Origin of the sequence: Streptomyces sp. CB02009, from assembly GCF_001905825.1 — a bacterium.
In the GTDB taxonomy this organism is placed as follows: Bacteria; Actinomycetota; Actinomycetes; order Streptomycetales; family Streptomycetaceae; genus Streptomyces.
In genome coordinates this window covers 475837-531533 of record NZ_LIVV01000005.1, presented here as the reverse complement: position 1 = coordinate 531533, position 55697 = coordinate 475837, and the positions used below count along the sequence as shown (strand labels likewise).

The 55697-nt window shown below is 71.0% G+C and carries 54 protein-coding genes and 2 tRNA genes (1 of these 56 running past the window's edge); 28 read left to right on the top strand and 28 right to left on the bottom strand.

The features are described 5' to 3' along the window. Window positions 1-583: 583 nt before the first annotated feature. The 3 genes from AMK27_RS22025 to AMK27_RS22015 all read left to right on the top strand — a co-directional run bounded on the left by AMK27_RS22025 (window position 584) and on the right by AMK27_RS22015 (window position 3834). Entirely contained in the window at window positions 584-2305 is a 1722-nt protein-coding gene (locus tag AMK27_RS22025) for an FG-GAP repeat domain-containing protein (RefSeq protein WP_073910975.1), read from the top strand. A 135-nt stretch (window positions 2306-2440) separates the two neighbouring features. Continuing rightward, window positions 2441-3058 carry a GNAT family N-acetyltransferase gene (locus AMK27_RS22020; protein ID WP_073910972.1) on the top strand — a complete coding sequence of 206 codons (618 nt, stop codon included), beginning with the start codon at window positions 2441-2443 and terminating at the stop codon, window positions 3056-3058. A gap of 92 nt (window positions 3059-3150) precedes the next feature. Continuing rightward, the gene (locus AMK27_RS22015) at window positions 3151-3834 is read left to right on the top strand and encodes an NADPH-dependent F420 reductase (protein WP_073910969.1); all 684 of its coding nucleotides are present in this window, start codon (window positions 3151-3153) and stop codon (window positions 3832-3834) included. Here AMK27_RS22015 and AMK27_RS22010 read toward each other — a convergent pair. Together AMK27_RS22010 and AMK27_RS22005 are read right to left on the bottom strand one after the other, a co-directional pair. Next, complete coding sequence (locus AMK27_RS22010) at window positions 3797-4462, bottom strand: DUF4291 domain-containing protein (protein ID WP_073911890.1); 666 nt, start codon at window positions 4460-4462, stop codon at window positions 3797-3799. The genes AMK27_RS22015 and AMK27_RS22010 overlap by 38 nt on opposite strands. Window positions 4463-4574: 112 nt before the next feature. Further along, the gene (locus AMK27_RS22005) at window positions 4575-5012 is read right to left on the bottom strand and encodes a winged helix-turn-helix transcriptional regulator (protein WP_073910966.1); all 438 of its coding nucleotides are present in this window, start codon (window positions 5010-5012) and stop codon (window positions 4575-4577) included. Window positions 5013-5158: 146 nt separating this feature from the next. On the opposite strand from AMK27_RS22005, the gene AMK27_RS22000 reads away from it, so the two are divergent. Further along, entirely contained in the window at window positions 5159-5476 is a 318-nt protein-coding gene (locus AMK27_RS22000; protein ID WP_073910963.1) for a DUF6401 family natural product biosynthesis protein, read from the top strand. A 2-nt stretch (window positions 5477-5478) separates the two neighbouring features. Here AMK27_RS22000 and rarD read toward each other — a convergent pair whose 3' ends face one another. Both rarD and AMK27_RS21990 read right to left on the bottom strand, forming a co-directional pair. Continuing rightward, window positions 5479-6507: an EamA family transporter RarD gene (gene rarD / locus AMK27_RS21995; protein ID WP_073910959.1), complete on the bottom strand. Its 1029-nt coding sequence runs from the start codon at window positions 6505-6507 to the stop codon at window positions 5479-5481. Between the two features lie 103 nt (window positions 6508-6610). Further along, window positions 6611-7483, bottom strand: a complete 873-nt coding sequence (locus AMK27_RS21990) for an NAD(P)H-binding protein (protein WP_073910955.1) — start codon at window positions 7481-7483, stop codon at window positions 6611-6613. A 109-nt stretch (window positions 7484-7592) separates the two neighbouring features. Here AMK27_RS21990 and AMK27_RS21985 point away from each other — a divergent pair, with 109 nt between their 5' ends. The 4 genes from AMK27_RS21985 (at window position 7593) to AMK27_RS21970 (ending at window position 13671) form a co-directional block, all read left to right on the top strand. Beyond that, window positions 7593-7997, top strand: a complete 405-nt coding sequence (locus AMK27_RS21985) for a winged helix-turn-helix transcriptional regulator (RefSeq protein ID WP_073910952.1) — start codon at window positions 7593-7595, stop codon at window positions 7995-7997. An 83-nt stretch (window positions 7998-8080) separates the two neighbouring features. Beyond that, the gene (locus tag AMK27_RS21980; protein ID WP_241847572.1) at window positions 8081-8935 is read left to right on the top strand and encodes a hypothetical protein; all 855 of its coding nucleotides are present in this window, start codon (window positions 8081-8083) and stop codon (window positions 8933-8935) included. Beyond that, window positions 8932-11466: a bifunctional serine/threonine-protein kinase/ABC transporter substrate-binding protein gene (locus tag AMK27_RS21975; protein ID WP_079188546.1), complete on the top strand. Its 2535-nt coding sequence runs from the start codon at window positions 8932-8934 to the stop codon at window positions 11464-11466. The genes AMK27_RS21980 and AMK27_RS21975 overlap by 4 nt, the downstream gene beginning before the upstream one ends. A 3-nt stretch (window positions 11467-11469) precedes the next feature. After that, window positions 11470-13671: a bifunctional serine/threonine-protein kinase/ABC transporter substrate-binding protein gene (locus AMK27_RS21970; RefSeq protein WP_073910948.1), complete on the top strand. Its 2202-nt coding sequence runs from the start codon at window positions 11470-11472 to the stop codon at window positions 13669-13671. 53 nt (window positions 13672-13724) lie between these two features. Here AMK27_RS21970 and AMK27_RS21965 read toward each other — a convergent pair whose 3' ends face one another. The 5 genes from AMK27_RS21965 to AMK27_RS21945 all read right to left on the bottom strand — a co-directional run bounded on the left by AMK27_RS21965 (window position 13725) and on the right by AMK27_RS21945 (window position 20771). Continuing rightward, window positions 13725-14777 carry a 2-oxoacid:ferredoxin oxidoreductase subunit beta gene (locus tag AMK27_RS21965; protein WP_073910945.1) on the bottom strand — a complete coding sequence of 351 codons (1053 nt, stop codon included), beginning with the start codon at window positions 14775-14777 and terminating at the stop codon, window positions 13725-13727. Next, a complete protein-coding gene (locus AMK27_RS21960; protein WP_073910941.1) occupies window positions 14770-16707 on the bottom strand; it encodes a 2-oxoacid:acceptor oxidoreductase subunit alpha in 1938 nt (645 codons plus the stop codon). The genes AMK27_RS21965 and AMK27_RS21960 overlap by 8 nt, the downstream gene beginning before the upstream one ends. A 348-nt stretch (window positions 16708-17055) precedes the next feature. Further along, complete coding sequence (locus tag AMK27_RS21955) at window positions 17056-17715, bottom strand: response regulator transcription factor (RefSeq protein WP_073910937.1); 660 nt, start codon at window positions 17713-17715, stop codon at window positions 17056-17058. A gap of 296 nt (window positions 17716-18011) precedes the next feature. After that, on the bottom strand, window positions 18012-19295 hold the full coding sequence (locus tag AMK27_RS21950) for a sensor histidine kinase (RefSeq protein ID WP_073910934.1): 1284 nt from the start codon (window positions 19293-19295) through the stop codon (window positions 18012-18014). A 282-nt stretch (window positions 19296-19577) separates the two neighbouring features. Beyond that, complete coding sequence (locus tag AMK27_RS21945; RefSeq protein ID WP_073910930.1) at window positions 19578-20771, bottom strand: sensor histidine kinase; 1194 nt, start codon at window positions 20769-20771, stop codon at window positions 19578-19580. Window positions 20772-21060: 289 nt separating this feature from the next. Here AMK27_RS21945 and AMK27_RS21940 point away from each other — a divergent pair, with 289 nt between their 5' ends. From AMK27_RS21940 to AMK27_RS21875, 14 genes are all read left to right on the top strand, one after another. After that, window positions 21061-21471, top strand: a complete 411-nt coding sequence (locus AMK27_RS21940) for an NADH-quinone oxidoreductase subunit A (RefSeq protein WP_073910927.1) — start codon at window positions 21061-21063, stop codon at window positions 21469-21471. Then, window positions 21462-22043, top strand: a complete 582-nt coding sequence (locus AMK27_RS21935; RefSeq protein ID WP_073910923.1) for an NADH-quinone oxidoreductase subunit B — start codon at window positions 21462-21464, stop codon at window positions 22041-22043. Before AMK27_RS21940 ends, AMK27_RS21935 begins: the two co-directional genes overlap by 10 nt. Continuing rightward, entirely contained in the window at window positions 22040-23695 is a 1656-nt protein-coding gene (locus AMK27_RS21930; protein ID WP_073910919.1) for an NADH-quinone oxidoreductase subunit C, read from the top strand. Before AMK27_RS21935 ends, AMK27_RS21930 begins: the two co-directional genes overlap by 4 nt. Continuing rightward, the gene (locus AMK27_RS21925; protein ID WP_073910915.1) at window positions 23692-24660 is read left to right on the top strand and encodes a complex I subunit 1/NuoH family protein; all 969 of its coding nucleotides are present in this window, start codon (window positions 23692-23694) and stop codon (window positions 24658-24660) included. Before AMK27_RS21930 ends, AMK27_RS21925 begins: the two co-directional genes overlap by 4 nt. Next, the gene (locus AMK27_RS21920; RefSeq protein WP_073910911.1) at window positions 24660-25325 is read left to right on the top strand and encodes a NuoI/complex I 23 kDa subunit family protein; all 666 of its coding nucleotides are present in this window, start codon (window positions 24660-24662) and stop codon (window positions 25323-25325) included. The genes AMK27_RS21925 and AMK27_RS21920 overlap by 1 nt, the downstream gene beginning before the upstream one ends. Next, window positions 25322-25933, top strand: a complete 612-nt coding sequence (locus AMK27_RS21915) for an NADH-quinone oxidoreductase subunit J family protein (RefSeq protein ID WP_445194865.1) — start codon at window positions 25322-25324, stop codon at window positions 25931-25933. The genes AMK27_RS21920 and AMK27_RS21915 overlap by 4 nt, the downstream gene beginning before the upstream one ends. Then, the gene (gene nuoK / locus AMK27_RS21910) at window positions 25933-26337 is read left to right on the top strand and encodes an NADH-quinone oxidoreductase subunit NuoK (protein WP_073910907.1); all 405 of its coding nucleotides are present in this window, start codon (window positions 25933-25935) and stop codon (window positions 26335-26337) included. Before AMK27_RS21915 ends, nuoK begins: the two co-directional genes overlap by 1 nt. Beyond that, window positions 26334-28328 (top strand): NADH-quinone oxidoreductase subunit 5 family protein, encoded by a 1995-nt coding sequence (locus AMK27_RS21905; RefSeq protein WP_073910903.1) that lies wholly within the window; start codon window positions 26334-26336, stop codon window positions 28326-28328. The genes nuoK and AMK27_RS21905 overlap by 4 nt, the downstream gene beginning before the upstream one ends. Window positions 28329-28355: 27 nt before the next feature. Beyond that, window positions 28356-29909: a complex I subunit 4 family protein gene (locus AMK27_RS21900; RefSeq protein ID WP_073911880.1), complete on the top strand. Its 1554-nt coding sequence runs from the start codon at window positions 28356-28358 to the stop codon at window positions 29907-29909. Next, window positions 29906-31444 carry an NADH-quinone oxidoreductase subunit N gene (locus AMK27_RS21895; RefSeq protein ID WP_073910899.1) on the top strand — a complete coding sequence of 513 codons (1539 nt, stop codon included), beginning with the start codon at window positions 29906-29908 and terminating at the stop codon, window positions 31442-31444. The genes AMK27_RS21900 and AMK27_RS21895 overlap by 4 nt, the downstream gene beginning before the upstream one ends. A 37-nt stretch (window positions 31445-31481) precedes the next feature. After that, window positions 31482-31931 (top strand): large conductance mechanosensitive channel protein MscL, encoded by a 450-nt coding sequence (gene mscL / locus AMK27_RS21890; RefSeq protein ID WP_073910895.1) that lies wholly within the window; start codon window positions 31482-31484, stop codon window positions 31929-31931. Window positions 31932-32090: 159 nt separating this feature from the next. After that, window positions 32091-32954, top strand: coding sequence for a zinc metalloprotease HtpX (htpX, locus tag AMK27_RS21885; protein ID WP_073910891.1), 864 nt, complete (start codon window positions 32091-32093; stop codon window positions 32952-32954). Further along, a complete protein-coding gene (locus tag AMK27_RS21880; RefSeq protein WP_073910887.1) occupies window positions 32951-33349 on the top strand; it encodes a YccF domain-containing protein in 399 nt (132 codons plus the stop codon). The genes htpX and AMK27_RS21880 overlap by 4 nt, the downstream gene beginning before the upstream one ends. Further along, on the top strand, window positions 33350-34363 hold the full coding sequence (locus AMK27_RS21875; protein ID WP_073910882.1) for a hypothetical protein: 1014 nt from the start codon (window positions 33350-33352) through the stop codon (window positions 34361-34363). On the opposite strand, the gene AMK27_RS21870 is transcribed toward AMK27_RS21875, so the two are convergent. The 4 genes from AMK27_RS21870 to AMK27_RS21855 form a co-directional block, all read right to left on the bottom strand. After that, window positions 34329-35567: an APC family permease gene (locus tag AMK27_RS21870; protein ID WP_073910878.1), complete on the bottom strand. Its 1239-nt coding sequence runs from the start codon at window positions 35565-35567 to the stop codon at window positions 34329-34331. The two genes, AMK27_RS21875 and AMK27_RS21870, sit on opposite strands and share 35 nt — an antisense overlap. A 10-nt stretch (window positions 35568-35577) precedes the next feature. Beyond that, the gene (locus tag AMK27_RS21865; protein WP_073910874.1) at window positions 35578-36201 is read right to left on the bottom strand and encodes an alpha-ketoglutarate-dependent dioxygenase AlkB family protein; all 624 of its coding nucleotides are present in this window, start codon (window positions 36199-36201) and stop codon (window positions 35578-35580) included. Then, the gene (locus AMK27_RS21860; RefSeq protein WP_073910871.1) at window positions 36198-36695 is read right to left on the bottom strand and encodes a methylated-DNA--[protein]-cysteine S-methyltransferase; all 498 of its coding nucleotides are present in this window, start codon (window positions 36693-36695) and stop codon (window positions 36198-36200) included. The genes AMK27_RS21865 and AMK27_RS21860 overlap by 4 nt, the downstream gene beginning before the upstream one ends. 104 nt (window positions 36696-36799) lie before the next feature. After that, window positions 36800-37291: a YajQ family cyclic di-GMP-binding protein gene (locus AMK27_RS21855; RefSeq protein ID WP_015035522.1), complete on the bottom strand. Its 492-nt coding sequence runs from the start codon at window positions 37289-37291 to the stop codon at window positions 36800-36802. Window positions 37292-37460: 169 nt separating this feature from the next. Here AMK27_RS21855 and AMK27_RS21850 point away from each other — a divergent pair. After that, window positions 37461-37542, top strand: a tRNA-Tyr gene (locus tag AMK27_RS21850). A gap of 200 nt (window positions 37543-37742) precedes the next feature. Here AMK27_RS21850 and AMK27_RS21845 read toward each other — a convergent pair. The 12 genes from AMK27_RS21845 to AMK27_RS21785 form a co-directional block, all read right to left on the bottom strand. Then, window positions 37743-39107 (bottom strand): tyrosine-type recombinase/integrase, encoded by a 1365-nt coding sequence (locus tag AMK27_RS21845; RefSeq protein ID WP_073910867.1) that lies wholly within the window; start codon window positions 39105-39107, stop codon window positions 37743-37745. Continuing rightward, on the bottom strand, window positions 39104-39310 hold the full coding sequence (locus AMK27_RS21840) for a helix-turn-helix transcriptional regulator (RefSeq protein ID WP_073910862.1): 207 nt from the start codon (window positions 39308-39310) through the stop codon (window positions 39104-39106). Before AMK27_RS21840 ends, AMK27_RS21845 begins: the two co-directional genes overlap by 4 nt. A gap of 447 nt (window positions 39311-39757) precedes the next feature. Continuing rightward, entirely contained in the window at window positions 39758-41233 is a 1476-nt protein-coding gene (locus AMK27_RS21835) for an ATP-binding protein (RefSeq protein ID WP_073910858.1), read from the bottom strand. 1 nt (window position 41234) lies between these two features. Next, window positions 41235-42110, bottom strand: a complete 876-nt coding sequence (locus tag AMK27_RS21830; RefSeq protein ID WP_073910854.1) for a DNA primase — start codon at window positions 42108-42110, stop codon at window positions 41235-41237. A gap of 89 nt (window positions 42111-42199) precedes the next feature. Continuing rightward, entirely contained in the window at window positions 42200-42388 is a 189-nt protein-coding gene (locus AMK27_RS21825) for a hypothetical protein (protein ID WP_073910851.1), read from the bottom strand. A 161-nt stretch (window positions 42389-42549) separates the two neighbouring features. Continuing rightward, window positions 42550-42795: a hypothetical protein gene (locus AMK27_RS21820; protein WP_073910847.1), complete on the bottom strand. Its 246-nt coding sequence runs from the start codon at window positions 42793-42795 to the stop codon at window positions 42550-42552. 150 nt (window positions 42796-42945) lie between these two features. Continuing rightward, the gene (locus tag AMK27_RS21815; RefSeq protein WP_073910843.1) at window positions 42946-45024 is read right to left on the bottom strand and encodes a cell division protein FtsK; all 2079 of its coding nucleotides are present in this window, start codon (window positions 45022-45024) and stop codon (window positions 42946-42948) included. Window positions 45025-45114: 90 nt separating this feature from the next. Then, a complete protein-coding gene (locus tag AMK27_RS21810; RefSeq protein WP_073910839.1) occupies window positions 45115-45321 on the bottom strand; it encodes a DUF6257 family protein in 207 nt (68 codons plus the stop codon). A gap of 80 nt (window positions 45322-45401) precedes the next feature. After that, window positions 45402-45782 (bottom strand): DUF6251 family protein, encoded by a 381-nt coding sequence (locus AMK27_RS21805; RefSeq protein ID WP_073910835.1) that lies wholly within the window; start codon window positions 45780-45782, stop codon window positions 45402-45404. Between the two features lie 261 nt (window positions 45783-46043). Then, window positions 46044-46913, bottom strand: a complete 870-nt coding sequence (locus AMK27_RS21795; RefSeq protein WP_073910831.1) for a protein spdB — start codon at window positions 46911-46913, stop codon at window positions 46044-46046. A gap of 40 nt (window positions 46914-46953) precedes the next feature. Continuing rightward, window positions 46954-47142 (bottom strand): hypothetical protein, encoded by a 189-nt coding sequence (locus AMK27_RS21790; protein WP_073910828.1) that lies wholly within the window; start codon window positions 47140-47142, stop codon window positions 46954-46956. Next, complete coding sequence (locus AMK27_RS21785; protein WP_073910825.1) at window positions 47139-47405, bottom strand: DUF6284 family protein; 267 nt, start codon at window positions 47403-47405, stop codon at window positions 47139-47141. Before AMK27_RS21785 ends, AMK27_RS21790 begins: the two co-directional genes overlap by 4 nt. Before the next feature lie 626 nt (window positions 47406-48031). On the opposite strand from AMK27_RS21785, the gene AMK27_RS21780 reads away from it, so the two are divergent. The 4 genes from AMK27_RS21780 to AMK27_RS21765 all read left to right on the top strand — a co-directional run bounded on the left by AMK27_RS21780 (window position 48032) and on the right by AMK27_RS21765 (window position 50382). Beyond that, entirely contained in the window at window positions 48032-48820 is a 789-nt protein-coding gene (locus AMK27_RS21780) for a GntR family transcriptional regulator (RefSeq protein WP_073910821.1), read from the top strand. Next, window positions 48817-49467 carry a YdcF family protein gene (locus tag AMK27_RS21775; RefSeq protein WP_073910818.1) on the top strand — a complete coding sequence of 217 codons (651 nt, stop codon included), beginning with the start codon at window positions 48817-48819 and terminating at the stop codon, window positions 49465-49467. Before AMK27_RS21780 ends, AMK27_RS21775 begins: the two co-directional genes overlap by 4 nt. A gap of 130 nt (window positions 49468-49597) precedes the next feature. Next, window positions 49598-49978, top strand: a complete 381-nt coding sequence (locus AMK27_RS21770; protein WP_073910814.1) for a hypothetical protein — start codon at window positions 49598-49600, stop codon at window positions 49976-49978. 14 nt (window positions 49979-49992) lie between these two features. Beyond that, window positions 49993-50382 carry a DUF6233 domain-containing protein gene (locus tag AMK27_RS21765; RefSeq protein ID WP_241847571.1) on the top strand — a complete coding sequence of 130 codons (390 nt, stop codon included), beginning with the start codon at window positions 49993-49995 and terminating at the stop codon, window positions 50380-50382. A 320-nt stretch (window positions 50383-50702) separates the two neighbouring features. On the opposite strand, the gene AMK27_RS21760 is transcribed toward AMK27_RS21765, so the two are convergent. Beyond that, window positions 50703-54314 carry an NB-ARC domain-containing protein gene (locus AMK27_RS21760; protein ID WP_073910811.1) on the bottom strand — a complete coding sequence of 1204 codons (3612 nt, stop codon included), beginning with the start codon at window positions 54312-54314 and terminating at the stop codon, window positions 50703-50705. A 188-nt stretch (window positions 54315-54502) separates the two neighbouring features. On the opposite strand from AMK27_RS21760, the gene AMK27_RS42720 reads away from it, so the two are divergent. Further along, window positions 54503-54579 (top strand) — tRNA-OTHER (locus AMK27_RS42720). Window positions 54580-54647: 68 nt separating this feature from the next. Here the strand turns inward: AMK27_RS42720 and AMK27_RS21755 are convergent. Beyond that, on the bottom strand, window positions 54648-55304 hold the full coding sequence (locus AMK27_RS21755) for an SDR family oxidoreductase (protein WP_073910807.1): 657 nt from the start codon (window positions 55302-55304) through the stop codon (window positions 54648-54650). A 2-nt stretch (window positions 55305-55306) separates the two neighbouring features. After that, window positions 55307-55697, bottom strand: partial view of an amidohydrolase family protein gene (locus tag AMK27_RS21750; protein WP_073910803.1) — the 3' end only. The gene runs 890 nt beyond the window's last position; 391 of the gene's 1281 nt are visible here — the last part of the coding sequence; its start codon lies beyond the right edge, outside the window; the stop codon is at window positions 55307-55309.

Sequence of the window (55697 nt, the reverse complement as noted above, 5' to 3'; positions counted from 1 at the left end):
GACTCAGGCCCCGCTGGTCACTCCCGGTGGGTGGTGAGGAGCGAACGGCGTGAGTTTCTCGCATTTCACCGCCCGATAAGGGCGATTCGCACCCAATGAGGCATCTTTCGGGGTGTGTTACTCGGAGTAGCCCGCAGTTTCCTCCACTCACACCCCACCGGGGGTGACCAGCGGGGCCTGAAGCCCCACCGCGAACGACCTTCCGCCGCTGAGCCGGGCCCGGCTGCCCCATTCAACTGCCGCGCACCCACCCACCGGCCGGCACACGCCCGCCGACGGCGGCCACTGCCCGAGGCCCGGCGTGGACCCGGTCCCCTGGACCGCCCTCCGAGAGTGTTTTCGCTCCTGGAGGTGGTGGGTCAAGGGTGGCCGAAGGCCATCGCGCAGCGACGCGACGAAGGAGCGCCCTTGACGCACCGCCGGAAGGAGCGACTCTCGGAAAGAGGGCGGTCCCACCCGTCACTCACACACCCGGCCCACTCTGAGGACCCCACCCGAGGCACCCGCCGGGCCCCCCACCTGCACCTTCCCCCTCCACCGCGCGTGTTACCGTCCGCCGGTTGATTCATTGCAGGGGGTTATTTTGCGCAAGCTTCTGGGGTCCGGTGTCGCGGCGGTGCTTCTCGCCACCGGCGGCATCATGGGGGCGGGGACGGCCGTCGCGGCCGGGGACCCGACATTCTCGTTCGACGGCGTCGACGACATCGTCCTGATGCCGGGTGAGGGCTGGGGCGAGCTGTCCCCGTCGTCCACCAGCGGACAGGTCGACGGCCGGCCGGACGGCACGTACGTCTACGCACTGAGCAAGAAGCCGCTCACCGACGCCACCTGGTCCGGCGGCGGTCTCCCCGCCGGGCTCCGTGTGGACCGGGCGGACGGCTGCAAGGCCAAGGCCGGGACCGCCGGGGTCTACCTGTGCGACGTGAAGGACTGGAACAACCCGGGGCCCGTGGTCTCCGCCACGAGCACCGCCGCCAACGGCACCAAGGCCTACTACGGGCTCGTCTACGTGCCCCGCGGCTCCAGCCTCGACGCCGGCGTCAAGGAGGCCCAGACCGCGGGCTCCAAGGCCATCGGCACGCGCCGGGCTCACGCGGCGATCGTCGCCAAGACCAAGGCCCAGGTCGCCAAGAACACCATGACGCCGTCCACGCCCGCGCTGCCCGCCGGCGGCACGGTCAAGCACACGGTGAAGCTTCACGCCGCCGACAAGGGCCGGATCGTCATCAGCCTGGGCGCGGCGCCCGGTTTCCGTCACTGGGACGGCGGCGAGCTCAAGGTCAGCGTCGACGGTGTCACCGCGGGCGGTGCCGCCGGCGCCGCGTGCGACCACTCGCTCGGCGAGCTGGGCCACGGCGGCGACGTCCGCTGCGACATCAAGGCCCCTGGCGACTACACCGTCACCTACGGCCTGAAGGCCGGGGCCACCGCGCCCGCCTGGCGGCTGCGGAACACCATGACGTACGAGGTGTACTCCTTCGGCACGGGCAACCCGGAGAAGGTCTCGGACTTCGCGGTCTCCAGCCCGATCCCGGTGACCGAGCGCTACCGGCTCGTGGGCCGTTCCGCGAGCGGTGACCTGTACGACTACCGGGGCACGGGCAAGGCCTCGCGGCCGTTCGGCTCGCCCGAACTCGTCGGCGGCACCCCGACCTGGAACCAGTACTCGGCGCTCACCCGGCTCGGTCCGGTGACCGTCCAGAGCACCGGACCCGGCGCGGTCGCGCGGGACAGGAGCGGCGTGCTGTGGTTCTACCGGATGTCCGGGGACGGCGGCATCTACAAGGACCGGCTGCGCGTCGGTGCCGGCTGGAACTCCTTCACCATCCTGGCCGGTGCCTCGGACCTGACCGGCGACAAGAAGGCGGACCTCCTCGCGCGGGACACCGCGGGCGTCCTGTGGCTGTACCCGGGCACGGGCAGCACCGCGGCGCCGTTCGGTGCGCGCGTGCGGATCGGCGGCGGCTGGGGCGGGTACAACTCGCTCGTCGGCGGCACCGACGTGACCGGTGACGGCAAGGCCGACCTGGTCGCCCGTGACACGGCGGGCCGGCAGTGGCTCTACCAGGGCACGGGCGTGTCGGCCCGTCCGTTCGGCGGGCGGACGCAGATCGGCACCGGCTGGCACGTCTACAACTCCATGGTGGCGCCCGGCGACCTGAACTCCGACGGCAAGGCGGACCTCGTGGCCCGCGACGGCTCGGGTGTCCTCTGGTACTACCAGGGCACGGGCCGGGCGGCGCAGCCGTACGCCACCCGCGCGAGGATCGGCGCCGGCTGGCAGACGTACAACACGCTGTTCTAGACGCCCGTCTGCGCCGCTCCCGGCAGCAGCACGCGAAGCGGTCCCCGTCCCTGTGGCGGGGGCCGCTTCGTGCGTCCGGGGACGTGCGTCCGCGGGCGTACCCCCCTCGGCTTTCAAGATCATCAAGGGTGCAGAATGAGCCGTATGCCTCAGTCGAACACCCCGAAAACGGTAATAATCGACGACGCCCCGATGGTCGGCGGCGTCCTGGCGCGCGCCTTCGGCGACGACCCGATGATGCGCTGGTTCTTCCCCGACGACGCCTCGCGCGAGGCCGGGCTTGAGCGGTACTTCACCACCCTCTTCACGCGGCAGTACGGTCCGCACGGCGTGTGCGAGCGCACCGAATCGGCCGCCGCCTTCTGGGTGGCGCCCGAAGGTCAGGACAAGGCCGTCCCCGACGCCGTCACCGTCCAGGCGCTCCAGGAGATCCTCGGCGACCGCGCCGATGTCTTCCGCCGGGCCGTGGAGGCGGCCGCCGAGCACACGCCCCCCGAGCCCCACTGGTACCTCGCCGTCATCGGCGCCGACCCGGCCGCCCGCGGTCAGGGCCACGGCTCCGCGCTGCTGCGCTCCGGTCTCGCCCAGGCCGACGCCGCCGGCATGCCGGTCTACCTGGAGTCCTCCAAGCCGGACAACCTCCCCGTCTACGAGCACTTCGGCTTCGTCGTCCTCGGCGAGGCCTCCCTGCCCGGCGGCGGCCCCACCCTCTGGGCCATGCGGCGCGCGCCCCGCGACCCGTCCGGCGGCTGACCTCACGGAGTGTGCGGATGGAGCGGCGGACGCGGGGGGTCCGGCGTAGGGTCGGCATCCCGGCCGCCGTCTCCCCCGAAGGAGCGCACCTCATGAAGATCGCCGTACTCGGCACCGGCGAAGTCGGCCGTCGGTTCGCCACCAAGCTCGCCTCCCTCGGGCACGAGGTCGCCATCGGCTCCCGTACCGCCGACAACGCCGAGGCCGTCAAGTGGGCCGAGGAGTACGGCGGCGAGCACGGCGGGCACGGGACCTTCGCGGATGTGGCAGGGCCCGCCGAGCTCGTGGTCAACGCGACCGGCGGTCTCGTCTCCCTCGCCGTGCTGCGGTCCGTGGGCGCGGACGGGCTGCGCGGCAAGGTCCTCCTCGACGTGTCGAACGGGCTCGACTTCTCCGAGGGCTTCCCGCCCAAGGTCGTCACGCCCGACGGCGTCAGCGTCGCCGAGCAGCTCCAGCGGGCCTTCCCTGAGGCCCGGATCGTGAAGTCGCTGAACACCATGACCAACACGGTCATGGTCGAGCCCGGCCGCGTCCCGGGGCACCACAACGTCTTCCTCAGCGGCGACGACGAGGACGCGAAGGCCGTCGTCGCGGGCCTGCTCGGCTCCTTCGGCTGGGCCCCCGACCGGATCCTCGACCTCGGTGACCTGACGAGCGCCCGCGCGACCGAGCAGCTCGTCCAGCTGTGGCTGCGGCTCTACGGGATGCTCGGCACCGGCGACTTCAACTTCTCGGTCGTTACGGGGTCGACGCCGGCGCCGGCGCCTGCCGCCTGAGCACCTGCGGTCCCTGACCGCGCAGGTGGTCGAGGAGCCCCGCGGGCTCCGGGTACGGCTCCTCGCGCGGGAGCAGCGCCCGGGCCGCCTCCAGGTCGCCCGAGCGGACGAGTCCGTGGATCCGGCGCGCGAGCGGGGTCACGTCGCGGACGGAGACCGTCCACTCGTCCGCGTACCGGCGGGAGGCCTCGCCCGAGAGGCCGAGCTGGAGGGAGCGGTACGGGAGTTCCCGGAGCTGCGGATCGCGCTCCGGGTCCCACTGGACGCGCGCGGGAGCCTGCCTCAACTCCCGCTTCCAGGTGGCCTGGTCGGGGTGGAACCCGCGCTTGTAGTGGGAGAGGCAGGCGTTGCGCAGGGCCCACTCGAAGCCCTCGCGGGTGATCTCCACGGCGAGGACGGTCTCCTGGCCCTCCTTCTCGCCCCAGCCCGAGCGGTACATCATCCACAGGAACGACGGCTTGATCCAGGTCATCCGGTCCCGCTTCCAGGCGGCCGGAAACCGTCCTTCGCGGGCGGCGGGCAGGCCGATCCCGGGCCGGTACGCCTGGTAGACGGTGACCGTACGGTCGGTGTGGAGCGCGCGGATGCGGTACTTCGGCTCGTCGCTGGCCGGCTTCTTCTCTTCCATGGCCATGAGGATGGGTGAAGTCGGGGGCGGGGGCCACCGGTTATCCGCGTCGTGTCCGGGCCCAGTCCGCGCCCAGTGCGCGCCCAGTGCGCGTCGTGCGCGGGCGGGCCCGTCAGGCCGCCGTCGTCGCCTCCCGTGCGTCGTACTCCTCGCGGGCCGCCGCGATCTCGTTCTGGTGCTGCTCGGTCCAGGTGACGAGGGAGCGGATCGTGGTGTGCAACGTGCCGCCCAGGGGCGTCAGTTCGTACTCGACGCGGGGCGGGACGACCGGGTGGACCGTGCGCTTCACCAGGCCGTCGCGCTCCAGCTGGCGCAGGGTGACGGTCAGCATGCGCTGGCTGACGCCGTCGATCTCGCGCTTGAGCTCGGTGAAGCGCATCACCCGGCGGTCGAGGAGGGCGATGACGAGGAGCGACCACTTGTCGGCGACCCGGTCGAGGATCTGCCGCACCTCGCAGTCCTCACGGGTGTCCCACTGGAAGGGGTCGGGGTCGCCGTCGTCCCCGTACGTTTCCGTGCAGTGACTCGGCACCTTCGCGGTGAGTTCCATGGCACAGGATGATTCCGCAGGAGAACGCCGGTTACAAGAGGGAACTGCCCCTCTGGCCAGTAACCGACCCTCGCGTCGGTAACCGCCTCCGCTGCTGCGACCAAGGTCACGGCCCCGGCGCCTCGGCGCGCCCCTAATCTGGTGAGATGAACGATTCGCCCGGCTGCCCGCTGATCGGCGTCGCCGCCACGTACATGCCCCGGCTCTCGGAGGCGACCTCCGCGCCGGGGCTCGCGGCGGCCGTCGACCAGCACGCCGCGGCCGTGCGCGACGCCCTGGTCCCGGCCCAGCGGGGGCCGCGGGGCCGGAGCGTCCGGCGGGAGGAGCTCGCCGACTACGTCCTCGGGTTCACCGACTGGCTGACCGGGGCCGACTGGACCGAGCCCGTCGGCCACGACTTCGCGACCCTCCGCCTGACGGCGGTCTGCTGGCTGATCCGGGAGTACGACCTGCTGGACGCCTGAGGTCAGGGCGCCTGCCGGGCGGGGGGTGCCGCCGGCGCCGCTGCCCGGGAAGGCTCCGTGGCCACGACCGCCGCCTCGACGACCGCCGCCCCCTCGGCCACGACCGCCGCCCCGGCCGTCGTCTTCGCCGCCTCCATCGCCGCCCGGCTCCGGCGGGCCGACCGCAGGGCGTCCCAGGTGAGGATCGTCAGGGCGAGCCAGACGAGCGAGAAGCCCGCCCAGCGCTCCGGCGGCATCTCCTCGTGGAAGTAGAGGATGCCGAGCAGGAACTGGAAGGTCGGCGCCAGGTACTGGAGCAGGCCGAGCGTCGACAGCGGTACGCGGATCGCGGCCGCCCCGAAGCAGACGAGCGGCACCGCCGTGACGATGCCGGTGGCGGCGAGCAGGGCCGTGTGGCCGGCGCCGTGGGAGCCGAAGGCGAGGGTGCCCTGGGTCCCGAGCCAGACGAGGTAGGCGAGGGCCGGCAGGAACTGGATGGCGGTCTCGGCGGCGAGCGACTCCAGGCCGCCGATGTTGACCTTCTTCTTCACCAGGCCGTAGACGGCGAAGGAGAAGGCGAGGGTCAGGGAGATCCAGGGCGGCTGCCCGTATCCGATCGCCAGGACGAGGACGGCGGCGAAGCCGATGCCGACCGCGGCCCACTGCGCGGGGCGCAGCCGTTCCTGGAGGACGAGGACGCCGAGGGCGATGGTGACGAGCGGGTTGATGAAGTAGCCGAGGGAGGCCTCGACGACGTGGCCGGTGTTGACGGACCAGATGTAGAGGCCCCAGTTCACCGTGATGACGGCGGCGGCGACGGTGATCAGGCCGAGCTTGCGCGGGCTGCGGACGAGCTCGCGCACCCAGCCCCAGCGGCGCACCGCGAGCAGGGCGACGCCGACGAAGACCAGGGACCACGCCATGCGGTGGGCGAGGATCTCGACCGATCCGGCGGGCTTGAGGAGGGGCCAGAAGAGCGGGACCAGACCCCACATGCCGTAGGCGCCGATCCCGTAGAGCAATCCTGCTCGTTCCTCGTTCTCCGTCTTCACCGGACCTCCTGCCCTGTGCCGCGCTGTCCTGTCGAAGGTAGCGCCGACGGGGCAGGTTGTCATGCCCGTACCGCGATACGGTCATGACCGGTGGAGGCGGCGGTCAGGAGCCGGCGAGGGCTTCCTTGATCGTCACGGCGATCGGGGTGGTCGGGCGGCCGATCAGGCGGGCCAGGTCGCCGGTCTGCCGGGCGAGCGCGCCGTGCTCGACGGCCCGGTCGACGTCGACCAGGATCTCGGCGAAGGGGGCCGGGACGCCGGCGCCGGTGAGGATCGCGAGGTGCGCCTCGGCGGGCACGTTGCTGTACGTGATCTCCCGGCCGGACTGGGCGGCGACCTCGGCCGCGTACTCGGCGAAGGACCAGGCGGTGTCGCCGCTCAGCTCGTACGCCGCGTTCAGGTGCTCCTCGGCGGGGCCGGTCAGGACGGCGGCCGCGGCGGCGGCGTAGTCGGCGCGGGTGGCGGAGGCGACCCGGCCCTCGCCGGCGTTGGCGACGACGGCGCCGTGGGCGAGGACGGGGGCGAGGTTCGCGGTGTAGTTCTCGGTGTACCAGCCGTTGCGGAGGAAGGTGTAGGGCAGCCCGGACGCGAGGATCAGCCGCTCGGTGGCCTTGTGCTCGGCGGCCAGGTCGAAGTCGGCCTCGTCGCCGCCGAGGACGCCGGTGTACGCGAGCTGGGCCACGCCGGCGGCCTTGGCGGCGTCGATCACGGCGGCGTGCTGGGCGACGCGCTGCCCGACCTCGCTGCCCGAGACGAGGAGCACCCGGTCGCCGGCCGCGAAGGCTCCGGCCAGGGTCTCCGGCTTGCTGTAGTCCGCGATCCGCAGCTCGACACCGCGCTCCGCGAGGTCGGCGGCCTTCGCCTTGTCGCGGACGACGGCGACGACGGACGCGGCGGGGACGGTGGGGCTGGAGAGGAGGGAGTCGATGACGAGACGGCCGAGCTGGCCGGTGGCTCCGGTGACGACGATGCTCATGGTGCGTCCTTTTCCCGTGGTGTGCGAGGGGCTGTGCGGTGTGCGATGCACTCACCGTACGTCGGGCGCTAACCATTCGAAAGTACCCACTTTGAAGTAAGGTACTGGCATGGGAGTAAGTGCGCGATCCGAGAAGCCCGACGTGAACCAGTCGATCTGCCCCTCGCGGCTCGTCCTGGAGCACGTCACCAGCCGCTGGGGCGTCCTGGTCCTGGCCGCCCTCCTGGAGCGCCCGTACCGCTTCAGCGAGCTGCGCCGGCACATCGGCGGCGTCAGCGAGAAGATGCTCGCCCAGACCCTCCAGACCCTGGAGCGCGACGGCTTCGTCCACCGGGACGCCAAGCCGGTCATCCCGCCCCGCGTCGACTACAGCCTCACGGAACTGGGCACCGGCGCGGCCCGCCAGGTCTGGGAACTGGCCCGCTGGTCGGAGCGACAGGTCGCCGCGGTGGAGGGGGCGCGCGAGCGGTACGACGACGCTCGTCGCGAGAGCGCTACCGGTTGGTCTCAATGATGTTGTAGCCAGGGCGAGTTGCCCCGCCGGGCCGTACGATCTGCCTCACTTCGGGGATTCTGTGGACATGAGGTGGGGGACTCGTGGCAGACGGACATGTGTACGGAACGACCTACGGAAAGCCGTACGGAAAGTCGTACGGCAGAGCCGGCCGCGCCTGCTGCGCGCTGCTCGCGGGGGGGCTGTTCCTCGCGGGCTGTTCGGGCGGGGGAGGAGACGGCGGCAAACCGGGTGGCGCCAAGACCACGAGCGATGCGAAACCCCCGACCTCTGCCGCGCCCCCGACCCCGACCGGCTTCGCCTTCACGCCCGACCCGGCTAAGGCGCCGGAGACCCGGGCCGATGCCAAACGCCTCGCGCTCGCCATCGTCGCGGGCCCGGACTCCTGGGGCCCGGACTACGTCAAGCGCGAGCCGTACCTGAGCGTCGAGGACTCCTGGCCCGTCCTTCCCGCCGACTGTCGCTGGGAAAGCACGGACCTCCCGCCCACCGTCCTCTACACCGTCACCTCCCACAGCGAGATCCCCGCAGCGGGCGGCAAGGGGCTCGCCCGGGTCACCGCCACCGTCACCGTCCACCGTTCGGCCGACGACGCCGACTGGGAGATGTCCGAGACCCTGGAGGAGGCACTGCGCTGCCCCGACCAGACGCTGAGGCAGGGTGAGCGGATCTCCGGTCTGCTGTCGCTCGGCAACCCCGGCATCGGCTCGAACATCACCGCGCAGGACTCCATCAACGAGCTCGGCAAGTACATCAACGACTCGGTCAAGGGCGAGCACTACTACGGCTGGTCGCAGTCCCGCATCGGCCAGGTGACGGTCGCGGCGTCCGTCAAGGGCGGGCCCGGCCACACCGACAAGGCACTCAACACGTCCATGGCGCAGGCCCTGGTCGCCATGCTCAACCGCGTCCTGGCCGAGTTGGAGGTCCAGTCATGAGCCCTGCCGCCCCCGCGGGAGACCACCCCGAGAACGAGCCCGGGGACGAGGCGAGAGCCCGGGCCGGAGCGCCGGACGGGACTCCGGACGGCACTCCGGTCGAGACTCCGGACGCGGCCTCCGGCGGACCGTCGTCCGGGAGCCCGGCCGGCAGCCCGCCCGACCCGGCCGCCGCCCCCTGGCTCCCGCCGAAGCCGGCCGACGCTCCCCCGCCCCAGCCCCTGCCCCCGTCGGCCGGCGGCGCCGTTCCGCCGCCGTCCCTGCCCCCCGCTGCTCCCGTGTCCCCGCCCCCGCCCGCCGCTGCTCACATACCCCCGCCCGTCGGCCCCCCGGCACCCCCGAGCCCCCCGGCCCCCGCGCCCGGCGCGCTGCAGGCGCTCCTGCCCTCCGACCCCTCCCTGATCGCCGGCTACCGCCTTCTCGGACGGCTCGGCGCGGGCGGCATGGGCGTCGTCTACCTGGGCCGTACCGAGAACGGCGAGCTCGCGGCCGTCAAGGTCACCCACGCCGACCAGGCCGAACAGCCCGACTTCCGGGCCCGGTTCCGCCGGGAGGTCGAGGCCGCCCGCCGGGTCTCCAGTCCCTGGGCCGTGCCCGTCACCGGCGCCGATCCGGACGCCCCCGAACCGTGGATGGCCACCGCCTTCGTCGCCGGACCCTCCCTCGGCGAGGCCGTCACCGCGCACGGGCCGCTGCCCGAGCGGAGCGTCCGCCTCCTCGGCTGGTCCGTCGCCCGCGCCCTGGCCGCCGTGCACGCGGCCGGGCTCGTCCACCGCGACGTCAAGCCCGGCAACATCCTGCTCGCCGTCGACGGCCCGCGCCTCATCGACTTCGGCATCGCCCGTGCCACCGGGGAGACCGCGCTCACCGCCACCGACATGGTCGTCGGCACCCCCGGCTTCCTCGCCCCCGAGCAGGCCGAGGCCCGCGTCGACGCGATCGGCCCGGCCGCCGACGTCTTCGCTCTCGGCTGCCTCCTCGTCTACGCGGCCACCGGCCGCCCGCCGTTCGGCACCGGCGCCGTGGACGCCCTGATGTACCGGACCGTCCACGACGAGCCCGACCTCAACGGTGTACCGGGCGGCCTGCTCGACGTGCTGCGGGCCTGTCTCGCCAAGGACCCGGCCGCCCGGCCCGCCGCTCAACAGGTCGCCGTTGCGCTCGTCGAGGACACCCGGGGCGCAGACGCCGACTGGCTGCCCGCCCCCGTCGTCCGGACCATCGCCGAGCGCTCGGCCCGGATGCTGGCCCTCCCCGACATCGACGCCACCACCGCCGGCACGACGCCGGCCGCCCAGGAGGCACCGAGCAGACGCCGCTTCCTGACGCTCGTCGCCGGCGGCGCCGTGCTCGTCGCGGGCGCGGGCGCGGCCGCGTGGGCGGCGTTCGGCGACGACGGGAAGGCCAAGGCGCTGCCGCCGCCGGAGCCCCGCAAGTGGACCATCGGAGTCCAGGCAGATCTGAGCGGTCCCGCCAAGGACCTCGGCCGCGCCCAGGAGCGGGGCGTCCGGCTCGCCGTCGAGCGGTTCAACGCCCGTAAGGACAAGCCGTTCACGCTCGACGTGAAGGTCTCCGACGACGGCGGGGACCGCACCCGCGCGCTCGCCGCCGCCCGCGCCCTCACCGGAGACCGCGACGTCCTCGGGATCATCGGCCCCACCTCCGACTACACGGGGCTCACGGCGCTGCCCGCCTACGACGAGGCCCGCCTCCCGGTCCTGACCGTCTCCGCGGGACTGAACCTGCTGATCAACCCCGCGACGCCGCAGGGCCTGAGCATCGTGCGGGCCTGCCCCATGCACCCCTTCGGGGCCATGGGCCTCGCCTACTACGTCCAGGCCAAGACCCGGAGCGTCCGGCCCGGCCTCCTCCAGGAGCGCACCGACGACACGTACTCCTGGCAGTACGTCGTCGGGGCCAACTTCGGCTTCAAGCAAGCCGGGATCGTGCCGCGGCCCCGGGTGATCCCGAGCGGCGCCAAGCGCCTGGAGCAGGTCCTCGGTGAGATGGTCGACGCGGGCATGGACGCTTATCTCCACGCCGGGCTCGCCCCGAGTGCGGTCCGGGCCGCGAAGGAACTCGACGCCCTCGGCTTCACGGGCATGCGCATCACCGGCCAGCACGTCTTCGGGCAGGAGTTCCTCGACGGTGCCGGGAAGGCGGCCGAGGGGTGGGTCGTGGGCGCTCCCGTCGTCGACCCCACCACCAGGAAGGAGGCCACCGAGCTCGTGGCGGCCCACCGCAAGGCGTACGGCACGGTCCCCGCCTTCTACACGGGCGAGGCCTACGACGTCACCAACCTGCTCGTCCAGTACGTGGAGAAGGCCGCCAAGGGCGGGAAGCGACCCGACCGCACCGCCCTCGCGCCTCAGCTCCGCAAGGCCAAGTACCAGGGCGCCATGGGTGGTTACTCCTTCGACAAGGACGGCAACCTCAACGGCGTCGGCACCTTCATGTACGTCGTGGAGAACGGCCGGTACAAGCCACTGGAGTTCGCGCCCAGCCTCCCGCGCAAGGCCGGGGGGAACTGACCGGTGCAGCCGCTGCGCAAGGCCGACCCGTCGGCCATCGCCGGATACCGGCTGCTCGGCCGTCTCGGCGCCGGAGGCATGGGCGTGGTCTACCTCGCCCGCTCCGGCGGCGGGGCGCTCGCCGCGCTCAAGCTCATCCGGGCCGAGCACGCCGCCGACCCCGGTTTCCGGGAGCGGTTCCGCCGCGAGGCCGCGGCCGCCGAGCGGATCACCGGGCGCTGGGTCGTACGGGTGCTCGGCGCCGACCCGGAGGCCCGGGAGCCGTGGCTGGCGACCGAGTTCGTGCCGGGCCCCTCGCTGGCCGAGGCCGTCGCCCTGCACGGCGCGCTGCCCGAGCCGACCGTACGGGCCCTGGGCGCCCGGCTGGCGTCCGCGCTCGGCGACATGCACGAGGCGGGGCTCGTGCACCGGGACGTGAAGCCGGGGAACGTCCTCCTCGCCCTCGACGGCCCGCGCCTCATCGACTTCGGCATCGCGAGGTCCGCCGGGGCGACCGCGCTCACGGCCACCGGCGCGATGATCGGCACCCCCGGCTTCCTCGCCCCCGAGCAGGCCAGAGTCGCCGGGGCGGGCGAGGTCGGACCGGCGAGCGACGTCTTCTCGCTCGGCTGCGTCCTCGCGTACGCCTTGACGGGGGAGCGACCCTTCGGCACGGGCGCCGTGGCGGCGGTCGTCTACCGGACGGTCCACGAGGAGCCCGACCTCACCGAGGTGCCGGACACGGTCCTCCCCCTTGTCAGAGCCTGTCTGGCGAAGAACCCGACGGACCGCCCGACGGCGCTCGAGGTGAGGGCCGCGCTGGGGGAGGCGGACGGGCCGGCGGGTGACTGGCTGCCGCCGGGCCTGCCCGCGCTGATCGCCCAGCGCTCCTCGCGGGTCTTGGACCTGCCGGTGCCCGAGCCGACGATGCTGGTCGACGCCCCGCCGCAGAAGGGGCCTTCGCGCCGGCGCGTGCTGATCGGCGGCGCCGCGGCGGCCGTCGTCGGCGCCGGCGGCCTCACCGCCTATCTGGCGAACCGGGGCCCGGCGGCCGGTGGTCCGGGCGGGCCGCCGCGCACCCTCGCCACCCACACGATCGGCGTCCAGACCGATCTGAGCGGCGCCCGGAAGACGGACGGCCGGGGCCAGGAGCGGGGCGTCCGGCTGGCCGTGGAGACCTTCAACGCCCGCGCCGACCGGCCGTTCGACCTGGCCGTGAAGGTCCGCGACGACGGCGGTGACCCGCGTCGGTCGGTGACCGCTGCCGAGGCCTTCGGCAAGGACCGGTCCGTCATCGCCGTCGTCGGGCCGACGAACGAGGAGGTCGTGCTTGCCGCGCTCGGCATCTACCAGCGGAACGAGCTGGTGTTCGCAAGCGTGGCGGCAGGAACGGCCAGCGAGACCGTCAGTGAACTCGGCAGCAATCCGGCCTACTTCGAGATGCGCCCCGTCCGTGACGTCCTGTCGCTCGGTTTCTCGACGGTCTCCATCACCCGGAAGTACCGCCGGGTCGCCGTGATCGAGGACAGGGCGGCCGGCGCCTTTGCCTGGTTCCTCGCCAAGAGCGCCCAGGACGCCATGGGCCAGGCCTCGATCACGCTCAGCCGCCACCAGGTGGCCGCTGACAGCGATGACTTCGGGCCCGCTGTCCGGGCCGCGCTGGCCGCGGGTGCGGAGGGCGTCATGTACGCGGGCACGTCACCGCGCCGGGCCGCCCTGTGCGCGCTGGAGCTGCGGGCGCAGGGATTCAAGGGCTTGTGCGGAAGCGTCGAGTACGTGCTCGAACCGGAGTTCTTCAAGGTCGCGGGCTCCGCTGTCGAGGACTGGCGCATCGGCACCACGTACGTCGACCCGGCCCTGATGCCCGGGGCGAAGGCCTTCACCGCCGCGTACCGCAAGAGGTGGGGCCTGTCCGGTGCGGTGCCCGTCGACCGGTACGCGGTCGAGGCGTACGACGCGGTGCTGTCCGTCGCGGAGGCGATGCGGAGCCTGGCGAAGGACGGGCTGCCGATGGAGCGGAGCGCGCTGACACGGCGGCTGCGGGAGCGCACGTATCAGGGTGTGGTGAAGCAGTACGGCTACGAGACCGCCAAGACCTACCGGTACATGGACCAGGTGTTCATCCACCGGATCCAGCGGGGGGTGCCCCGCTTCCTCGGGGTCTTCGAGAAGGTCGCCGAGGACGACGTCGCCGCCCGGAAGAAGCGTCAGACGCAGGGCACATGACGTGACAGGGGGCACGGCCGTGCGGCCGTGCCCCCGAGGTCGTGGCGTCCGGTCTAGCCCACGACCGTCCACGTGTCGTTGCCCGCCAGCAGCCGGCCCAGGTCGCCCTTGCCGTGCCGCTCCACGGCCGTCTCCAGCTGGTCCGCCATCAGCGTGTCGTACACCGGGCGATCCACCGACCGGAACACCCCGATGGGGGTCTGGTGGAGGGTGTCCGGGTCCGCCAGGCGGGAGAGGGCGAAGGCCGTGGTCGGGGTGGCCGCGTGGGCGTCGTGGATCAGGATCCGCGACTCGTTGTCCGGGGTCACGGTGACGACCTGGAGGTCGCCGGTGGCCGGGTCGCGGACGACGCCCTTCTCGTTCTCGGCGCCGAAGCGGATCGGCTGCCCGTGTTCGAGGCGGATGACCGCTTCCTTGGCCTGGTCCTTGTCCTTGAGGACCTCGAAGGCGCCGTCGTTGAAGATGTTGCAGTTCTGGTAGATCTCGACGAGCGCCGTGCCGTTGTGGTCGGCGGCCTGCCGCAGGACCTCGGTGAGGTGCTTGCGGTCGGAGTCGACCGTGCGGGCCACGAAGGAGGCCTCCGCGCCGAGGGCGAGCGACACCGGGTTGAAGGGCGAGTCCAGGGAGCCCATCGGCGTCGACTTGGTGATCTTGCCGACCTCGGAGGTGGGGCTGTACTGGCCCTTGGTCAGCCCGTAGATCCGGTTGTTGAACAGGAGGATCTTGAGGTTGACGTTGCGCCGGAGGGCGTGGATGAGGTGGTTGCCGCCGATGGACAGCGCGTCGCCGTCGCCCGTGACGACCCAGACCGACAGGTCGCGGCGGGAGGTGGCGAGGCCGGTGGCGATGGCCGGGGCGCGGCCGTGGATCGAGTGCATCCCGTAGGTGTTCATGTAGTACGGGAAGCGGGAGGAGCAGCCGATGCCGGAGACGAAGACGATGTTCTCCTTCGCCAGGCCCAGCTCCGGCATGAAGCCCTGGACGGCGGCCAGGACCGCGTAATCACCGCAGCCGGGGCACCACCGCACCTCCTGGTCGGACTTGAAGTCCTTCATCGTCTGCTGCGCCTCGGCCCGGGGGACCAGGTGGAGGAGGGACTCACTCATCGATGGCCTCCTTGAGAGCCGCGGCGAGCTGCTCGGCCTTGAACGGCATGCCGTTGACCTGGGTGTGGCTGCGGGCGTCGACGAGGTACTTCGCCCGGACGAGGGTGGCGAGCTGGCCGAGGTTCATCTCGGGAACGACGACCTTCTCGTACCGCTTGAGGACCTCGCCGAGGTTCCTCGGGAAGGGGTTGAGGTGCCGCAGGTGGGCCTGGGCGATGTGGCCGTTCTCCCGGCGGATGCGGCGGACGGCCGCCGTGATCGGCCCGTAGGTGGAGCCCCAGCCGAGGACCAGGGTCCGTGCGCCGTCCGGGTCGTCGACCTCGATGTCGGGGACGTCGATGCCGTCGACCTTGGCCTGCCGGGTGCGGACCATGAACTCGTGGTTGGCGGGGTCGTACGAGATGTTCCCGGTGCCGTCCTGCTTCTCGATGCCGCCGATGCGGTGTTCGAGGCCGGGGGTGCCCGGCACGGCCCACGGGCGGGCCAGGGTGTCCGGGTCGCGCTTGTACGGCCAGAAGACCTCGGTGCCGTCGGCCAGCTCCTGGTTCGGGCCGGTGGCGAACTGCGTCCGAAGGTCGGGGAGTTCGTCGACGTCCGGGATGCGCCAGGGCTCGGAGCCGTTGGCGAGGTAGCCGTCGGAGAGCAGGAAGACCGGCGTGCGGTACGTGAGGGCGATCCGGGCCGCCTCGATCGCCGCGTCGAAGCAGTCGGCGGGCGTCTTCGGGGCGACGATCGGGACCGGCGCCTCGCCGTTGCGCCCGTACATCGCCTGGAGCAGGTCGGCCTGCTCGGTCTTGGTGGGGAGGCCGGTGGACGGGCCGCCGCGCTGGATGTCGACGATCAGCAGCGGCAGCTCCAGGGAGACCGCGAGCCCGATCGTCTCCGACTTGAGCGCCACGCCGGGGCCGGAGGTGGTCGTCACGCCGAGCGCGCCGCCGAAGGCGGCCCCGAGGGCGGCCCCGATGCCGGCGATCTCGTCCTCGGCCTGGAAGGTGCGGACGCCGAAGTTCTTGTGCTTGCTGAGCTCGTGGAGGATGTCCGAGGCCGGGGTGATGGGGTACGAGCCCAGGTACAGCGGCAGGTCCGCCTGGCGCGAGGCGGCGACCAGGCCGTACGAGAGGGCCAGGTTTCCCGAGATGTTCCGGTAGGTGCCGGTCGGGAAGGCCCGGGTCGCGGGGGCGACCTCGTACGAGACGGCGAAGTCCTCGGTGGTCTCGCCGAAGTTCCAGCCGGCCCGGAAGGCGGCGACGTTGGCCTCGGCGATCTGCGGGTTCTTCGCGAACTTCTGCCGCAGGAAGGTCTCGGTGCCCTCGGTCGGCCGGTGGTACATCCAGGAGAGCAGTCCGAGCGCGAACATGTTCTTGGAGCGCTCGGCCTCCTTCCGGGACAGGCCGAACTCCTTGAGCGCCTCGACGGTCAGCGTGGTCAGCGGTACGGGGTGGACCCGGTAGCCGTCCAGTGAGCCGTCCTCGAGCGGCGAGGTCACGTAGCCGACCTTGGCCATGGCCCGCTTGGCGAATTCGTCGGTGTTGACGATGATCTCGCCCCCGCGCGCCACGTCCCCGATGTTGGCCCTGAGGGCGGCGGGGTTCATCGCGACCAGCACGTTCGGGGCGTCGCCCGGGGTCAGGATGTCGTGGTCGGCGAAGTGCAGCTGGAAGGACGAGACGCCCGGCAGGGTTCCGGCGGGTGCTCGGATCTCGGCCGGGAAGTTCGGCAGCGTGGAGAGGTCGTTCCCGAAGGACGCCGTCTCCGAGGTGAAGCGGTCACCTGTCAGCTGCATGCCGTCACCGGAGTCACCCGCGAAGCGGATGATCACCCGATCGAGCCGGCGCACTTCCTTCTCGGTGCCGTGGTGCGGCTTCGCCGGGGCACTGCGCTGCTCCCCGAGCAATGCCTCACCGGCCTCGCTACTGACCTGGCTGGTCACTGAACTGGACCTCCCTCGCGGCAAGGGGACTCTCCGCCGGAGGCGGGAGAAGGCTCGGGACGCGGTCGGCTGATCACCGTCCGTCCCGAGGCCCACCCTACGACGGTAAGGGGGGCCTTCCCGGGACTTCTCGCATCATGGACCTCTTTTTGAGATGCCCTCTTGCCTAGAATTGTCACGTTCTGTCGCCACCCGGAGTGTTCCGGAAAGCCGGATTCCGCCTCATTCTTTGGACCTAGGGTCCCTGGGGGCCCTAGGAGGGCCGCCTTCCTGGTGGTCACGCGGGTGGTGACCTCGGTGACTCCGGGAAAACGGCTTCCCCTCGATATCTGACAGGGTGTCAGATGATCAGGATTTCAGATACGTCAACACCGCCAGTACCCGACGGTGATCGCCGTCACTCGGCGAGAGCCCCAGCTTCAGGAAGATGTTGCTGATGTGCTTCTCCACCGCGCCGTCGCTCACCACCAGCGCCTTCGCGATCGCCGAGTTCGTCCGCCCCTCCGCCATCAGACCGAGGACCTCCCGCTCGCGCGGTGTGAGGTTCGCCAGCACGTCCTGCTGACGGCTCCGGCCCAGCAGCTGCTGCACCACCTCGGGGTCCAGCGCGGTACCGCCGCCGGCGACCCGCACCACGGCGTCCACGAACTCCCGGACCTCGGCGACCCGGTCCTTCAGCAGATAGCCCACACCGCGACTCGAACCGGCCAGGAGTTCGGTGGCGTACTGCTCCTCCACGTACTGCGACAGCACGAGCACACCGAGACCCGGATGCTCCTTGCGCAGCCGCACGGCCGCGCGGACCCCCTCGTCCGTGTGCGTCGGGGGCATCCGCACGTCGGCGACGACGACGTCCGGCAGCGCGCCCTGCGTGGCGAGCCCGGCGACGGTCTCGACGAGCGCCTCACCGTCCCCCACCCCGGCGACCACGTCATGCCCGAGATCGGTGAGAAGACGGGTCAGTCCCTCCCGCAGCAGCACGGAATCCTCCGCGATGACCACCCGCACACGCCCGACCCCTTGATCCACAGCCACGCCCCACAGCCCCCATGCCTTGCCCGAGTACTTCCCACGACTCGGCCAGCATCGCAGGATCGACTCGCGTTGTGCTCATTCCCGGGAGGAGTGCCCGCTACGGACTTTCTGCCGTGCGCGGGTGCGGGTCCGGTCGCGCCGGGTCACGGCGGGGGCGCGGGGCCTGCCGTGCCCGGGGTGAGGGCCCGATCCCGCCGGGTCGCATCCGGCGGGATCGGGCCCTGTCGTGCCTGGTGGGCGGGCCGACCTGTCCCGCCCGCCCCGCCCGCTCATGCCCGCCAGGGCAGCTCCACCGTCACCGTCGTGGGCCCGCCTTCCGGCGAATCCACCGCGAGCACCCCGTCCACCGCACCCACCCGCTCGGTGAGCGAGGACAGGCTCCGCCCGGTCACGACGTGCGCCCCGCCCACCCCGTCGTCCCGCACCTGCAGCATCAGCCGGTCGCCCGTGCGCCACACGTCCACCCAGGCCCGCCGCGCCCGCGCATGGGCCGTGACGTTCCGCAGCAGCTCCGAGACGGTGAAGTACGCGATGCCCTCGATCGCCGCCACCGGCCGCGCCGGCAGGTCGACGTCCACCGACACCGGGACCGCGCACCGCGAGGCCACCGCCGAAAGCGCCGCGTCCAGACCCCGGTCGGTGAGGACGGCCGGGTGGATGCCCCGGGCGAGGTCCCGCAGCTCCTGGAGCGCGAGCTTCACCTCGCCGTGCGCCTCGTCGACCAGCACCGCCGCGGCCTGCGGATCCTCCGCGAGCTTCTCCTTCGCGAGCCCGAGATCCATGGCGAGCGCGGCGAGCCGTGCCTGCGCCCCGTCGTGCAGATCGCGTTCGATGCGCCGCAGGTCCGCCGCAGCGGTGTCGACGACGACACCGCGGTCCGACTCCAGCTCGGTGACACGGGAGGCGAGCCGGGAGGGCCCGAGCAGACCGGAGACGAGGAAGCGGTCGACGGCGACGAAACCGCGCAGGAGCCAGGGGCCGGCCATCACGAAGAGCAGCCCGGCGAGACTGGTGACGGCGATCTCGAAGGGGGAGTCGAGGTAGAGGTTGTGGGTCCCGTCGCCGTACAGCTGGATGCCGTCCTGCCCGACGTACGCCGGGAAGACCCACTGCCACAGCGGATACGTGAAGAGGCTCCAGCCCCAGGTCCAGAAGGCCACGGTCACGGAGAACGAGAACACCGCCCACGGCATGTGCACGACCGCGTACAGCAGGTGCCGCCAGGACGCCCCGCTCTTCAACATGGCACCCATCCAGGAGAAGGCTCCGCCGGTCCGGCCCCGCACCGGTTCGGGCGCCCGCACGTCGACATCGAGCAGGGCGCGCGCCCGGGCCCGCTCGACGACGCCGAAGCCCCGGCACATGGCGAGGGCCCCGGCGAGGATCGGTACGCCGAGGAAGGTGATGAGCAGCCCGGCGCCGGCCGAGACGAAGGCGACGGAGAGCGCGAACCAGACGACGCTCAGCGGCAGCCCGATCAGTACGTAGAGCAGCGCACGCCAGGTGCGGCCCTCGAACGGCGCGCGGATCGCGGCGGGGAGGTGGGATGCCATCGCTGGGGTCCTTCTCTGCTCAGGGAGGGGGCGGGCGGTACGTACTCCAGGGTTCCGTGCCGGGCCTGCCGGGACCATGAGGCGGGTGGGCGTCTGGGGGCGGGGGTTTTCCCTACCTCGGAGGCGCGACCTCAGAGGCCCCGCAGCCCCGCAGCTCCGCTGTGCTGCCGCCCGGGCGGGACGCCGAAGGGGGGAGCGAACGACGTTCGCTCCCCCCTTCGTCCGGCAGGTCCGGCAGGTCCGGCAGGTCCGGACCGCGCGCCCCGGCCGCCGCTTACCCCGTCACGCCTTCGGGCGCGACCGCCACGGCAGTTCCGCCGTCACCGTCGTCGGGCCGCCCTCCGGGGAGTCCAGGACGAGCAGGCCGTCCACCGCCCCGAGCCGTTCCGCGAGGCCCGCGAGGCCCGTGCCGCCGTCGAAGCGGGCGCCGCCCGTCCCGTCGTCCCGCACCTGGAGCAGCAGCCGGTCCTCGGCCCGCCACACGTCCACGGACGCCGACCGTGCCCGCGCGTGCTTCGAGACGTTCTGGAGCAGCTCCGACACCGTGAAGTACGCGATGCCCTCGATCGCCTCCGCCGGCCGCTCGGACAGATCCACCGTCACCTTCACCGGCACCGTGCAGCGCGCCGACACCGACGACAGCGCGGCGCTCAGCCCCCGGTCGGTGAGGACGGCCGGGTGGATGCCCCGGGCGAGGTCCCGCAGTTCCTGGAGCGCGAGCTTCACCTCGCCGTGCGCCTCGTCGACCATCGCCGCGGCCGTCTCGGGATCGTCGAGGAGCTTCTCCTTCGCGAGGCCGAGCCCCATCGCGAGCGCCACGAGCCGCGCCTGCGCCCCGTCGTGCAGGTCCCGTTCGATGCGCCGCAGGTCCGCCGCCGCGGTGTCGACGACGACACCCCGGTCCGACTCCAGCTCGGCGATCCGCCGCTCCAGCTCGTCGGAGGGGGAGAGGAGGCCCCGGACCATGCCCCGGTCGGCGCTGGCCATGCCCCGGGACAGGAAGGGCAGTACGGGCCAGAGAACGATGAGGGAGACCAGCGCGACCGTGAACGTCACGATCCCCCAGGGCAGCCGGATCAGCCCGTACAGCTGCGTCCGCCAGGCCACCGGGTCCTTCAGCGTGCTCCACAGCCAGCCGAAGAAGCCGCCGCGCGACGGCAGCGGGGACGGCTCGGCGATCGCGACCCCGAGCAGCGCCCGGGCCCGCGCCCGCTCCGACCGGCCGATGAGGCGCGCCCCGCCGAGCCCGAGGGCGAGCAGCGGGAGCCCGATGACGGTGACGGAGAGGCCCACGCCGAGGAGCACGCTCACGACCGCGTAGACGAAACCGACCAGTGCGGTGAAGAGATTGGAGAGGAGGAAGACGAGCTCCTTCCAGGTCTCCTTCCCGTACGCGGTGCGCTTGGGCGGACGTGGTCGCGGGGACGGGGCGACGGCGGCCCCGGAGGACGCGGCGGGATCAAGATCGGCGGTCATGCTCCCCAGCCTGCCGGTCGGGGACCGCGCGACGCCATGGGGGAGGTGGGTGAGCCGCAGGGGGGATATCCCCACCAGGCCCCACCAGGCTCTGTCCGGCCCCGCCCCGGCCCCGCTCTCCGGCCCCCGCCGGTCCCGTACGAGGACCGAGCGAGGCTCGGGAGAGCACCGCCCGAGCACCGGCCGAGGACCGTGCCCACGCGACTGCTTACGGTCTCTTTAGCAGGGCCTAGACTCGCGTGCGTACAGAAGTGACTCATGAGACACCGAGACCGAGGGGCGGACGGACGTGCGGGAACCGACCGTTGTCGCGGCCGACGCGACGGGCGCGGCGGACTACTTCCAGACGTACTCCGTCGTCGGGCTGCTCGCCGTCGTCGGCGTGCTCTTCGTCGCCGTGGCGTTCGGCGCGGGCCGACTGCTGAGGCCTGTCGTGCCGACGCCCGAGAAGCTCCTCACGTACGAGTGCGGTGTCGACCCCGTGGGGGAGGGCTGGGCGCACACCCAGGTCCGCTACTACGTGTACGCCTTCCTCTACGTCATCTTCGCCGTCGACTCGATGTTCCTCTTCCCCTGGGCGACGGTCTTCGCCGCGCCCGGCTACGGCGCCACGACCCTGGTCGAGATGTTCGTCTTCCTCGGCTTCCTGGCCGTGGGGCTGCTCTACGCGTACAAGAAGGGCGTCCTGGCATGGACGTAACACCCCTGCCCACACCCCTGCCCGCTCCGAAGCTGGGCCCGCTGGCCCGCCTGGCCCCCGAGCCGATGAAGGTGGTCCTGAACTGGGGCCGCCGCTACAGCCTCTGGGTCTTCAACTTCGGGCTCGCGTGCTGCGCGATCGAGTTCATCGCCGCGTCGATGGCCCGGCACGACTTCATCCGGCTCGGCGTGATCCCCTTCGCGCCGGGCCCGCGCCAGGCCGACCTGATGATCGTCTCGGGCACCGTGACGGACAAGATGGCTCCGGCGGTGAAGCGCCTCTACGAGCAGATGCCCGAGCCGAAGTACGTCATCTCCTTCGGCGCCTGCTCCAACTGCGGCGGCCCCTACTGGGACTCGTACTCGGTCACCAAGGGCGTCGACCAGATCATCCCCGTCGACGTGTACGTGCCGGGCTGCCCGCCGCGCCCCGAGGCGCTCCTCCAGGGCATCCTCAAGCTCCAGGAGAAGATCGCGCGGGAGAGCCTCGCCGAGCGGTACGCGAGCACCGGCGGCGCGTCGGTCGCGCAGCTGACGAGCCCGCTGGTGGAGCGACCGGGAGCCGGGGCATGACGGCGTACGACTCCCTCCCCGGCTCCGTGACGGAGGTCTTCGGCGAGGAGGCGACGGCGGAGCAGGCGTACGACCTGCTGACCGTCGACGTCCCGCCGGGCTCGTGGATCGCGGCGCTCGAAACGGCCCGGGACACCCTCGGATGCACCTACTTCGACTGGCTGAGCGCGGTCGACGAGCCGGGCACGGGCTTCCGGGTCTGCGCCCACGTGGCCGCGGTGGGGGAGGGGCGTCCGCGCCGCCTCCTGCTCCGGACAACGGTCCCGCACGCGGCTCCCGTCCTGCCCACGGCGATCGGCGTGTACGCGGGCGCGGGCTGGCACGAGCGCGAGACCCACGAGATGTTCGGCGTGGACTTCACCGGCCACCCGCACCTGGTGCCGCTGCTCCTCCCGGAGAACTTCGAGGGCCACCCGCTGCGCAAGGACTTCGTCCTCGCGGCCCGGGTCGCGAAGGCGTGGCCGGGCGCGAAGGAACCGGGCGAGTCGCACGACGGCGGCCCGAAGCGCCGCCAGATGCTTCCCCCGGGCGTCCCGGACCCCAACGAATGGGGGCCCCTGAAGGGCCAGCTGCCCCCGGCGCCGGCCCGCCCGGCCCGCGCGGCGGCGGGCGACCGCCCGGTCCGCCGGACCCGCTCGGTCACGGAGGGCTCGGCGACCCAGCCGGAAGCCCCGGCCGCGGGCACCCCACCGCGCCGCGCGCGCTCGGTGTCGGAGGGCTCGGCGAGCCAGGCGACGGCGAGTCCGGAGACGCCCGGCGCCCCGGAGCCGACCGACACTCCGACCGCGGCGGCCCGCCCGCCGCGCAGGACCCGCTCGGCGGCGGACGGTTCGGCGAGCCAGGCGGCGTCGAGTCCGGAGACGCCGGGCGCCCCTGAGTCGGAGACCCCGCCGGTGGCGGGTCGCCCGCCGCGCAGGACCCGCTCGGCGGCGGACGGTTCGGCGAGCCAGGCGGCGTCGAGTCCGGAGACGCCTGGCACCCCTGAGTCGGAGACCCCGCCGGCGGGGCGCCCGCCGCGCCGGACCCGTTCGGCCGCCGACGGCTCCGCGAGCCAGGCGCCCCCGGACGGCCCCGCGCCGCGCGCGGAGGCCGCGCCCCCGCGTACCCGCAGCTCGGACGCTCCTTGGCACCACGCCCGCCCGGCTTTCGACAAGGAGCCGACGCCTCCGCCGCCCGCGGCGGCACCGGAGACCCCGGCAGCGCCGGAGCCCGAGGCCGCGCCCGAGCCTTCGTCGCGGCCCGAGGCCGAGGCCGCGCCCGAGCCTTCGTCTCGACCCAATGCTGAGGCCGCGCCCGAGGCCGAGGTCGCGCCTGAGGCCGCGCCTGTGCCGGAGTCGGCGTCCAAGCCCGCGCCCAAGCCCGCGCCTGACGCCGAGCCCGCGCCCGAGCGGGAGACCCCGGAGGAGTCGGCGCCTGGAACCGAGCCTGCGCCTGGAACCGAGCCTGTGCCCGGAACCGAGCCTGTGCCCGGAACCGAGCCCGCGCCCGGAACCGAGCCCGCGCCCGGAACCGCCCCCGGCGCCCCGCCCGAGGACGGCCCCACCGGGGCTAACGGCTCCACCGAGGCAAGCGGCCCCACCGGCACTAGCGGCCCCACCGGGGTCACCCGCCCCACCGACCCCACCACCCCCGCCGGAGGCGATCCCGCGTGAACGACGTACTCGACGTCGCCCTCCGGCTCCTCGTCGTCTTCGCCGTCTTCCTCGTCCTGCCGCTCGTCGTCGGCCAGACCGAGCACAAGGTCATGGCCCACATGCAGGGCCGCCTCGGCCCCATGTACGCCGGTGGGTTCCACGGCTGGGCGCAGCTCGTCGCCGACGGGGTGAAGTTCGCGCAGAAGGAGGACGTCGTCCCGAAGGACGCCGACCGGCGGGTCTTCCAGCTCGCTCCGGCGGTCGCCCTCCTCCCGTACCTCCTCGTCCTCGTCGCGATCCCGATCGGTCCGAGCGAGGGCGCCGTCGGCCAGGTCGTCGACGCCGGCATCTTCTTCGTGCTGGCCGTGATGGGCGTCGGTGTCCTCGGCAGCCTGATGGCCGGCTGGGCGTCCGCGAACAAGTTCTCGCTGCTCGGCGGGCTCCGTACCGCCGCCCAGCTCCTCGCGTACGAGCTCCCCATGCTCCTCGCCGCCGCCTCCGTCGCGATGGCCGCCGGCACCGTCTCGCTGCCCGGCATCCTCAACGCCTTCGAGTGGTGGTGGGTGCCCTGGCAGATCGTCGGCGCCCTCGTGTTCTTCGTGGCGGGCCTCGCCGAGCTGCAGCGGCCTCCGTTCGACATGCCCGTCGCCGACTCGGAGATCATCTTCGGTGCGTACACCGAGTACACCGGTCTCCGTTTCGCGCTGTTCCTGCTCGCCGAGTACGCCGGCATCGTCGTCCTGTGCGGCCTCACCACCGTCCTGTTCCTCGGCGGCTGGCACGGGCCCTTCGGCGCGGACGGTCTCGGCTGGGTCTGGACCCTCCTCAAGACCGCGATCCTCGCGTTCGTCGTGATCTGGCTGCGGGTGAGCTACCCGCGCCTCCGTGAGGACCAGCTCCAGAAGCTCGCCTGGACGACCCTCGTCCCGCTCGCGCTCGCGCAGATCGCGCTCACCGGCATCGTGAAGGTGGCGATCCAGTAATGGCCATTCCCGGCTCCGGCCTCGCCAAGGGCCTCGCCGTCACCCTCCGCACGATGACGAGGAAGACCGTCACCGCGCAGTACCCGGACGTGCAGCCCGAGCTGCCGCCCCGCACCCGCGGGGTCATCGGGCTGTTCGAGGAGAACTGCACGGTCTGCATGCTCTGCGCCCGTGAGTGCCCCGACTGGTGCATCTACATCGACTCCCACAAGGAGACGGTCCCGGCCGCCGCCCCCGGGGGCCGCGAGCGCAGCCGGAACGTCCTCGACCGCTTCGCCATCGACTTCTCCCTCTGCATGTACTGCGGTATCTGCATCGAGGTGTGCCCGTTCGACGCGCTGTTCTGGTCGCCCGAGTTCGAGTACGCGGAGACCGACATCCACGAGCTGACCCACGAGCGGGACAAGCTGCGCGAGTGGATGTGGACGGTTCCCGAGCCGCCCGCCCTCGACCCGGGTGCGGAGGAGCCGAAGGAGATCGCGGCCGCCCGCAAGGCAGCCGAGAAGGCCGCCGCGGCCGAAGCCGCAGCAGCCGCCGCCCAGGCCGAAGCCGAGGCCGAAGCCGAGGCCGAAGCCGAGGCCGCCGCCCAGGCCGAGGCCCAGACCCAGACCCAGACCCAGACCCAGGCCGAGGCTCAGGACCAGGCCGAGGGGGACCAGCCGTGATCCTTGCCGCCGCCGCTCAGCACGTCGCCCAGCAGGCCGCTCAGCAGGCCGCCGAGCAGCCCGTGCTGAACCAGCAGACCCACGGCTTCCTCTCGCCCACCGGCGTCGAGATCGCCTTCCTCCTGGTCGGCCTCGTCACCCTCGGCGCCGCCCTCGTCACCGTCACCACCCGCCAGCTCGTGCACGCCGCGCTCTGGCTGGTCGTGGCGCTCGGCGGGCTCGCCGTCGAGTACCTGCTCCTGACGGCCGAGTTCATCGCCTGGGTCCAGGTCCTGATCTACGTCGGTTCCGTCGTCGTCCTCCTTCTCTTCGGGCTCATGCTCACCAAGGCCCCCATCGGCCACTCACCGGACGCCGACTCCCGCAACAGACCGGTCGCCGCGGCCGTCGCGCTCGCCGCCGCGGGCGCGCTCGTCTGGGTGGTCGTCGACGCGTTCCGTACGACCTGGATCGACCTCGACGGAGCCGTGCAGGGATCCACCGCGGCGACCGGCGAGATCCTCTTCCGGCACTGGGTGCTGCCGTTCGAGGCGCTGTCCGTGCTTCTCCTCGCCGCCCTGGTCGGTGCCATCGTGCTCTCCCGCAGGAAGAAGGAGGAGCAGCGCTGATGCACCTCGCCTACCCGGCCGTCCTCGCCGCCCTCCTCTTCGCCATCGGCGTGTACGGCGTCCTCGCCCGCCGCAACGCGATCCTCGTCCTGATGTCCGTCGAGCTGATGCTCAACGCGGTGAACCTCAACCTGGTCGCCTTCGACGTCTGGCTCCGTGACACCCTGCACGCCGGTCAGGCCCTGACCCTCTTCACCATCGCCATCGCCGCCGCGGAGATCGGCATCGGCCTCGCGATCGTCCTGATGGTCCACCGCAACAGGGGCACCGCGGACATCGACCGGCTCCGTGACACGGCGGAGCCGCCGCAGCCCTGGGACACCGCGGCCGAGGACACCGCGGCCGAGGACGGTCCGACCACCGACGACACGCCCACCGGCGAGAAGGCCGAGGCCACCGCGTGACCACCACGACCCTCGCGGTCCTCGTCCCCCTCCTCCCCTTCCTCGGCTCCGTCGCCGGACTCCTGCTCGGCCGCTCCGCCCCCGGCTACGTCCGCCCGCTGGCGGTGCTGCCCACCGTCGCCGCCGCGGTCCTGGCCGTGGTCGTCGCCGTACGGCAGGGCGGCGGGAAGGCGATCGACGCCGCGACGCAGCTCACCCCCACCGGCTCGGTCCCCATCGACCTGGCCCTGTACATCGACGGCTTCGCGGCCCTCGTCGCCGTCCTCGTCGGCGTCGTCGCGACCTGTGTGCAGATCTACTCGACGGGCTACCTCCGCGACGACCCGCGCTACCCCTCGTACGCCGCTCTCGTCTCCCTCTTCACCTCCGCGATGCTGCTCGTCGTCTACTCGGGCGACCTGATGGTGCTCCTGGTCGGCTGGGAGATCATGGGCATCTGCTCGTACTTCCTCGTCGGCCACTACTGGGAGACCCCCGAGGCGCGGGCCGCCTCCCTGAAGGCCTTCCTCGTCACCAAGCTCGGTGACGTCCCCTTCCTCATCGGTCTCTTCGCGCTGGCCACCGACGCGGGCACGTTCCGGATCACCGGCGTCCTCGGCGCCGTCGCGCGCGGCGAGCTCGACCACCCCACCGTGATCGCGCTGCTGCTGCTGGCCGGGGTGGCGGGCAAGTCGGCCCAGTTCCCGCTGCACACCTGGCTCCCGGACGCCATGGCCGGTCCCACCCCCGTCTCCGCGCTCATCCACGCGGCGACGATGGTCGCCGCCGGCATCTACTTCACGGCCCGGCTGCTGCCCGTGTTCGCCGCCTCCGCCGCGGCGATGACGGTGCTCGCCGTGATGGCGGCGATCACGATGGTCGGCTCCGCGCTCGCCGCGCTCGCCCAGGACGACATCAAGCGGGTCCTCGCCTACTCGACGATCGGCCAGCTCGGCTACATGGCCGGGGCGCTGGCCGTCGGCGACCGCGGGTCCGCCGTCTTCCACCTCCTCTCGCACGGTGCCTTCAAGGCCCTGCTGTTCCTCGCCGCCGGCACCGTCATCCACGCCGCCGGTACGAACTCCCTGACCGCCATGTCCCGCATGAGCGGCCTCGCGAAGCGCATCCCCGACGCGTACTGGACGATGACCGTCGCCCTGCTCGCGCTCGCCGCGATCCCGCCCTTCGCCGGCTTCTTCTCCAAGGAGGCCGTCCTGGTGGCCGCCGAGCACACCGCGCTCGGCGAGCGGACCGTCGCCCCCGCCGGGGCCGGCTGGACCGTCCTCGTCGCCGGGCTGCTGACCGCCTTCCTCACCGCCGCGTACGCGCTCCGCCTCTGGCTGCGGACCTTCCGCGGCCGGGGCGCCGAGGCCCCCGAACACGGGCGTCAGCCGATCGCCATGACGGCGGTCCTGTGGGTGCTCGCGATCCCCTCCCTGGGCTTCGGCCTGACCGTCACGTACCTCGACGACTGGTTCGACGGGAACGCGCTCACCCCGACCGTCACCACGGCCGTCCTCGGCACCGGCCTCGCCGCGGCCGGCGCCGTGATCACGTACGCGATCTGGCGCACCCACGCCGCCAGGACCCCGGCGACCGCGGCCGCCGCCCAGGCGCCCGTCCCGCACGTGGCCCACCCGGACGCCGACCCCGGTCTCGTCGAGGCGGAGGCACTGCGCCTGCCGCACCCCGCCGGGGACCCGGCCGACCCCGGCCGCGCGCTCCTCGGCCCGCTGCACGGACCCGCCGCCGACGGCTTCCACCTGGACGCGGTGTACCGGAAGGCGTTCGTCCGCCCCGTCCTCGCCGCCGCCTCCCTGGTCCGCTTCCTGGACCGCGAGGTCGTCGACACCTACGTCCGCGCCGCGGGCACCTCCGCGAAGGGGCTCGGCTGGCTCGTCCGCCGTGCCCAGACCGGCAACGTGCAGACCTACCTCAGCGCCCTGCTCGCCGGCTCCGTCGTCCTGGCGATCGTCGCCGTCGCCCTCGCCAACGCCGCCGCCGGAGCGTGAGCCGTGATCGATATCAGCGAATCCGTGATGCAGTTCCTTCTGGCGTTGATCGTCGCCGGACCGCTCCTGGGCGCGGTCGCCGCCCTTCTCCCCGCCCCGCCGGGGCTGAAGGGGAAGTCGCCCGACCAGGCCGTGCTCCGCCACGGCGTCACCGTCACCGGTGCGATCCTGCTGGCCGCGATCGTCCTCGCGCTCGGCTTCGACCACGACCAGCCGTCGAGGATGCAGGCCACGACGGACATCAGCTGGATCCAGGCACTCGACGTGCGGATCCACCTCGGTGTCGACGGCATCTCCCTCCCCCTCCTGGTCCTGACCGCGCTCCTGAGCTTCCTCTGCGCGCTGTACAGCTACTTCAAGATGCCCGCCGGCCCTTCCCCCAAGGGCTTCGTGGCGCTGCTCCTCGTCCTGGAGTCCGGCACCCTCGCCACCTTCGCCGTCCTCGACCTGGTCCTGTTCTTCCTGGCCTTCGAGATGGTCCTCATCCCGATGTACTTCCTCATCGCCCGCTGGGGCGGCGAGGGCAGGCAGGCCGCGGCCTGGAAGTTCATCCTCTACACGCTGCTCGGCTCCGTCGTCATGCTGCTCGGCCTGCTCCTCATCGGCGTGAAGGCGGGCACGTTCGACATGGTGGCACTGGCCACTGACAACGGCCGTGGACTGACCACGTCCGTGCAGGTCATCGCCGTTCTCGCGATCGGCCTCGGGCTCGCGGTGAAGACCCCGATGTGGCCGCTGCACAGCTGGCTCCCGGACGCCCACACCGCCGCCCCGACAGTCGGCTCGGTCCTCCTCGCCGGCGTCCTGCTCAAGATGGGCACGTACGGCTTCGTCCGGATCGTCCTGCCGATCGCCCCCGACGGCATGCGGATCTTCGCCCCCTACCTCGCCGCCTTCGCCGTCGCCGGGATCATCTACGGATCGCTCGCCTGCCTCGCCCTCGTGCGGCCCGGCAACAAGGGCGACCTCAAGCGCCTCATCGCGTACTCCTCCGTCGGCCACATGGGCTTCGTGCTCCTCGGCATCGCGACCATGACCCCCACCGGGGTCAACGGCGCCCTGTTCGCCAACGTCGCCCACGGCCTCGTCACCGGCCTGCTCTTCTTCCTGGTCGGCGCGGTCAAGGACCGGTACGGCACCGCCGACCTCGACACCCTCGCCGGAGCCACCGGCGCCGCCCTCTACGGCCGCGCCCCGCGCCTCGGCGCCCTCCTCGCCTTCGCCGCCGTCGCCTCCCTCGGCCTGCCCGGCCTGGCCGGCTTCTGGGGCGAGATGCTGGCCCTCTTCGGCGCCTTCGAGCCCGCCGCGGGCCTCAGCCGCCCCGCCTTCCTCACCTTCATGGCGATCGGCGCCTTCGGCACCCTCCTCACCGCCGCGTACCTCCTGCTCGTCGTCCGCCGCGTCTGCATGGGCGGGCCCCGCCCGGCGGGCGAGACGCCGATCGCCGACGTCCAGGGGTACGAGGTCGCCGCCTGGACCCCGCTCGTCGCCCTCACCGTCCTCGCCGGACTCTGGCCCGCGGTCCTCCTCGGCCTCACCGACCCGGCCGTCCAGAAGCTCCTCGCCGGAGGCATCCGATGACCCCAGTGACGGCGTTCGCCGGCGAATCGCTCGTCCAGTCCGTCGACTGGCTCACGATCGCGCCCCCCACCCTCACCGCCGTGGTCGCCCTCGTCGTGCTCGTCGCCGACCTGTTCGTCCCCGAGGAGCGCAAGCGGGTCCTCGGCTGGACCTCCATCGCCGGCCTGGCCGCCGCGCTGGCCCTCCTCGTCCCGCTGCGGGCCGGCGACCGCTCCACCTTCTGCCTCACCGCCGACCCCCAGGCCGCCGCGTGCAGCTACACGGCCGACACCTTCACCCTGGTCATCCAGCTGCTCGTGCTCGGCGGCGCGCTCCTGACGGCGCTGCTCTCCGTCACCGAGACCCGCGAGAGGCTCCCCGCGGGCGAGTACTGGTTCCTGCTGCTCGCCTCGGCCGCCGGAGCCGCCCTGCTGCCCGCCTCCCGGGACCTCGCGACCCTGGTCGTCGCCCTGGAGGTGGCCTCGCTGCCCGCCTTCGCGCTCGTCGGCCTCAAGCGCGGCGACCGCATGTCCGGCGAGGCCGCGCTCAAGTTCTTCCTGTCGTCGGTCACCGCGACCGCCGTCACCCTGCTCGGCGTCAGCTTCGTGTACGCGGCGACCGGCACCCTGCACCTCACGGAGCTCGCCCAGTCCCTCGACGACGTCCCCGGCCAGCTCCAGACGCTCGCCGAGGCGGGCGTGGCCCTCACCCTGGTCGGCTTCGCCTTCAAGACGGCCGCCGTCCCCTTCCACTTCTGGGTGCCGGACACCTATGTCGGCGCCCCGCTGCCCGTCGCCGCCTACCTGTCGGTGGTCGGCAAGGCCGTCGGCTTCACCGGGCTCATCCTGGTGACGGTCGTCGCCTTCCCCTCGTACGCCGACGTGTGGGGCCCGGCGCTCGCCGCCCTCGCCGCGCTGACCATGACCGTCGGTAACGTCGCCGCCCTCCGGCAGCTGTCCACGCGCGCGTGGAGCGCGGTCCGGCTGCTCGCCTGGTCCTCCGTCGCCCAGGCCGGCTACCTGCTCGTGCCGATCGCGGCCGCCGCGTACTCCAGCGACGACCAGATCGGCGCCACCGTCGCGTACGCCCTGATGTACGCCGTGGTGAACCTCGGCGCCTTCGCGGTCGTCGCGCTCGTCGCCCGCCGGCACCCCGAGAACCGGATCGCGGACTACCGGGGCCTGTACGCGACGAGCCCCGCCGCCGCCCTCGCGCTCGCCTTCTTCCTCCTGAATCTGGCCGGTTTGCCCCCGGGTATCATCGGCCTCTTCGCCAAGGTGACCGTCTTCTCGGCGGCCGTCGACGCGGGCCTCGGCTGGCTGGCCGTGATCATGGGCGTCAACGTCGTGATCGGGCTGTACTACTACCTCCGCTGGACCGCACTGCTGTTCCGCGGTCCGGAGGGCGCGGTACGGCCGCAGCCTGCGGGAACCGCCGTCCCCCACACGGCCCCCGCACCGATCACCCTGGCGATCGTGCTGACCGCCGCCGCCGGAGTCGTCCTGTCGGGCTACCCGCAGATCGCGCTCCGCTTCGCGGCGAACAGCCTGTTCTGACCCCCCACACGACGAGAGACCAGGAGCGGGAAACACCGTGCTGAACGGATTCAAGGACTTCATACTTCGCGGGAACGTCATCTCGATGGCCATCGGTCTGGCCGTCGGAACGGCGTTCACGGCCGTCGTCACGGGCTTCAGCAAGGCCTTCATCACCCCGCTCATCGGTCTCGCGACCGGCACCGTCGGCAACTTCAACGAGGCCCAGTTCCACGTCGGCAGGACCGTCTTCCCCTACGGCCTCGCGATCTCCGCCGCCATAGCGTTCGTCATCACCGCCGCGGTCCTGTACTTCCTGATCGTCGCCCCGCTCGCGAAGGTCCAGGAGCGCTTCAAGAAGGAGGAGGCGGCCGACCCGAAGTCCGAGAAGCGCGACTGCCCCCGCTGCTACACGGAGATCCCGGCCATCGCCTCCCGCTGCGCCCACTGCACCAGCGAGGTCGAGCCCACCCTCCTCTTCGAGGAGAAGATCCCCGCCGCCCGCTGATCACCCGAACGGCCCACACCCCGCCCCCGGCGCCCCCGGTGCGGCCGGGGGAACCCGAACCTCCCGCCTGGCGTTGACCAGTACGGAAGGGTCCACTGGACGAGTGGATATGACCACGAAGCAAAGGGTTCCCCTGCCGCACCACTTGGAGGGCGTACCGTGCACCGCCGGCACAACGGGCTGAGGACCGCCGTACTTCTCGGAGGGCTCTCCGCCCTCATCATCGTCATCGGCAGCTTCTTCGGCCGTACGGGACTGATCGTCGCGCTCCTCGTGGCGCTCGGCACCAACGCGTACGCGTACTGGAACAGCGACAAGCTGGCGCTGCGGGCCATGCGGGCCCGTCCGGTCAGCGAGTTCGAGGCTCCCGCGCTCTACCGGATGGTGCGGGAGCTCTCCACGCAGGCGCGTCAACCCATGCCGCGGCTCTACATCTCCCCGACCCAGGCGCCCAACGCGTTCGCGACCGGCCGCAACCCGCGGAACGCGGCGGTCTGCTGCACCGAGGGCATCCTCGCGATCCTCGACGAGCGCGAGCTGCGCGGGGTCATCGGCCACGAGCTGAGCCATGTCTACAACCGGGACATCCTCATCTCCTCGGTCGCCGGAGCGCTCGCCTCCGTGATCATGTTCCTGGTCAACTTCGCCTGGCTGATCCCGGTCGGCCGCTCCAGCGACGACGACGGCCCCGGCATCCTCGGCTACCTCCTGATCCTCATCCTCGGCCCGATCGCCGCCTCGATCATCCAGCTCGCCATCTCCCGCTCCCGCGAGTACGAGGCCGACGCCTCCGGAGCCCAGCTCACCGGCGACCCGCTCGCCCTGGCCAGCGCGCTGCGGAAGCTGGACGCCGGCACCAAGCAGCTGCCGCTGCCCGCCGAGCCCCGGATCGAGACCGCGAGCCACATGATGATCGCGAACCCGTTCGGGCCCGGAAAGGGCGTGTCCAAGATGTTCTCCACCCACCCGCCGATGGCCGAGCGGATCGCCCGGCTCGAACAGATGGCAGGCCGACGCCCGTGAAAACCATCCTCAACATCATCTGGCTGATCCTCTGCGGATTCTGGATGTTCCTGGGCTACATGCTCGCGGGCGTCCTGCTCTGCATCACGATCATCGGCATCCCCTTCGGACTCGCCGCGTTCCGGATCGGGATCTACGCGCTGTGGCCCTTCGGGCACACCGTCGTGGACCGCCGCGACGCGGGCGCGCCCTCCTGCGTGGGCAACGTCCTGTGGCTGATCCTGGCCGGCTGGTGGCTCGCCCTCGGCCACATCACCACCGGCATCGCCCTCTGCATCACGATCATCGGCATCCCGCTGGGCATCGCGAACTTCAAGATGATCCCGGTGTCCCTGCTGCCGCTCGGCAAGGAGATCGTCCCCACCGACCAGGCCTACGGCTACGCGGGGCGCTGAGTGCAGAACCCCCGGTACGCGCTCCTCTCCGGCTCGTACGCCGTAGCCCTCTGCAAGGACGTCGACGGCCTGTACGGGGAGCCCGTGCCGGTGCCGCCGGTGCGCTACGAGCTCCGCGGCTGCGAGCCGCGCGGGGAGCTGGCCAGGGCCGTCACCGAGGCGCTCGTGGAGGGCACGGCGCCGCTCGGCACGCTGGACGTCGAGGTTCCCGACGGCCTGTGGCGCCTCGAAGGGGTCCGCGTCCTCGGCGCACGCGGGGACGCCGTGACCGTCGAGACGACGGGCCCCCCGCGCCGACGGGCCCACGGCCCGCACCCGGCCCGCTGCGCCAACCTGATACGGATCTCGCCCGAGCCGCCGCCGGAGGTCACCCGCACCGAGGTCACCTTCCTCGGCTGCTCCCCGCGCGGCGCGCTGCGGGACGCGCTGGCCGCCGGGGCGGCGGACTTCGGGACGGTCGACTACCGGGTCCTGGCCTGGGTGGGGGATCTGCACCACGGCGGCGAGGCGGGCCGGATCACCGGCTGGGACACCTCCGCCGACCACCGCGGCCTGGTCGACCTGACCGTGGCCTTCCCGCGGGCGCGGCTCGTGCCGCCGCAGACCCGCGAGGTATGGGACCTGTTCTTCGGCGGCCGGCCCGCCGAGCCCGGCACCTGGCGGCGGTTCACCGGCGCGGCGCGCGGCGAGTGGCTGAGGCAGGCCGCCCGGCGGACACGCGGCGCCCCGGAGCTCGTCCCGGGGGCCACGTACGACCTCGACGGGACGGACGTGGTCGACGAGGCGTCCTTCCTGTGCGCCCTCGGGGAGGCCGTGTCCGGCCCCGGCCGGGGGCCCGGTGTCGAGGCCGGGGTGTTCGGGGAGGAGTGGGCGGGCGTCACGCTCGTCTGGCACCGGGCCGACGTGGCCCGCGCCTGCCTCGGTGTCCAGCCGTGGCGCGGACGGCGTCCCGCGACGTTCCAGGAGCTGGCCGACGCCCTCACGAAGGCGGGGGTACGGCTCGTCCTCGACTGATCGCCCAGGCCACCACGCCGACGGCGACCACCCCGGACCCCGCGAGGACGGCGCCGAGCGGCAGCGCGAAGGCGAGCGCCGCGCACCCGGCGAGCCCGAGCGCGGCGAGCGGCCGGCGCGCGGGTCCCAGGGTCCAGGCGGAGGCGTTCGCGATGCCGTAGTAGACGAGCACGCCGAAGGACGAGAAGCCGATCGCGCCCCGCACGTCCGCCGTCGCCGCGACGACGGCGACCACCGCGCCCACCGCGAGCTCGGCCCGGTGCGGTACGTGGAAGCGGGGGTGGACGGCGGCGAGCGCGGTCGGCAGATAGGCGTCCCTGGCCATCGCGAGGGTCGTACGGGACACCCCGAGGATCAGCGAGAGCAGCGAGCCGAGGGCCGCGACGGCCGCGCCCACCGTGACCACCGGCACCAGCCACGCGGCGCCCGCCGCCCGGGCGGCGTCCGACAGCGGCGCGGGGGAGTCGGCGAGAGCCCCGGGGCCGAGGACGGTGAGCACGCCGACCGCGACGAGCGCGTAGACGGCGAGCGCGATGCCCAGGGCGAGGGGCACGGCCCGGGGGATCGTCCGGGCCGGGTCGCGGACCTCCTCGCCGAGCGTGGCGATGCGCGCGTACCCCGCGAATGCGAAGAAGAGCAAACCCGCGGCCTGCAGCACCCCGCCTGCGGTGAGCTCCGCGCCGAGGGAGAGCGGGGTCGTCCCGCCCGCCCCGAGGCCGACCCCGACGACCGCGGCGAGGACCGCGAGGACGAGCCCCACGGCCACCCGCGAGACCAGTGCCGACTTCTGAACTCCCCCGTAGTTGACCGCTGTCAGGAGCACGACGGCGGCCACGGCCACGGCGTGCGCGTGCTCCGGCCACACGTACGCGCCGACGGTCAGCGCCATCGCCGCGCAGGAGGCCGTCTTGCCGACCACGAACGCCCAGCCGGCGAGGTACCCCCAGAACGATCCGAGGCATTCGCGACCGTACACATAGGTGCCGCCCGAACGGGGGTACCGCGCCGCGAGCCGGGCCGAGGCCATGGCGTTGCAGTACGCGACGACGGCGGCGATCCCGAGCGCCAGGAGCAGCCCGCCCCCGGACCCGACGGCCCCTGCGGCGGGCCCGAGCACGACGAAGATCCCGGCCCCGACCATGGCGCCGAGCCCGATCACGACCGCGTCGAGGACACCGAGGGACCGGCGCAGCTCACCACTCATGCGCCGCAGCCTAGAGCCCCGTCTCCCTGAGGGTGATGTTGAGTCGTCCGGCAAGCCCGAGTGCGGGATCGGCCGTGCCGGGCCAGACCTTCGGCACGCCGTGATGGGCCCGGCGCGAGGGCCCGCCGAACACGAACAGGTCGCCTGAGGCCAGTTCGACGTCCCGGTACGGACGCCCCCGGCTCTCCTCGTTGCCGAAGCGGAACACGCACCGGTCCCCGAGGCTCAGCGACACCACCGGCGCGTCCGAACGCTCCTCGCGGTCCTGGTGCATGCCCATCCGTGCCCCCGGCGCGTAGAAGTTCACGAGGGCGGTGTCGGGAGCGAACCCGCCGTCGTCCCCGTACGCCTCGACGAGCGCCTCCCGGCCCAGGTCCACGAGCCAGCCGGGCAACGGGACCCCGACGGAGTCGAGATAGCGGTACGGCACCCACGGGCGGCCCAGGCAGAGCGACCGCACCGACATGACCCCGCCGCCGGGCAGCACGGTCTGCCGGTACGGCACGGGACCCCGGCCCCACTCCCGGCAGACGTCCACCAACTCCCGCTGCCGCGCGGGCGGGAGCCACGCCGGCACGTGCACCGCGCCGGGCGCGATCACGGCCCGCTCGCGGGGGAACAGCCCCTCGGTCACACCGGGGCTCCCTCCAGGCCGAGGAGCCGCTCCTTGCGGTCCAGGCCCGCGGCGTAACCGCGCAGGCCGCCGTCGGCTCCGATCACCCGGTGGCAGGGCCGCACCACGAGCAGCGGATTGCGCCCGATCGCGGTCCCCACGGCCCGTACACCCGCGCCCGGGGAACCGACCCGCCGGGCGATCTCCCCGTACGAGACGGTCGTGCCGTACGGGATCTCCTCCAGGGCCCGCCAGACGCGCCGCTGGAACGCGGTGCCCGCGTCCCCGTCGACCGGCAGGTCGAACCGGTCGCGCCGCCCGGCGAAGTACTCGCCGAGCTGCGCCGCCGCCTCGGCGAACGCCTCGGGCGCCAGGGTCCAGCCGGCCTCGACCTCGACGGCGCCCTTCTGCCCCGGCAGGGACAAGGAGCGCAGCACGGCACGGCCCCCTCCGGCGAGCTGTCCGACCAGCAGCATCTCGCCCAGGGGGCCGTCGACGTACGCGTACACGGTCATGGCTGGTTCCTCTCCCCGCACGGGTCTTCCACGTCCAGTGTGCGGGGGCCGCCGCGCCTCGGGCTGGCGGTATTCGGACACGAGCCTCGCGACCCGCTACGGGGTCAGCGGTAGTTCACGAACTGGATCGCGAAGTCGAAGTCCTTGCCCTTGAGCAGCGCCTGCACGGCCTGCAGGTCGTCCCGGCTCTTCGAGCTGACCCGCAGCTCGTCACCCTGGACCTGCGCCTTGACGCCCTTGGGGCCCTCGTCGCGGATGGCCTTGGCGACCTTCTTGGCGTTCTCCTGGGAGATGCCCTCGGTCACCGACGCGAAGAGCTTGTACTCCTTGCCGGACAGCTGCGGCTCACCCTCGACGTCCAGCGACTTCAGCGAGATGCCCCGCTTGATCAGCTTGGTCTGGAAGATGTCGAGGATCGCCATGACGCGCTCCTCGCCGTTGGCCTGCATGAGGATCTTCTCGCCCGACCACGAGATCGAGGCGTTGGTTCCCTTGAAGTCGTAGCGCTGCGAGATCTCCTTCACGGCCTGGTTGAGGGCGTTGTCGACCTCCTGCCGCTCGACCTTGGACACGATGTCGAAACTGGAGTCGGCCATGACTCGTGGCTCCTTGCTCGGATGCTGGGGTACAGCCCAAAGCCTAGGGGGTGCGCCACGGCCCGAACCGCTGATCAATCCGGTGGCGAACCACCCCCCGGGATCAGGTATTGTTTACGTCGTTGCCACGGAACACCGCCGAAAAGCGGCTCCACGGCAGCGATCTCATGGCGATGTGCCCGAGTGGCCAATGGGAGCGGACTGTAAATCCGTCGGCTTAGCCTACCCAGGTTCGAATCCTGGCGTCGCCACGCGATAAGAACGGCCCCTGATCTGCGGAAACGCGATCAGGGGCCGTTTGCGTGTAAAGGTGAGACCAGGGCCCGACTGTCTCGCCCTGTCCCGCTGAATCACCCTGTCTACCAGCGTGTCTGGACGGGCTGTGGACGGGAAATCCAGCTCACCCTGAGCGGCTGTGACCGGGGCGCCGGTCAACGGCCGGCGGCGACGCTCACCGGTGCTGGTTCAGGCGGGCGGAGATCTTGGCGTTCGCGGCCTCGTCGCCTCCCTTGAGGAACTTCGCGTACACGCGGAAGAGGACCCCGACGGAGTGTCCGGCCCGCTGGGCGACCAGCTGTGGCTCGACGCCGGAACTGAGCCATGTGGAGACGGCGGCGTGACGAAGGTCATACGGTCGCTTCGCGAGCTTCGTCGCCCGCTCGGCAGGGCTCAAGACGTCCTCGCGGGCGCCTGCCCAGACCTCCCCGTAGCCGCTCTCCTGGACCATGCCGCCCCGGGCGGTCCGGAACAGCCGGCCGTCGGCGTGGGTGCCGTAGGCGGTGACGTGCCACCGGAGCATCGCGACCAGCTCGGGCGGGATGGGCACGTACCGGACCGTCTTCCGGGTGCGGTGCTTGAGGCCGCGCCGGTCGTGAGCCTCGCCCGTGTCCGTCCAGGAGCTGCCCGAGCGGGCCCGGCTCTCGCGGAGTCGAAGGAGGCCCCAGCCGCGGCGGGGAAGGTCGCAGTCCTGGAGCCGTAAGCCGACCAGCTCCCCGGGGCGGCCGGCGGAGTAGTACATGCACCCGAAGAAGGCCTCCAGGTGCCGCCCGCGGCTTCCCTGCTTCCGTACGCCGGCGAGGAGCGCGGCGGCCTGCTCCGGGTCCGGCACGGCTTCGGGGTCGACCTCCTCCTCGACCTTCTCGGGGGCCTTCCACTTGATCGCGGGGATCGGGTTCTCGGCCAGCAACTCGGCGTCGACGGCGAGCCCCAGGGCCTGGTGGAAGATGGCCCGTTTGCGGGCGATGACCGACCCGGCGGACGTCTTGCCGTCCAGGCGCCGGGTGCAGGCGTCCAGGGCCCGGCGTACGAGGATCCGATCCGCGAGGGATGACGTGGGGACGGACTTCCGCTCCACCCAGGCGAGGAGCGCGGCGACGTCCTCCGGAGCCTCCTCCTTCCACCGGTTCACGTTGAAGCCCCAGGTGTAGAGCGCGCGGCGCACGGTCTTGTGATCCGCCATGCCCTTCGTGTCCTTCAGGAGGGCGAGCGTCACGGTGGCCATGGCCTCGGCCAGGTTCCGGCGCGTGGAGGCGGGGGAGTGGTCCCACTTCATCTCCACGTAGTTCCGGGCGTGCTGGTACCAGGAGATGTCCTTGGCCTTCTGGACCATGGACTTTGGCAGGCCGCTGGCGACGTCCCAGGGCTCACCCTCGCGGGTCGCGGTGATGAACTGCGCCCGGCGGCTCTCCGCGAGCCCGAGCGTCAGGAAGGACTCGGAGTGCGGCTGCGTACCCACCTGCCAACGGAGTTGGTACGGCTTGCGGTACGGCCGCTTGCGGATGCTCCAGATCCGTACGGTGTAGCTCCAGTCGGTCACGCGGTCTCCAGTTCGTTCAGGAAGGCGTCGAGCACGCTGCGGCGGACCCGCAGGTGCCCGTTGGGCAGGCGCTTCACCTCGGGGCCGTAACCGCGGTTGCGCCAGCGGTAGTAGGTGGCTCGGGTGATGCCGATCTCGGCGAGGACGTCGGTCAGGGGGATCCACTCGTCGATGGGCTGACGGCGGCGGGCGGTGCTGGCCATCGGGGCTCCTTGTCGGAGTTGGGCGGCGAATGTGTCCGAGGTGGTGATTTCTGCGTCACTGCGTCATCAGCGTCACTCGGAGCGTTGACCTGCGGGTTTCGGTGACGCAGGGGGTGACGTGCTGCGTCACGGGTGACGCAGGTGTCCGTCACGGCGTGACGCAGGTGACGCAAGGTGACGCAGACTTTCGGGCTCTGCGTCACCCCTGTTGATGCAGGTCAGTCCCGGTTTGAAGGCCCGTCGTGACGCAGGTGACGCAGCAGTTTCCACTTAGGAAAAGAGAAGGGGCTGTGTCTGTTGTCATGCGTGCCTTCAGGAGTGGATGTGGAGCCGCGAAGCGGCACGCCCTTTGGGCGGCGGCAAGCCGCCGAAGAGCAAGAGGAGCACCGCCGCGCCGGGGCGGGGTGCTCCTCTTGCCTGTGCGGCCGGGACCGGGTGGCGCGCGGTCTAGAACATCTGCTGCGGCTCGTCCTGCGGGGGCGCGGGGCGAGCGATCTCGATGTAGCGGGCGCTGTTCTTGCGGCCCCAGTCGACGTAGACAGCGCGGGCGGTCAGGACGGGCTGGAGGCGCTTGAGACGGTCAGAGAGGACCTTGCCGGTGGTGGGCCACCCCTTGGGCAGGGGACGGAACTCTCCCTCGCCGGCGTAGAGCTGGGTCAGGGCGTGCAGCCACTCGGCCGAGGTCATGCGGACCTCGGTGCCGGGGGCGATGCCGGCGGCGTGCTTGAGGACGGTCTGGGCGAGGAGGTCGCCCTCGATGACGTCGTCGTTGAGGTCGTCCAGGCTGGCCCGGTAGGCGTCCAGTGCGCCGAGGCCGGTCGCTGCGTCGAGCTGGGCGCAGAGGTGGGCGAAGTCGGCCATGCGCAGGTCGGTGGGGATGTCGGCCTGGGTGGCGCGGAGCTGGACGGCGAGGTCGAGCAGGGAGCCGAGGATGACGGGCAGGGCCTCGGCGAACTCCGCCCACAGTTCTTCCTCGGTCCGCCGTGTCCTGGGCCGTTCCAGGCGGAGGGGGAGGAGGCGTTCGGCGAGGTCGGGGCGGATGACGCCGACGTCGATGCCGGTCATCAGCAGCGGCCGGCGGTAGCGGGAGCGCACGACGTCGCCGTCGGTGAACAGGGCCCGCTTCACGGTCTCGGCACCGGTGACGATGCAGCACAGCAGGTCGGAGAGGTCGGGCCCGAGATGGGAAAGGTTGTCCAAGGCGGTGACCCATCCAGCGGCCACGGCCGCGATCAGGCTCTCCTCGTCCTTCGGGGAGCGTCGCAGGTCGGCGCTCATGCCCTCGATGATCCGGATGAGCATCCGGCCGCCGGTGGACTTGCCAGCGCCCTGGGGGCCGGTGAGGAAGGGGGCGGGGACGGGTACGGAGGGGCCGAGGCAGCCGACGAGCCAGGCGACGGCGAGGGACTCGGTGCGGGCGTCGGCGAAGTTGCACAGCCTCAGCAGCAGGTCGATGCCCTTGCCGTTGGTGTCCTTCGCGGGCAGGGGCAGTTCCCCGGTGAGCTGGGTGCGCCGCCAGCACACTTCGCGCGGCTCGGGGGTGACGATCTCCCAGCCGGTGGGGTGGATGCGGACGGACTTGCCGTCGTCGCGGCCCAGGTCGAGCCACGTCGCCCCGCCGCTGCCCGGGGCGACGCGGATGTGGACGGCCTGTACCTCTTCGGTCATCGCCAGTGCCTCGATCAAGTCCAGGGCCTCCTTGAGTGCGGTTCCGTTGAAGACGCCGTAGCCGTCCTTGAACAGGCCGACCATGAGTTCCTGCCGGTGGCTGCCGGTGGTGCCCTGGGAGCGGATCGGGCGGGCGATGGGCTGGCCGTTGCGCTGGGCGTAGACGGTGCCGTCGGCGGTGCGGAAGTACCGGAAGTTGGCCTGCGCGTAGTCGGTGATGACTTCGCGGGCGGGGTTCTTCTCGTCCTCGGACATGTCACATCCCCAGAGCCGTACGGGCGTTGGACCAGGCATCCGTGCAGTGCCGCGGGGACTCCCCCTTGGCCTGCGCCGCCGTGAACAGGCGACCGATGTGCGTGTCGGTGAGGCAGCCGCACCGGCCGTGGGCGGACAGCACCGCCAGGAATGTCCGGTACACCGTGGCGTGGACCGCGCTCGCGGCCTCGGTGATGCGCTGCTCGGCCATGCCGATGCCGCGCTCCAGATAAGCGGGCGACCGGTGCGGGCACTGACCACTCCCGGCGGGGACAGCGGCAGTGGCGACACATGCCGCCGGGCGGGCCACGGCAGGCTCTTTCACGGGCAGCGCACGCACGACGTTCGGCAGCGCCGCCATGTCGCCGCTGCCGGGTCCGCGCCAGCGCACGTAGGACTGGATGGACTTGAGGTCGACTCCGTCGCGTACGCCGTTCACGGAGCGCGTGGTGCCCCGGTAGATCCAGTGCTCGCCCCGTGTCGTGGCCACGGTGTGGGTCGGGGGAAGGGTGGTGCGGGCCCAGTCGACGGCGGCCTGGTGGTCGAGGTCGACCACGGTGACCCCGGCGCCCCCGGGGTGGTAGGCGACGGCCCCGGCACGGCGCCACGCGGCCGCCCAGGGGGCCGAGGAGAGGACGGCCGGGTCGGTGGTGGCAGCGGCCCAGGCGTGGCAGGGACGCGGGCACTGGCAGGGGCCGGGGTTCTTCATGTTCGGCCGTCCGCCACACGCGTTTCCGGTGCAGTCCGGGCAGTTGCCGAACGGGCCCTTGTCGGCCCGCAGCGGCATGACCGGCAGACCGCCGGCCGCCAGCCGCAGCGCGGTGGAGAGGAAGAGTCCGGTCCGGGCGTCTCGCCGGATCGGCAGGGTATGAGTCATGCTGGATGTCTCCAGTTCTGTGAAGAGTGCTGGTTTGAGGGCGGCCCCGGCTTTGGCGAGACGGGGGCCGCCCTTCCTGCTGTGGTGGGTCAGAGGTTCTGGACGGTCTCGATGAGTGAGGCGGCCAGGGTGTTGATGGGCTTGGCGGCGCCGGTGGATGCGAGGAAGAAGCCGAATCCGGCGGCGATGAACGCGGCTCCGGCGCCGAGGCTCTTGGAGCGGAGGAGGAGGAACAGGACGAGTCCGAAGAGCGCGACCAGGGAGACGGTCACGGCCATGGCGGTATCTCCTTTGACGGCGGTGCGGGGTGGGTGGGTAGGGTGCGGGCACCTCGGGTGCTGACAAGCTCGGGGGATTGGCCGACGGCGCGTCCGCCTAGCGCTGGCTAAGTGCGGGGTACGTCTCATGACGGGCGCCGTCGGCCGCTTCGTGTCCGGTGTCAGCGGGTGCCGGCGCGGTGGATCGCGCGGCTGTGGTTGGTCAGGCGCCGGCCGACGCGGAGCCGCTTACCGCAGCCCTTGCACCGGCGACACGGCTTGGCCCTCTTGGGACGGCCCTTGCGGTCGAGGACGACCTTTCCGCCGAGTCCCTGGCACTTGCGGCAGGTCCCGAACGGCGACGCCGCACACAACAGTGCGTAACCGGCGAGGGTGGCGAGCAGGAGCAGGGCACTAGCGGTCAGCATGGGCGGTCGATTCCTCTCCTGGGGCGGGTTCCCGGGGTTTTCGCAGATGGGCCGCTAGACGCTAGATCGCAGGTCAGTGGCCCTATGGGGTGCTAGCGCGGGTGCTAGACCTAGCAGCGGGTGCTGCTAGGTCTAGCGGTGGTGCTGGGGTCAGGCGGCGGCTCGGTCGGCGTTACGGCGTGTGATGGCGGCGGTGATGTCGGTGCGGTCGATGCCGCGCCGGTTGGCGCCCTTGCCCTCGTCGGTGGTGCCCCAGACCTGACCGGTCTTGATGCCGTAGGGCTTGAGGGCGGCGGTGACGTTCTCGCCCTTCCACCCCGCGTACATGTCCGGGCGGAGGGAAGCGAGGCGGGTCGCGATGCGCTCGCACCACACGGCCTTCTCGCCGTCGAGGATGACGTCGAGGACGTCGGCGAGGATGTCACTGCCGCTTGTCTTGTTGGGGCCCTTGCCGATGGCGTGGCCGGTGACGTTGCCGTACTCCTCGCGGGCCTGACGGGCGCGGGTGACGACCTGTTCGGCGGCGACGGCGTCGACGAACGCGGAGGCGACGATGCGGGGATCGTCGCCCTCGCCGGCCATCCAGCAGATACCGCGGTCGGAGCGGGAGAACATCGTGGCCCGGTACCCGGCCTTGTAGGCGCCGGTGCCCAGGACCATGTCGTTGGCGGTGTGGCCCATGACCTTCAGGCAGAACCGCAGCACCGCGTTCGCGCTGATGCCGGTCGGCAGGGACTTGGCGTCGGGGCGCTGGGTGCCGAACATGCCGACCATGCCGAGCGCGGGGCCGCGCTTGGTGATGTCGGTGCAGATCGCTTCCAGTTCCTCGCCGTACTCCTTGTGCTCGAACGGCACCTGGCACTCGTCGGCTCCGATGACGATCGGGTGCAGTCCGAGGCTCTTGTCGTTGGCGAGTTCGGGGGTGACCTTCGACTCCGGGCATCGGGAGCGGGGCAGGGACTTGATGACCTTCGCCCGGCGGCGCAGTTCCTCGCGCAGTTCCCGCAGGGCGGCGAGGACGTATTCGATGTCCTCGTCGTCCTCGCCGGCGCGGTAGCGGTGGCAGACCGGTTCGAGGGCGCCGAAGTCGCCGGTGCCCTTGAAGTCGAACGCGTGGATCTCTGCTCGCGGGTCGAGGGCGGCGATGAGGAGGAGCAGCCGCATGAGGAAGGTCTTGCCCATGCGGGGGATGGAGCCGATGACGATCGAGGCGAACATCAGGGTGACGGTGACGTCCCGCATGCGCTGGTCGTTGCCGAACACCACCGGCTTGAACAGATCCACGGTCCCGGCCTTGAGCAGCGGCCACGGGGGCTTGGTGGTCTCGTTCATCGGCTTGTCCCCGACCCACAGCACCAGCCGTCCTTCATGCTCGGTCGGGTCCGGGGACGGCCAGACGCAGCCGACCTTGCGCCGCAGGCCAGAGGCCAGCGGCTTGCGGGCCTCCATGATGTCCTCGGGCGTGACGCCGTAGGGGAGGTCGAGGTCGGCGCGGTAGCCGGGCCCGTCGCGGACGATTTCGCTGGTGAACCGGAGGCCGTTCATGTCGCCGCCCTTCTTGATGGCGGCGGAGATCTTCGCGTTGCCGATCGAGTCCAGCCCGCGCAGCACGATCGATCCGGTGAGCTTCTGAATCTCGGTTTTGAGGACGGCGGGGCCGACGACCGGGGAGTCGGGCTGCTGTCCGGCCATGCCGAGGAGTAGTACGCCGCCGGTGGCGAACAGGAACAGGTAGGCGGGGGCGACGACGTAGAGCCAGAGGGCGAAGGAGGCGCCGAATACGAGGGACACGAGGGTGACCAGACCGCGCAGCCGGATGCGGCCGGCGCGGAGCTTGGACAGCCGCATGTACTCCTCGACGTCCTCGGTGCGGACCGCGTAGTCGCGCAGCGGGGCGGCCTCGCGGTCCCAGACCCACCGGTTGGTGGAGGCGATGAACCGGCAGGTTCCCCGCGGCGACATCAGGGCGAGGCGTCCGGCGTAGACGGGGATGCGGACGCCGTGGAAGAGGGCGGCGTAGCCGATGTTCGCGCCGGTGTGGCGGGCGGTGGCGAGGAAGTCACGCTGGTTGGTGAGCCATCCGGCGAGGACCGGCTTGCGCTTCTCGATGGTGACTTTCGGGTCGGGTAATGCCGGGTTGTCCACCAGCACCGGGGCGGTGGGCGTTTCGTCGTCGTGGTCGATGTCGGGGACCGGCCGCAGGTGCGCGGCCGTGGGCGTCTCGGTCATGCTGGGGGGTCTCCTGCTGCTCGAAAGGGCGGAGGGGAGGGCCCGGGGCGGTCGGGATGCTTGGCGGCTGTCGGCCGCCCCGGGGCACAGCTACTTCTTCTTGGCGTTCTTCTCGGCGCGCTCGCGGGCGCCGTCAAGGATGCGGTCGACCTTCTTCTCCAGGTCGCCCTGGTAGACGGTCTCTCCGGCGAGTCCCCGCTTGGCCATCCGGCCGACGTACCAGGCGAACTTCGCCTTCTCGCCGGCGGTGAGCGGGGGGTGCTTCGGGTCGTACTCGGGGTTCTTCCTGGTGGCCATGACGCGGTCCCTCTCCGGGGCCGGGGCTGTCCCGGCTCCCCTCACCGCCCGGTGCGAGGACTGGGCGGATCGGGCAGCCGTCAGCGACGGCGCTTGCGCGTCGTGGCCAGAGTCTTCGCGGCGGCCTTGCCGTCCGGGCCGCCGACCGACTTCACGACGGACACGACGCCCCACGCGAGGACGGCGGCGAGGAACGCGAGGAGGGCGAGGTTGGCGGCGATCGCGGTGAGCGCGCCGACGAGGAGGGGGCCGAAGTAGACCCCGGCGGCGACCGTGCCGGCGCCGATCCCGGAGCCGAGCGCGATCCGCTGAACGGTGCGGTCCGGCGGCGCCTGGTGGATGTGCTGATGGACCACCTGCGGGACACCCGGCGGGGCCTGGATGGCGGGGAGGTGATCAGCGTAGGCGTAGGTACCGTCCGGAAGCCGGATCACGCTGGAGGGTTCGGGGAGGTTCGACATGGGTTCTCCCTGGTCAGTGGTGGCCGTTAGAGTCGCGGCCATGGGGGCGATTGAGATCGAGGTGGACCCGCTGCCGTGCAAGTGGTGCAAGCGACCACTTCCGCAGCGCAGGTGGTGGCGCCGTCGGCGGTACTGCAACGGGTGGCACCGCACCAAGAGGTGGCTTGCGCGGATCGCTGAGTTTGTCGGGGAAGTGCTGTCCTCCTGACGCTCACCCGGCGGACATGGGCGCCAGGCGCCAGTGATACGCGGGGAGGGCGCTCATGACGCCGTCGCGGTGATGCGCCGCCAGGCGGCCCGCAGCCGGGTCTCGCTCGCGCTGTGGCCGGCGGCCCGGAAGCGGAGCGAGAGTTCGCGATAGGACAGCGGCGGCGTCTCGCCGGTGTGCAGCTCGGTGACGATCCGGTCCAGCTCCCCTTCGCTCAGGGCGGGCGCCGCGTCGAGGGCGGGGACTGGCTCGTAGGGGCCCCAGACGGGGAGTTCCCAGCGGGGCTGTGCCCCGGGTGCGACGCGGTCCGTCACGCAGGTCAGAGCCCGTGCGGTGCCCTCGCCCTGCCGCGCCGCCTCCAGCGTCGACCACGCCCCAGACAGCCGCTCGGCGGTCTTCGCCTGGACGCGTGCGACGCGTGCCCCGGCCTCCGTCACGGCCGTCAGCCGCGTCTCCTCCGTGCCCGCCTGAGCCCGCAGCTGAGCACGGGCAACGGCCGCCTCGTCCCGGGCCTCCTGCTGGATGCCGCGGATCGCGTCGAGCGCGACCGGGGTGAGCGCGGTGCGCTCCCACATGCCGTGCACGAGCCACAGCGCCTTGGCCCCGAGCGGCAGCCAGGACACCGCGAGCCATGCACCGGTGGCGTCCTCGGTGAGCGCGTGGGCGACCAGGACGCCGGTGGCGGCGAGACCGAACGCCCAGCCGACCGTGGTGACGGCGGTGGAGTGGTCGCCCTGTGCGGCGAGGCGGCGCTCGTAAGCAAGGGTGGCCAGCCATCCACCGTCGAGCCCGAGCCCGACCACGAGTGCGATCTGCCACGGCATCGAGCCCCCGAGCCACATCACCACCACGGCCAGGGTCAGGACCATGGACACGACCGTCATGGCGACCGCCGGGGCTGCGGTCGCGACGCGCTTGCTCATCCCGCCACCGCCTCGGACAGGTGCGGGTTGGCGGGGCGGGTCATCGCTCCTCACCCGCCTCGGCGAACTCTTCGTACCGGTCGGCCCGGTACAGGAGGCGGGCGACGGCGATCACGCCAAACCCGGCCATCGCACCGATCAAGAAGAGGTCCCGGTTGCCGATGATCTGGCCCCAGACCTCGACCGCGGCGCACAGGGCGATCAGGAGCCAGTAGGTGAGGCGGTTCACGCGGCACCGCCCGACTGCGCCAGGCCGGCGCGGTTGGTCAGATCGCGGCGCTCCGCGAGGACCCGGTGACGGGCCCGCCGGATGCGCCGCTCGTCCAGCACGGTGGCCGGACGGTCGAGCGTCATAATCTCCGCGTCGAGCAGGTCGACCTCCGCCAGGATCAGCGGCATCTCCCACTCGACCGCGTCCAGCTCCGCGTTCGACGGCTCACCGTCGAACGCCAAGGCCCCGCTCGTGGCGGGGAGTGTGATGATGGACTGCATTGGGTGTGTTCCTCTCAGACAGGAACGGCCCGAACCGAAGCCCCGGTGTTACAGCACCGGGGCTTCTCGCCGTTTGGAACCATCCGGCTCCCCTCAACCCCGCCCGTACGGCACCCCGCGAGCGGGGCCCGGACGGGCGGAGGAGGCAACCGGCCGCGGCTGGAAGGCTGCGGACGTCAGGTGACACAGTGGGCGCGACCTCCTCCGTCAGTTCGTCGGAGGTGGCGCCCAGGGGCTTCGTAGCTTCAACTCGGCCTCCGTGAACGGAGCGGAAATGGGGGTGTGGAGTAGTCGCGATCTCTGCCCTTGTCTCACCGCACGTGGACGACTCCTCGTCAGCCCGAAGGGCGACCCGGAGCAAGGTGCTTACTGTTCGTGCGGCAGGGCCTGCGGCTTGTCGCAGATGCCTGATGTTCTGTGTTCACTGTTGAGTTCTCAAGCCAGCAAGTCGCTTCCTTCGAGCCGTCTCACGGGCTCTCCGGGCGTCGGGAGCAGCCCAAAGAAGGCCCTCCCGCGCTTCACTGTCCTAGGACTGCGAAGCGCTTGAGAAGACCATGGCGCACAGTCCTAGGACTGTCAACAGTCCTAGGACTGTGTTTGACTTGAGAGAGTCGAGAGGAGTTCGCGTGGCACCGAAGTGGCGGGAACTGGCGGACAAGCTGGCGGAGCAGATCAAGCACGGTGACTACGCTCCGGGCGATCGGCTTCCGCAGATCAGGGAGCTTGTGGAGGCGGGTGAAGGGTCTAAGGCCACCGTTCATGCGGCCTACAAGGCGCTGGAAGCGGAGGGCCTGGTCACGTCATCCCGAGGGCACGGCACCGTCGTACGTGAGCGCGCTCCGTTGAAGCGACTCGGCATCACGCGCTACGACAAGGCGAAATGGCGGGACGGGGACGAGGTGGCGTTCATCGCCGACCGCGTCGCCTCCGGCCGGGCGTACAAGCGCAACGAGCAGACCCAGTCGGTCAGCCGCGTGCCAGCGACGGCCGCTGTCGCGGCGGCGCATGGTCTGCCTGAGGGGGCAGACGTATACGCCCGGGCTCGCCTGGTGAAGGAAGGCGACCAGCCGACGCACACGCTGACCAGCTACTACCGACCCGAACATGTGGAGGGGACGAGGATCGTCGACCCGACCCCAGGGCCTGCCGGCAAGGGTGGCGGATTCCGTGTCCTCTACGACGCGGGCTACGAGATCGACCACATGCGGGAGGAGCTGTTCGCCCGAGCGGCCAAGCCCGAGGAGGCCGATCAGCTCAAGCTCATGCCGGGGGAGTGGGTCGTGGAGCTGCACCGGACCACGTACACGGCGGACGGAACCGTCGTGGAGTTCGCCATCGGTGTCCATGCCGCCACCCGATTCGCGTGGGCATACGACTTCAAGGTGCCTGACTCGGCCACCGAGGAGAGCCAGTGATCTCCACGCAGGACTGGAGCGATGCCCACACCCTGTGGGCCTTTCAGCAGATGGGGCATGAGCCGCGGCCTTGCTCGGTGGGCATCGGTCTGGGCAGTCACGACCTTGGTGTGGCTGACGCGACCGTGGACCTCTACCGCCGCAGCATGTTCCCCCTGATCGTCTTCACCGGCGCCACAAGCCGCACCACGGAAGAGCGGATGCCCAAGGGTGAGGCTGAGCACTACCGGGAACGTGCGCTCGAACTTGGGGTGCCAGCGTCCGCGATCCTCGTCGAGCCGAACGCCAGGAACACAGGCGAGAACGTCCGCTTCTCGCGTTCCTTGCTCGACGATCACGGGGTTCAGGTGTCGTCGATCCTCCTCGTCAGCAAGCCCTACGAGGAACGACGTGCGTACGCAACCGCCCGCAAGCTGTGGCCCGACGTCGACGTCGTGAGCGCCTCCACGGACATGCGGCTGGAGGAGTACATCGACTCGATCGGCGACCCTCGCCTCGTCCTGGACATGCTGGTCGGGGCTCAGCAGCGGTTGCTGCTCTACCCGGAGCGGGGTTTCACGATCGCTCAGGACGTCCCGGAAGACGTGACCTCGGCCTATGGGCGGTTGTGCAGCGCGGGGTATGTCAGCCGACTCATGGCGGAGTGAGTCGCAGTCGAGGTCTGGCGCTACTCCCCCTGGGAGCAGGCTGCTGAGGCTGGCCCACGCGGGTGACTGTTCAGCGAGTCGTGGCGTGCATCAGCAGCATTAGAAAATCGAACAGACGTATGATTCGAGTGTGGCTGACACTCCTCCCTTCCCTGACGACCTGATCGAGACCCAGCAGCGTCTCCATCAGGCCCGCGCTGAGTACACGGCCCTATGTCGGGCCCTGCCCTGGTCGGTGGAGCCGCTGCCCGGGTGGCCCGGCGCAGCGCACCCGCACACGGGAGAGGTCACGGGGGGCCGCGAAGCCTCCCCTGGATACACGCCGGAGGAGGAAGCCGAGGAGAGGCGTCTGTGGGACCTGGTCCGGGAGCTGTCGGTCGCCGTGTCCACGCATCCCTACTGGGCCGCTCTGGAGAAGGATGCGGGACTGGTGAAGGCCCGCATGGAGCTGAAGAAGCACCCGAAAGCCCAGCCGGATGCCGCGAGCGCCGCCGGCGGCGGGGCGGAGTGAGCGGGGACTCCGTCATGGGGATGCCGATAGCCAGACGGCTGGAGAAGAAGCGGACGCTCCTGGAGTGGCTGCGCTACCAGGCCGCGGTCACCGAGCGGGAGATACACGAACTGGAGTCGCAGGACGCCGAGGAGAAGCGGCGCCGGGAGGTCGCACGCCGCGAGCGAGCGTGGGTGGTCTCGGCGCCCCGAAGTACCGAAGGGCATCCGGTGCTCCACCGGGGGAACTGCGGCCTCCGGGCCAGGTATGGGGCCGGAGAACTCCTGGACCTCGCCGGCGTGGTGGGTGCGGTCGAGGAGTACCCAGACCTGGAGATGTGCGAGGTGTGCGCGCCGTGGGGAAGCCTCGGCATCGACAAGCCGGCCGACCGGCCCATGCGGACGGCAGAGGCTGAGTTTCCCTAGGGTTATGTAGAGCTCTTTCCATGCATTGCCTCAAATCCCAACGGTGGGCTGAGAAATGACCCGCTCTCGGTACCCTCCGGGCGGGCTCAGGGGCATCGAACCTGGCCCCTGAGCCCGCAGATACGCCTTAGTGCCTGCGAGGATTCCTCGCTCTCCCATGGTCCCTCGCACTCCTTCCGCGCCTTACCCTCGCGCTGGGAACGCGGTTTCCTCTTTGGGCGGTCCACTCTCATTTCGGTGTACGGATACGTGCTCTTGGATGGAACCTGAGGAAGTTGTTCGCGTCCGGGAAATAGGCGACGGTCTGCGCTTGGTCCTCCTCAGCCCTGCTCGTTCGTACGGAACTCGTAGCCGTACAAGCCAGCCTGCCCGCCAACGAAGAGACTTCGTTGGTCGGAGCTCCATAGACTGATGTGCATGCCTCCCTCGGCTCGTGTCATAGCGATAGGCGATCCAGAAGCGACGTCCCATACTCGTACCGTCTTGTCGTGGCCGACGGTGGCGAGTCGGGTGCCGTCAGGGCTGATGGCTACTGATGACAGGGCGTCGGTGTGGCCGGTGAGGGTGTGGATCCCCTGCCCAGTGGCTGCGTCCCAGATACGCGCCGTTTTGTCATAGCTGGCTGTGGCGATCCAGGTGCCGTCAGGGCTGATGGCTACTGATGACACGGCGTCGGTGTGGCCGGTGAGGGTGTGGATCTCCCGCCCAGTGGCTGCGTCCCAGATACGCGCCGTTTCGTCATAGCTGGCTGTGGCGATCCAGGTTCCGTCAGGACTGGAGACTGCCCCCACGACCAGCCTCGTGTGACCTGTAAGGGTCCGGAGTGCTCGACCTGTGGCTGCATCCCAGAGGTGCACCGTTGCTTCTGAGCAACTGGCTAGCCATTCACCTCGTGGGTGCATAGTCAATGGGCCGACGGATTCCATACCGACAGAAATGGTATATCTGAGCGATCCATTGGTAACGTCCCAGATACGAATGGTGCCATCTTCCGAAGCCGTTGCGAGCCAAGCTCCATCCGGACTGATAGCTACCGACCATACGGTCTCAGTGTGGCCGATGAGGGAACGGATTTCCCGTCCTGTAGCCGCGTTCCAGATGCGCGTTGTGTTGTCACTGCCCGAAGTGGCGATCCAGGTGCCGTCTGGGCTGATAGCTACCGACCACACGGGACTGGCGTGGGCGGTGAGCCTATGAATTTCCTGTCCTGTTGTGGAATTCCAAATCCGTGCGGTTTCGTCAGTGCTTGCTGTTGCGATCCAGGTGCCGTCAGGGCTGATGCCCATTGACCATACTCTGTCGCTATGGCCAACTGTTTGATGACCGTGTGCTGCCGCAACGTCCCAAATGCGAACGGTGTAATCATGGCTGGCAGTGGCAAGCCATGTGCTGTCAGCGCTAATTGCGGCTTCCATGGCGACCTCGCCATGGCCGATAAGAGTGCCTTTCTCGGCTTGAGTTGCCGTGTCCCAAATCCGCACGGCTCCATTTCCGTGGGTGGTCGCAATCCAAGTGCCGTCAGGGCTAATCGCTACTGACCGTGCCATATCGAGGAAGCCGGAGAAGGTGTGAATGACTTGACTTGTGATTCTATCCCAAACTAGAACCGTTGCGTCAGTGCACGCTGTTACGAGCCACGTGCCCTGGTGGCTGACCGACACGTCAATAACTGAATTCGCGTGAGCAAGGACAGATATTTCGCGCCCCGTTTCCGCGTCCCAGATGCGCACGGTCTTGTCGTCGCTGGAAGTGGCCAGCCAGCTACCGTCGGAGCTGATGGATATTGACGAAATACTCTCAGTGTGGCCAATGAGGATGCGGCGTTCCTGACCTGTCACTACGTCCCAGATACGGATGACGGTGTCCCTGCCGGCCGCAGCAATCCACGTCCCGTCCGGGCTGATCACCACAGAGCGCAGAGCGCCAGTATGCCCAGCCATGGTGATACGTACGAGGCCAGTGACTGCGTCCACGATATGCACTGTGCCGTCCGTGTCGGCTGCTGCAATCCAGGTGCCGTCGGGGCTAATCGCCACGGACGTCACTGTGGCCGTCGTGTCTACTACGAGGCGCTCAATACCCGTTTCGGCATTCCAGATGCGGAGAGTCCTGTCACTGCTGGCGGTCGCGATCCAGGTACCGCCGGGACTGATGGCCACCGATGTGACGGGCGCCGTGTGGCTGGACAGTGTGCGGCGTAGGGCCGGGTGAGGAATGTCAGGCGGCGGCCACAAGTCGACTAGGGCGGGGGGTGTGATGGCGAGCATTGAAGTCTGTTCGCCCCAGTGAGGGAGGGGGTGTAGCCGACTGCGAAGAACCGCATCCCATGAGTGCAGTGGTTCAGTAGGGGGCAGAAGGTGGGCCGCCCGGACCAAGTCTGCGGCCAAGGCCCGCGATTCGGGGGTTCCAACCAAGTCCAAGTCGCGGGCTGGAGCGGTAGTGCCCCGCTGGTGCAAGCGCTCACGTACCCAGCGCAAGTCTCCCGCCAAGCCTTCCGCTTCATCTCGGCGTCCTGCCTCAATGAAGTGTGTAATGAGGTGATCCATGAGGTAGTGGTCGTCGGCGTTCCACCATTGCCGGTCCGGGGCCGATCGATGTCCCATGGCGGTACAGGTTGGCATTTCGACGGAAAGGGTGTCCAGAAATGCAGAATTGACTACCGCTAGTCGCTCTCCAAGTTCTATGCGCAGATAGTCTCGGATTACATCGTGAAGAACAATGGATCCTCCGTTGGTCTCCGTGGAGATGCTCAGGAGCGATAGATCCGCCATCTGCTTGCAGAGATGACGAGATTTAGCCTCGTCCAGTCCGTTTGTTGCACGCCACAACAAGGTCACGAGTCGCATTGGGATCTGCTCGTCTTCTGCGAAAATCCCTAGTTCTGCGAAGCGGTCATCAGAATCTTCCGGAAGCAGTGTGGTGGCTGCCTGTATGCTGGCGCGCACTGCCTCATTTCTGCGTTTCGGGTCGTTTAGATCTAGAGGGGCGTCACCGTCCGCCCCTGCTGGGCCTAGGGTCTGCAGGCGGTGATAGATATGGCTGGCCGCTTCTGTGCCGGTAATGCCGGTGGCCGTCAGTGCCACGATGAACTGGTTGACCATGCGAAGCAGCAGTGGCCATCGGCCGGTCGCCCTTATCAATCCTTCTATTACCGAAGGTGTCAATGTGTTGTCCAAGCCGTAACTCAAAACTTCGCGAGCTTGCCTCGGGGACATTCGATCGACAGTGATCTGCCTAGCGTGGGCTGGCAGTGCATCGGGGTTGCGAGTCGTGACCAGACGCACGCAGCGCTTCTCCGCGCCTTGGAGGAAGGGGGATAGCTGTTCGGCCTCCCATACGTCATCGATCACGAGAAGGGTGCGGGGGCGGCGAGCGAGTAGGTTGCCAAGATGTATTCCCAGCTGGATGGGATCCGAGTCTTGGCTGACCTCCAGTGATTCACCGGTTATGGTGCGTGTTACATCAGCTACCTTTGCTGCGATTGCCGCCCGCCCGCGAATATCTCGTCCGATCGTGACAAAGTAAACGTGCGTTTTGAAGCGCTTCTGCACTTCTGGGTGTGTGCACGCCAGTCTTGCCAGGGTCGTTTTGCCGAACCCGCCAGCGCCCTTTAGAGCAGTTGTGAGAGCGACCGCAGATCCCTGATCCTGACGGCACACGGCTGCGACGGTTTCCTCCAACTCGCCCCGTGGCAAGACCCAGTCATCCAGCTCGGAGGTTCTGGGCTGGAGAACTGTGGACTCCTGCTGACTGCTGGACTGCACGACTAGGGAGACCGTTAAGGCAACAATGCCTGCGGCGCCGCCAAACACGCTGGCAACCGCGTCGGCTTCGCCCCACCCGTCTCGCACCGCGACTACGGCAAGCCACACGATCGCGGCTGTACCTAGGGCGATGGCTGCGGCCCGCCTCAAGCGTCTCCCAATGCTCATGGGAGAAGATCCTGCGGTGCCTCTGTCAGGTTGTCAGCCGGTTCTCGGATCTTGTTGCCGGGGCTGGGGCGCGGCGACTGAGACAAGTCGAGGGCGCCGAAGTTAACGGAGGCCGAGGCTGTATGGCCGAGGCATGGACGACTGACCTAGGCTCCACTGCTTCTGAAGGTTAAAGCCCAGGTCAGAACCGATGTGGTGCTCTGGACGCCGGAAGACTGTAAATCCGTCGGCTTAGCCTACCCAGGTTCGAATCCTGGCGTCGCCACGCGAAACGGAAGGTCCCCGGTGCTTGCACCGGGGGCCTTCCTTCGTTTCCGGGGGTGTGTCGGGCCGTCAGTTTCCGGCCATGTCCTTCACCGCGACCGAGAGCGGCGTCGAGCCCGAGATCAGTTCCAGGGTCAGGCCGGCCGTCGCCGGGGTGTCCAGGAGTTCCGCGATCGCCGCCGCCACGTCGTCGCGGGGGACCGGGCCGCGGCCCGTGCGGGCCTCCAGGCGGACCAGGCCCGTGCCCGCGTCGTCGGTGAGGCTGCCGGGGCGCAGGATCGTCCAGTCCAGGGCCGTACGGGAACGGACCTCGTCGTCCGCCGCGCCCTTGGCGCGCAGGTAGGCGTCGAAGACCTCGTCGCCCGCGTGCGTGGCGTCCGCGCCCATCGACGAGACGACGATGTACCGGCGTACGCCGGCGCGTTCGGCCGCGTCGGCGAACAGGACCGCCGCCGCGCGGTCCACCGTGTCCTTGCGGTCCACGCTGCTGCCCGGGCCCGCCCCGGCCGCGAAGACGGCCGCGTCGGCGCCCTGGAGCACGGCGGCGACCATCTCGACCGACGCCGACTCCAGGTCCAGGACGACGGGCTCGGCACCCGCGTCCCGCAGGTCCCCGGCCTGTTCCGGTCTGCGGATGATCCCCGCGACCTCGTGCCCGTGCGCCGAGAGCAGCCTCTCCAGGCGCAGGGCGATCTGTCCGTGTCCTCCAGCGATGACGATGCGCATACTCACGACCGTACGACGGGACCGGCCGGAGGGCTTCCCGGCTCGGGCGGCCGCTCCGGGCGGGCCTGGCGGGGCAGGTCGAGCGCCGCCGCCGAGTCGCAGTACTCCCGTACGGCGCTGGTCCGGGCCACGACCCTGCCCCGGTGCACCACGATCCGGCTGTACGCGAGGGACAGCACGCCCGACAGCCGCTCGCCGCGCACCGCGAGCAGCTCCGCCGGGAAGCCGGCCTCGACCCGCACCTCCGGCAGCCCCATCGCCGCCCGCGCCTCCGCGCTCACCGCCGCGTACGCGTCCGCCGCCGGCAGCCCGCCGAGCGAGGCGAGGAGGTACGCCGCCTCCAGCGGATCGCCGCGCCCCACCGGGTTGGCCACGTCCCGCATCGCCCCGCTG

Coding starts and splice junctions, on each gene's coding strand:
- AMK27_RS22020 (WP_073910972.1), top strand. CDS start 2,441: ATGAGCCGTATGCCTCAGTCGAACACCCCGAAAACGGTAATAATCGAC.
- AMK27_RS22015 (WP_073910969.1), top strand. CDS start 3,151: ATGAAGATCGCCGTACTCGGCACCGGCGAAGTCGGCCGTCGGTTCGCC.
- AMK27_RS22010 (WP_073911890.1), bottom strand. CDS start 4,462: ATGGAAGAGAAGAAGCCGGCCAGCGACGAGCCGAAGTACCGCATCCGC.
- AMK27_RS22005 (WP_073910966.1), bottom strand. CDS start 5,012: ATGGAACTCACCGCGAAGGTGCCGAGTCACTGCACGGAAACGTACGGG.
- AMK27_RS22000 (WP_073910963.1), top strand. CDS start 5,159: ATGAACGATTCGCCCGGCTGCCCGCTGATCGGCGTCGCCGCCACGTAC.
- AMK27_RS21990 (WP_073910955.1), bottom strand. CDS start 7,483: ATGAGCATCGTCGTCACCGGAGCCACCGGCCAGCTCGGCCGTCTCGTC.
- AMK27_RS21985 (WP_073910952.1), top strand. CDS start 7,593: ATGGGAGTAAGTGCGCGATCCGAGAAGCCCGACGTGAACCAGTCGATC.
- AMK27_RS21975 (WP_079188546.1), top strand. CDS start 8,932: ATGAGCCCTGCCGCCCCCGCGGGAGACCACCCCGAGAACGAGCCCGGG.
- AMK27_RS21965 (WP_073910945.1), bottom strand. CDS start 14,777: ATGAGTGAGTCCCTCCTCCACCTGGTCCCCCGGGCCGAGGCGCAGCAG.
- AMK27_RS21950 (WP_073910934.1), bottom strand. CDS start 19,295: ATGGCATCCCACCTCCCCGCCGCGATCCGCGCGCCGTTCGAGGGCCGC.
- AMK27_RS21945 (WP_073910930.1), bottom strand. CDS start 20,771: ATGACCGCCGATCTTGATCCCGCCGCGTCCTCCGGGGCCGCCGTCGCC.
- AMK27_RS21935 (WP_073910923.1), top strand. CDS start 21,462: ATGGACGTAACACCCCTGCCCACACCCCTGCCCGCTCCGAAGCTGGGC.
- AMK27_RS21930 (WP_073910919.1), top strand. CDS start 22,040: ATGACGGCGTACGACTCCCTCCCCGGCTCCGTGACGGAGGTCTTCGGC.
- AMK27_RS21920 (WP_073910911.1), top strand. CDS start 24,660: ATGGCCATTCCCGGCTCCGGCCTCGCCAAGGGCCTCGCCGTCACCCTC.
- nuoK (WP_073910907.1), top strand. CDS start 25,933: ATGCACCTCGCCTACCCGGCCGTCCTCGCCGCCCTCCTCTTCGCCATC.
- AMK27_RS21900 (WP_073911880.1), top strand. CDS start 28,356: ATGCAGTTCCTTCTGGCGTTGATCGTCGCCGGACCGCTCCTGGGCGCG.
- AMK27_RS21895 (WP_073910899.1), top strand. CDS start 29,906: ATGACCCCAGTGACGGCGTTCGCCGGCGAATCGCTCGTCCAGTCCGTC.
- AMK27_RS21870 (WP_073910878.1), bottom strand. CDS start 35,567: ATGAGTGGTGAGCTGCGCCGGTCCCTCGGTGTCCTCGACGCGGTCGTG.
- AMK27_RS21860 (WP_073910871.1), bottom strand. CDS start 36,695: ATGACCGTGTACGCGTACGTCGACGGCCCCCTGGGCGAGATGCTGCTG.
- AMK27_RS21855 (WP_015035522.1), bottom strand. CDS start 37,291: ATGGCCGACTCCAGTTTCGACATCGTGTCCAAGGTCGAGCGGCAGGAG.
- AMK27_RS21840 (WP_073910862.1), bottom strand. CDS start 39,310: ATGGCCAGCACCGCCCGCCGCCGTCAGCCCATCGACGAGTGGATCCCC.
- AMK27_RS21835 (WP_073910858.1), bottom strand. CDS start 41,233: ATGTCCGAGGACGAGAAGAACCCCGCCCGCGAAGTCATCACCGACTAC.
- AMK27_RS21830 (WP_073910854.1), bottom strand. CDS start 42,110: ATGACTCATACCCTGCCGATCCGGCGAGACGCCCGGACCGGACTCTTC.
- AMK27_RS21825 (WP_073910851.1), bottom strand. CDS start 42,388: ATGGCCGTGACCGTCTCCCTGGTCGCGCTCTTCGGACTCGTCCTGTTC.
- AMK27_RS21820 (WP_073910847.1), bottom strand. CDS start 42,795: ATGCTGACCGCTAGTGCCCTGCTCCTGCTCGCCACCCTCGCCGGTTAC.
- AMK27_RS21815 (WP_073910843.1), bottom strand. CDS start 45,024: ATGACCGAGACGCCCACGGCCGCGCACCTGCGGCCGGTCCCCGACATC.
- AMK27_RS21810 (WP_073910839.1), bottom strand. CDS start 45,321: ATGGCCACCAGGAAGAACCCCGAGTACGACCCGAAGCACCCCCCGCTC.
- AMK27_RS21805 (WP_073910835.1), bottom strand. CDS start 45,782: ATGTCGAACCTCCCCGAACCCTCCAGCGTGATCCGGCTTCCGGACGGT.
- AMK27_RS21795 (WP_073910831.1), bottom strand. CDS start 46,913: ATGAGCAAGCGCGTCGCGACCGCAGCCCCGGCGGTCGCCATGACGGTC.
- AMK27_RS21785 (WP_073910825.1), bottom strand. CDS start 47,405: ATGCAGTCCATCATCACACTCCCCGCCACGAGCGGGGCCTTGGCGTTC.
- AMK27_RS21765 (WP_241847571.1), top strand. CDS start 49,993: ATGGGGATGCCGATAGCCAGACGGCTGGAGAAGAAGCGGACGCTCCTG.
- AMK27_RS21760 (WP_073910811.1), bottom strand. CDS start 54,314: ATGAGCATTGGGAGACGCTTGAGGCGGGCCGCAGCCATCGCCCTAGGT.
- AMK27_RS21755 (WP_073910807.1), bottom strand. CDS start 55,304: ATGCGCATCGTCATCGCTGGAGGACACGGACAGATCGCCCTGCGCCTG.